Consider the following 55160-nt stretch of genomic DNA (forward strand, 5'->3'; position numbering starts at 1 on the left):
GTGCTCGTCCGTCATCAGGTGGCGTAGGGCGTGGTCCGAAAGACCCAGCGGTTGAGGCGATGACCAGGTCGGCGGCTGCCGCCGGGCGCTGCCCGGAGCGGGCCCAGCCACACCCCGTAGGAAGACTCCGTGACCTACACGCAAGGAGGACGCCATGTCTTCGGGTTCTCGGAGTCAGGGGCGGAGGTGCTCGGCGGTCTGGGCAAGGGTCCGGGCGAGCCAGGTGCCCAAGCAGTAGTGCTGTCCGGCCGAAGGAGAGGGTGGGGCGGGGAAACGGGGCGAACAGGTCCTCGAAGGGGTTGCCCGGAAAGGCGTCCGGGTCGCGGTTGGCCGCGAGGCGGTCGACGGTGACGAGTTCGCCGGCGCGGACGGTCACGCCGCCGATACGGGTGTCCTCGGCCGCGGCGAGGGCGTGGCCAGGGCGTTCCTCGCGGTCGCCGATGGTGGCCTGACGACTTCGGGGAATTTACTCGGGGACGTCTGGTACTGGGCCGACGGGTGATCAGTGGAGGGTGTTGACAGTGTGGCTAGGTTTGGATCATGGGCGAACGCAGGGTGGACGGCAGCGCAGGGGACGCGGACTACGGCACGATAGGCGGCGGGTACGCCACCTACCGGCAGCCGGACGCAAGGATCGAGCAGGCGATCACCGCCGCCCTGGGTGGGACGCGCACGGTCGTCAATGTCGGGGCCGGGGCGGGGTCGTACGAGTCGGCGACGCTGGAGGTGACGGCGGTCGAGCCGTCGGCGTCGATGCGTGCCCAGCGCCCCGCACACCTGTCGGCCGCCGTCGATGCCGTGGCCGAGAACCTGCCGTTCGGCGACGACGTGTTCGACGCGGCGATGACCACCTTCAGCGTGCACCAGTGGAGCGACTTCAAGGCAGGGCTGCGCGAGATGCGCCGGGTGGCGCGCGGCCCCGTCGTCGTGCTGACCTGCGACCCTGATCTCGTTCGGGACTTCTGGCTGTACGAGTACGCGCCGGAGGTGTTGGACACGGAGGCGCGCCGCTATCCGGTGATCGCGGATCTGACCGAGACGCTCGGCGGACACACGACGGTGACCCGGGTGCCGATACCCGTCGACTGCACCGACGGCTTCAACGAGGCGTACTACGCGCGCCCCGAGATGCTGCTCGACCCCGGTGCTCGACAGGCGTGCTCGGCGTGGAGCTTCGTCGACGAGCAGTCGCGCGAACGATTCGCCGCGGATCTGCGGCGCGACCTGGACAGCGGAGCATGGGACGCCCGGTTCGGCGCCCTGCGGCAACAGCCTTTCTATGACGGCTCGTTGGTTGTGATCCGGTCCGTTCCGGCCTGATACCTGCGTTGCGGCTCCGCTCGCGCCGTGACCTGAGAAGGGCCGCATGGGTTGGGTGAGTTGTTCCGCTCACTTGGGCCCGTGCGGCCTGTTCCCGTCCTGCCCTGTCCGGGGTGGCTGCCGCAGGTAGTTGTCACCAGGGGCACGGCCGGCTCTTCGCCCTCCGGACCTGCCTGGGCCTGGTCCAGCTCCAACAGCACGATGGTCCCTGCCACGATCCCAATGCGCAGGATCGCATGGGCAACTGCATTTTGATCTTTGTCGAGTTCGGCCGAGGTCTGGTCCCGTTATGTGCACACTGCGTAGGCTCGAAGCCAACTGCTCGCCGTCACTAGGGCCCGGGGGAGACGATGGCTCAAGAGGCAAGCCCTGGCCAGCTCATCGGTGGGAAGTACCGGCTGGTCTCCAGCCTGGGGTCAGGCGGCTTCGGACGGGTTTGGAAGGCCCACGACGAGCTCCTCGACGTAGATATAGCGATCAAGGAGATCTGGCTCCCGCCTGCGCAGTTCGAGGAGGAGTACAACGAGCGCCTCAAGCGTGCCGCACGTGAGGCCCGAAACGCCGCGAAGCTCCGCGATCACCCCAACATCGTGACCGTTCACGAAGTCGTCGTGGATGCCGGCCGCCCGTGGATCGTGATGCAACTGGTCAACGGCTGCTCGTTGGACGAATACGTCAGGCAGCGTGGCCCGTTGCCCCGCGACCTGGCGCTCAAGGTTGCCAGGGCACTCCTGGAGGCCCTCGACGCCGCTCACCGGGCCGGTATCCTGCACCGCGACGTCAAGCCGGCCAACGTCATGATGGCTTCCGACGGAAGGATCCTTCTCACCGACTTCGGGATCGCCCGGCACGAGAACGACACGGTGCTGACTGCGTCGGGGACAGTCATCGGATCCCCGGAGTACATGGCACCCGAGCGAATCCGGGGACGGGCCGACATGCCGGTCAGTGACCTCTTCTCCCTCGGAGTCACGCTCTTCCAAGCCATTGAAGGAATCTCCCCGTTCCGGAGGGAGACGTCAATGGCATCCATGTCCGCGGTGTTGATGGATGAGCCTCCACCGCTCGTGAAGGCCCGCGACCCGCTTAAAACCGTCGTCCGTCTGCTACTTGAGAAGAAGCCCGAACAGCGGCTCGGCATTTCCACGGCCTCGGTCCTCCTCGCTGCACCGCCTCACTCCCAGAACCCCGGTGGAACGCAGACCGAGCCCAAGATCTCACCACCGAAGAAGGATCACCAAGCTTTATTGAGGGCAGCCATAGAGCACGAGCGGCAACAAGAGGTTGAGAGAATGCTGCTCAATAGACCATCACCTGTCAGGCGGGTGCCCGCTGTCAACGCGCGGAGAACACTGGAACAGGAGCAGAGCGAACCTGAGGGCCAAGCTGGTGAAAGCAAAGCAACCAGGCAATCGGGCGGTCTTCCAGCAAAGGAGGTCTGGAAGATAGTGGCCGCAGGACTAGGATTCATAGTGCTATTCGGGGGGTTCTCGTGGGGCCTTTCAAAAGTGACGAATAATTCGGCCTGTGGCTGGATGAAGAGCGCACTCACCACGTATGAGCCGAATGGCTATACTACATATCAAAATCGACAACAGATCATCAATCAGACGAGAGACGCCCTGGATCTCCCAGGGCTTGACCATGACCTCAACTCCGACCTTGAGGTATATCTAGACAGACTATTGAGGAATTGGTCTGCCCAAGACGCGGGGGACAGTCAGGCGAGTCAGGCGAGGTCGGAGGTTCTGCGCGCATGCGGAGACAAGGGGGACCAATGAAATGCTGGGGCTCCCGCGAGCTCTGCGTGAAGTGATGGGCCATGGGGTGCCCGCAGCCGCCACGACGCGCTGGACGCGGCTACTCGTCGGAACGCAGGGCGATGACGGTGTGGCGGAAGACCGTACGCCGACCCTCGGTCGCTTCGGCTCGGACCAGTACGCCCGTGGCCGGGTCCACGGTGAGGTGGCACGTCAGGGTGGAGTCCGGGGCCCAGGCGCTGCGGGGGAAGGTACGTAGAGGGCGGACGGTCGCGGTGACGGCTCCCGGTGACGTGGCGCTGACGCGTGCCAGGTGGGAGACGATACGGGCCGGGGTGAGCAGTTCGGCCAGTCGGGCGGCCGCCGGGCTGGTCCTGTCCGGTACGAAGTCACCGGTCACCGTCAGTGCCCGCCCGTCGCACGTGATCGTCCAGGAACGGGCCGAAGGCGCGGGTGCGAGCGAGAGGTCGTGGTGCGGGTCGGCCTCCCTGCGGACCGTCGCGGTCAGCAGGGCCGGCTCCAGCAGGGTGGTGGCCATGCGCGCCAGGGTCCTTGCCGCTTCGGTTTCGGACCGCGCGTCCCGGACGTTCAGGTCGTCAACCCGTGCGGTCGCCAGGATGCCCTGATCGTCGTGGAGCGCGGCGGACCGGAGGAGGCCCGTGGCCGGGTCGAGCCGGATGGTCAGGCGCCGGGCGCCCGGCGGCAGCCATGGGTCGGCGGGGTCCGCGAACAACGGGTGCGGGGTGAGGGAGAGTTCGACCCACTCTCCCTCCCGGCGCGCCTCGGTCACCGTCCCGATGCCCCTGATCAGGCGCGCCGGGTCGAGCAGTGCGGCCCAGGGCTCGTCGCCGTCCTCCTCTCGGAGGCGCAGTGGGGAGATTCCCCTGATACGGAGGCGCTCCGTTCCTCCCCGCCGCCGGTTCGCGGGCTCGCCCGACACGGCGGCGGCGCCGAACCGGCCGCCGAGGTCCGGCTCGGCGTCCCGGGCCGCGTACTCGACGTCGATCACAGCGTCCACGTGCGCGTCCTCGGCGGCTGTCGCCGCGATCCGGGACAGTGCCCAGGCGGCCAGTCGCTCGCGGTCCGCCGGTGGACCGGCTAGCCGAGTGGAAGCTGCCATGAGACCCAAGTCTCCTCTGCGCCAGGACGGTTCGGAGCCCCCTGCACGTATACTCCCGAGGTTCGGTGCCGGCGAGAAATGGTTGATGCCCAGTGAGGAAGCGCGGGGCGTCGGAACGAAGCGCTTCCCGGCGACGGCCACTCTGGTTGCCGCATCGCACCGCGCTCAAGGCCCGTTCGGGCGCATCAACCCCTTTCCGCCAACGGCACACGCTCCCCCACAGCCGGTGAGTCGGTCTCGACCGGCAGGCAAATCACCTCTGTGCCAACGGACGGAAGCGACAAGCTCGCTCCTGACCTCGAAGCCTCGACCGTGATCAGCGGGTTTCGAGGTTGTGGGTCATGCGTTCGAGGACGCTGACGGCGGTGCGGTACTCCTCCGCGGTGATGCCGGTCATGGACAGTTCGCGGAAGGCGCTGATCCGGTCCTCGACGGCGACGAGGCGCCGGCGGCCGTCCGTGGTGAGCACCAGTCGGCCAGGTGCGGGGCGGGTGGCCCAGTCGTCGGCGAGAACGGTGTCGACGGCGGCGGTCAGGGTGGAGAGGTCGGCGTTGGGTGCGAGGGCCGTGTGGACGTCGGTGTCGGCGGCGTCAGGGGTGTCGCGGATGACGCTGAGGACCTGCCAGGAGGTTCGGGTGAGGCCGAACTCGTCGAGCATGCCGTTCATGTAGCGAGTGAGGGCCTTGTCGGTGCGGTTGAGCCAGTAGCCGATGGGCTTCATGGTGCTGGTCCTTCCGTGAAGTCGGGTGGGCCGAGCAGGACGCCGGGGCGGCGGCAGTCAGCGCGCGGTGAACGCGGCGGCGTTCTCGGTCGCCCACTGCCGGAAGGTGCGCGCCGGCGTGCCGAGCAGGGTTTGGCTGGTGTCGGCGATGGGGGCGGGGCCCGCGCAGGCGGCAGCCCACAGGGCGAGCAGGGAGCCCGCCATCGGGGCCGGCATGAAACGGCCCATCTGCTCCTCGGCCTGCTCGTGAGTGATCGTCTCGACGGGGATGTCGCGGTCGAGGACGTCGGCCAGGACGGCGATCTGCTCGCGGAAGGTGAGGGACTGGCCGCCGGTGAGGGTGAGCGCGCGCCCGCGGAGGGCGGTGTCGGTCAGGGCCTCGACGGCGATGTCGGCGATGTCCTCGGGGTGGATGGGCGCGATGTGCGCGTCGGGGTAGGCGAGCTGGACCGGCAGGCCGTGCCCGATGAAGTAGGACCAGCCGAGGGCGTTGCTGGCGAAGGCGTCCGGGCGCAGGAAGGTGCAGGGCAGGTTGGCGGTGCTGAGGGCGCGCTCGACGAGGAGGCTGTGCGAGGCAAGTGGGTCGGTCTCGGCGTCGGGGGCCAGGACCGAGGAGGAGGACAGCAGGACGATGTGCTCGACGCCGGCGGCCTGTGCGGTCTCGACGAAGGCGTCGATGCCCTCGGGCTGGGGATAGAGGAAGACCTGGCGCACGCCGTCGAGCGCGTCCGGGAAGGTCTCGGGCCGGCTGAGGTCGACTTCGACGACGTCGACGCCGCTCGGGACGGCCAGCTCGGCGGGCTTGGCGCTGGCGGCGCGGACGGGCAGGCCGGCGGCGTGCAGGCGGTTGATGACGGCCTGACCGACCTTGCCGCGGGCGCCGGTGATGAGGATGGCCATGGAAACTCCCGGAGGGGTCGAAGCGTGCTCGTAGACATATGCATGATTGCATGCACATATTTTCGCGTCAACACATGCCTTCGGCTGCTCACGGACATTACGATGGGTGCATGACGACGAACGAGCCGCAGACGGCCGAGGAGCTGCTGAACGCCGTGGGGCCCGCGTTCTCCAAGCTGCGCCGCACCTCGCTGCTGGAGGTCGAGAACCCCATCTCGGCCAAGGACCTGAGCCGCACCCTCGTCCTGAACATCGTCCTGGAGCACACCCGGGACTCCGACAAGGAGATCACCGTCGGAGCGGTGGCCGAACTCCTCGGCGTCGACCCCTCGGTCGCCAGCCGGATGGTCACCGACAACATCAAGGCCGGCTACCTGATCCGTGCCGCCTCCCAGCAGGACGGCCGCCGCACCGTCCTCCTGCTCAGCCCGGAAGGCGCCGACCTCATGGCGCGCTTCCGGCGCCACCAGCGCGCGGCGTTCGAGTACATCACCGCCGACTGGGCCGAGCGCGACCGCCTGGAGTTCGCCCGCCTGATGCTCAAGTACGTCGACTCCCTCGCTCAGTTGAACGATCGCCGCCTGGCCGAGGACGCCGAAGGATCCTGACCGCAGGCCCGCCTCCCCGTGACTCCTGGCCGGCAGATCAGGATGTCCACCCCACCTAGCCGCCGCAGCCCAGGCCGAGCCTCACATCCTGACAACGACTCACGTCAGCCGAACGCCAGTGAGTTGTTGACGTTCTCGTAGACCGTGTAGTCGGCCTTCTGGCCATCGCTCTGCTCCTTCTGGTAGCCGCGGATGGTGACAGCGAGGTGGAGGACGTGGCCGTCGTGGACCATGTACTGCTCGACGGCCTTGTCGTTGGGGTTCTGGGCGATGCAGGGGTAGAGCTCGTCGGCCCTGGTCGAGTAGTCGTATTCGATGACCGAGGCGTTGACGCCGCCGCCGTGGAGCATCGACTGGGGGGCGTGGACGGGCGTGATGAAGAAGGGGTCCGGGATGTCGTTGCAGTTCGGCGGCTTGCCCTGGCTGGTCTTCAGCGTGTCGAGCCGCTTCTGGGCATAGGCCCGGGCGTCCTGGGTGCTCCTGCCCTCGTCGCGCAGGTCGATCTGGATGCGCCCGTCCGGACTGGCCCAGGCGGCGTCGTCACTGCCGATCGAGGCCGTGTAGTCCTGCGGCACCGCGACGGCGAAGCCCAGCGACGGCGCCTGCTGCGCCTTGTAGCCGACGGGGGTGTTCGCGGGACTCGGCGTGCCGGCGGGCCACAGCGCCCAGGTGGTGGCTACGGCGATGACGGCCAGGGCCAGGCCGAGGGCGGCTGCCTTGCGCCGCTTCGTGCCGGTGACGGCCGTGGTGGCGGCGCGCAGCCGCAGGGTCAGCGCGGTGGGGAGCAGGGCCGTCGGGGCCGCCGTGTCGAGCACGGTCGGTGCGGGTGGTGCGGGCTGGGTGGCTGCCGCGGCGAGCAGTTGTCGAGCCTGGGCGGCCGTGGGCCGGCGGGCGGGGTCACGCTCCAGCAGCGACATGATCGGCGCGGTCAGCGCGCCGGTGCGGCGCGGTTCGGGCACGGGGTCGGTGAGGATCGCGGCGAGGGTGCTCTGGGGGTGCTGCCTGCGGTAGGGGTGGACACCTTCCACCGCCTCGTACAGGAGCACGCCGAGGGCCCACAGGTCGGCGGCCGGGCCGGGACGCTGGCCGGCGGCGCGTTCGGGCGAGAGGTAGGGGACGGAGCCGACCAGCACACCCGTCCGGGTCAGGTCGGTGCCGCCGTCGATCTGCGCGATCCCGAAGTCGGTCAGGATCGTCTCACCGGTCCGACTGCGCATGATGTTGGCCGGTTTGACGTCCCGGTGCACCACGCCGGCGGCGTGGACCGCGTCCAGGGCGGCGGCAATCTCGCTGCCGACCGTGGCGGCTTCGTGGACGCCGAGCGTGCCGGCGGCCAGGACCGCCTCCAGGCTCTCGCCCTCGATCAACTCCATCACCAGCCAGGGACGGCCGCTGACGGTCTCGATGTCGTGGACCCGGACGATGTTCGGATGCCGCAGGGCGGCGGCGGCCTGCGCCTCGCGTTCCATCCGCCGGAACCGCTCGTCGCGTTCCCGGTCGTCGATGTCCTGGGGGAGCACGGGTTCCTTGAGCGCCACCTGGCGGCGCAGCCGTTCGTCGGTGGCCCGCCACACCGTTCCCATCCCGCCGCGGCCGAGGCGTTCGTGCAGCCGGTAGCGGCCGTTGATGAGCGTGCCTGTCGTGGCGGCGCCGGCCGCCGGTCCCCCTGAATCGGTCATGGCGCATATCTTGGCGCAGCCTGCCTCGACGACCAATCCCCGGCGGATGACCGGTGCGACGGACCGGGGCACCCGTCGTCCTGCAGCGCTGCCGACCGGGACGACGGGGAGATGTACCTGCGATTCCGGGAGATCGCCGAGACGCTGCGCGGACGCGGCCGTTCGGTCCCGGTCGGCTCCCACCTCGCCCATGACACCGAACGGCTCGACGCCGTCCACCAGTTGGCCGGGATCCCCCGCGGTGGTGTCAAGGCCCCGGCGTCGGCATGACAACTCCGCTCCGCCGAAGCGCCGTTCGCGGCTCCTGACCGGCGGCGGACACCGCCGCGCCACCGGGCCTGGCCGCGGCCACCAGCGCGTGCACCACGGCCGGCTCGAAGGCCACCTCCGGGTGCCACTGAACGCCCACGGCGAAGCGGTGCCGGGTGCTCTCGATCGCCTCGATGGTCCCGTCCGTCGCACGGGCCGAGACCATCAGCCCGGCGCCGAGGGAGTCCACCGCCTGGTGGTGGTGGGTGGCGACCCTGCTGGTGCCCGGCAGGAGTGCGCCGAGCCGGGTCCCGGGCACCGTGGTGACGGGATGGGGGGCGAAGTGCCCCCCGTACGGGTTGTGGCCGTGGTGCCCCACCTTCTCGGGGAGGTGCTGGACCAGGGTGCCACCCGCGTGCACGTTCATCAGCTGCATCCCCCGGCAGACTCCGAGCACCGGCATGTCACGGGCGAGTCCGGCGGCCAGCACGGCCTGTTCCCACCGGTCGCGTTCGGGGACCGGCGGCCCGGTGCAGGTGTGCGGCTTCGCTCCGTACAGCGCGGGATCCAGGTCCTCGCCACTGGTCAGGATGATCGCGTCCAGGTTCTCGACCACGTCGGCCGCGGCCTCCGGCGCGTCCGGCGGCAACAGGACGGCGCGGCCGCCCGCCGCCCGGAGGCAGCTGGTGTACGCCGCGGGCAGCAACACGGCGGGCAGCTCCCACTCGCCCCACCGTGCGTCGGCGAGGTAGGTGGTGAGTCCGATGAGTGGCTTGCGCATACCACTTCCTTCCAGGGCTGGGGCCGGTCGTCGACGGCCGTCTCCTCCGCGGCCCACCGGCGGCACAGGTGTGCGGCGGGTGGGCCGCGAAGGAGGGGGTGCACGGCGCGGCGGCGCTCGGAGGCGCCCGCGGTGGCGAGCGATCGGCCACGTCGCGGGGGCGGAGGCTTGCGCATCCGGGCCGCAAGCAAGAATCCTGCTGCCGTTCATCCTTAAGCACAACAAAAGATGTCTTCGCGACAGATAAGTGAGCCTTAACTCCATGCAGAGACTGGACCCCCGCCTGCTCGCCACCCTCGAAGCCGTGGTCCGCCACGGTTCCTTCACCGCCGCCGCCCGTGAGCTGGGGTACAGCGCGCCCGCCGTCTCGCAGCAGATCGCCGAACTGGAACGCCGGGCGGGTCTCAGGGTGCTCGAACGCCGGCCCGTGCGGCCGACCCCGGCGGGCCAGGTCCTGCTCGACGCCGAGCAGGGAGTCCGGAGCGCCCTGGCGGCGGCGGCCGTGGAACTCGACGCCATGCGCGCCGGCACGGCCGGACGGATCCGGCTCGGCGCCTTCGCCTCCGCCGCAGCCGGCATCGTCCCGAAGGCGCTGGCGCAGCTGCACGCGGTCTACCCCGACGTGCAGGTCAGCCTCTCCCAGGTGGAGCCCGAAGCGGGCTACGGCCGCCTGAAGCGGGGAGACATGGACCTGGCCCTCAGCTACGACTACGACTTCATACCCCTGCCGCCGCCCCGGACGCTGCGCCGGACGCTGGTCGCACGGGATCCGGTCGTGGCGGTGGTCCCGGCCGGCCACCACCTCGCCGACCGGGACGTCATCGACCTGGCCGGCCTCGCCGCCGAGACCTGGATCGCGGCCCCGGAGGCGGCGCTGCGCCTGGAACTGCTCGCCCAGATCGCCAAGACGTCGGGCTTCCAGGCTCGACTGGCCTACGAGGGCGACGACTTCAACACCGTGCTGGGCTTCGTGGCCGCGGGCCTGTGCGTCGCCGTGATGCCACAACTCGCGCTTCCCCGGGGTGCCACCCAGGTCGTGGCCCGCCCGCTGGCGGACCCGGAGCTGATGCGGTTCATCTACGCCGTCCGCATCGACACCCGGCACGCCCCTCGCGCCCTGCTGGCGTTGGAGCAGATGCTCGCGGAGCAGGCGCTGGCCGCCCTCTCGTGAGGCGCACCCGACGGACCGGACGCGCCCCTCCTCCGTTCCCGCCCCTCCCCCGTCGCCACCCCACGGCTGCCTGTCGCCTGCCGCCTGCCGCCTGCCGCCTGCCTCCGGCTGCTGCTGTGGCCCCGCTACTCCGGCTGGCCGCCCGGGTTCGCGGTGAGCCGCTCCCGCCACTGGGCGACGGCCGTCGGGGAGGTCGCGGCCAGCCGGGCGATCTCCTCGTCGTCCCGCCCGTCGGTCCAGTTGAGGACCCGGGTCAGGACGGTGTTGCGGGCACGGCGGAGCTCCTTGACCATCTCCTCCAGCCGCGCCAGCTCCTCGCCGGTGGCGGCGAGCGTCTCGTCGACGGCCGCACGCTCCTCGGCCCGCTGTTTCCACAGGTGGTCGTTCAGCCCGGTGAGGACCACGCCGTCGTTCTCCGCCGCGCTGCGGAAGGTGTCAGCGAGGTGGCCCAGCACGCAGTCCGGGGCGTCGGCGAGGCTCGCTCCCATGACCCTGGCCGCCTCCCAACTGGCCCGGCCGGCCTCGCTGGTGCTGAACCACGTCCCGGCTTCGACCGGCGTACGGTCCCCGCAAGCGGCCGCGCGGTAGGCGTACAGGGCCGCGCGGTGGCCGTAGAACGTGTAGCCCTCCTCGATCCGGACGTTCGCCGGAGCGCACATCCGCCCCGGTACGCCGCCGTAGCCGGAGGCGGGTTCGTAGGCGGCGTAGGCGTCCAGCTCCGCGTCGGTGGCCGTGGACCAGGACGGATCGCACAACTCCGGGTTCCGGGCGAGGAAGTCCGCCACCTCGACCCGCGTCGCGCGGACCCGGCTCGTACGGGGTTCGGGCCAGGTCACCGCTCCCGTCGCGTCGGACGTGTAGCGGCAGGCCTGTTCGAGATCGGCCCAGGCCGTGGCGGCCTCGGCGGACCATTCGAGGTCGGAGGCCGGCCCCACCCGGTGCAGGGAGTCGACCACCCGCTGGACCGTGGGCAGTAGCCGCCCGGCCAGGGCGTAGAGCTCCTCGGCGGTGAAGAAGCGCCAGGTCGACGTGCCCTGCCCGTCGGTGGCGCTGTGGGTGAGCGGGTGGACGAGGACGGCGGGCGAGGGCAGGGCCCCGTCTCCGGCCTCGCACCGGCGACGTCCCGGGAGCTCGGCGGCGGAACCGTCCTCCTGCGTCCGCCAGTCGGAGTCCCCGAACCACACGGCGCCGGTGGAGAGGTCGACGGCCAGCCACTGCTGGTAGCCGTTCCCCGGGCCGAACCGCTCCTGCCGGTGCTCGGCCTGGCGGTCGTGCCACACGTATTCCGCCGGCGGCGGGTTGAGTTGGACGGCTACGAACCCTTCCTCGGGGGTGTACCCCACGACGACGTGTGCGGCCGGTTTGCGGTGTTCGGTCCCGGACATGCGGCTCCCCTCCGTGGCGGACCGTGGCTGACTCACCACTGTGCGCACCGAGCCTGCCGTGCGAAAGCTTTCCGATCAAATCCGATCACTTGCGGACTTGTCCCCCAATGAGGCTCCGTGCACGATCCGGTGGCGGCAGCTGACGCACCGTCGGTCCGGCCTCCCGCCACGCGCCGCCGCCACCGAACCGCCCTTTCCGCCCCCCGACTTGCCGATGAGGCTACGGCGCCCATACGATCCGGGACGACTGTGTGTCGGGGTGCGGTCGCCCGTGAACCAGGCCGCCGCACAGGGCTGGAATTGCAGCCAGGCGCTGGCCGAACTCACCGTCTGGTCACGGGAGTGCACGCCCGCCAGTACGGGGAGTACAGCTACGACAAGCCCCGCGAGGCGTACGCCCTCAAGCGGTCCATCCAGCGTGGCCAGCGGCAGTTGCTTCACCGGCGAAACCCGCCGGTTGCGTTCTCGACGCTCAGCCGCCGACGGGTCGTGCGTCGTCCCGGCGTCCGGCCGCGTGGAGGGAGCCGAGGAGCGCGAGGGAGTCGGCGTCGGTGCTGCCCGGCTCGGCGGTGCCGACCAGCAGGTACTGGCCGTCGGCGGCCTGCACGTCGAACGCCTGGTAGGTGCGGGTGATGCGGCCGACGTCGGGGTGGTTGAAGACCTTGGTCTTGCGGCCCAGGCCGCTGACGCTGTGGTCTCGCCACAGGGCGGCGAACTCCGGGCTGTCGGCGATCAGTTCGCGCACTGTCGCGGCGAGTTCGGGGTCGTGGCGGTCGTGTCCGGCGGCCAGGCGCAGTGCTTCGACGGTGTCGCGGGCGACGCTGTGCCAGTCGGCGAAGAGTTCGCGGGCGGCGGGGTCGTGGAAGAGGGAGCGCACCATGCGGTGGGGGTCGGCCAGGGGTGAGAGCAGGGCGTCGGCAAGGGAGTTGGAGGCGAGGACGTCCAGGCGGCGGTTGATGACGTAGGCCACGGCGGTGGGGAAGGCGTCCATGAGCTGGAGGAGGGCCGGGTGCACCTGGTCGTGGGGGTGGGCGGGTGCTGACTTGGGCAGCAGGCCGGCCAGGCGGTAGGCGTGCCAGCGGGCGTCGGTGCCCAGGCGCAGGGCGCCGGCGATGGCGTCGATCACCTGGCCGGAGGGGTTGGTCTCGCGGCCCTGTTCCAGGCGGGCGTAGTAGTCGGCGCTGACGCCGGCCAGGACGGCGACCTCCTCGCGTCGCAGGCCCGCGACCCGGCGGGAGCCGGAGGTGGGCAGGCCCACGTCGGCGGGCGTCACCTGGGAGCGGCGTGCCCGCAGGAACGCGCCCAGCTCGTGGCCACTCATGCTTCGCATCGTACGCCGCTGCCCGGGCTGTCCGCGGTGGTGCGCGAGGGGCCCGACGGCCGGTGCGCCCGTGGCCTCGGGCCGGTGCGCCCATGGCCTCGGGCGGGTGCCCGTCGCCGAGGCCACCGGTTCGCCGGGGAGCGGCTCGCTCGGTCGTGGTGTGGTTCGGACGGCTGTTCCTGGGTGTGGCACTCCTAGGCAGGCCCGGCCTTCCTGGCGGGCGGCGAAGTGCCGATAGTCGGTGGTGTGCCGGTCCGCGGCCATGGGGGCACCGGGCCGGACGTCCGCCCCGAATGCGGGCACACACCCACCGATCGTCGTGCCAGGAGAACCACCATGGACACCAGTGCCTTCACCGACTTCACCATGACCGTCGCCGGCCGGGCGGTGGCGGGTGCGGCGTCCTACGAGGTCCTCGACCCGGCCGACGAGACGGTCGTGGCCGGGGCGCCGGTCTGCTCGCCCGAGCAGCTCGACCAGGCGGTGGCGGCGGCCCGGGCGGCCCTGCCCGGCTGGTCGGCGACGCCGTTGGAGGAACGGCGCAGGCTCGTCCTGGCGGTCGCCGACGCCGTCGAGGCGCAGCTGGAACCGCTCAAGCGGCTTCTCACCCGGGAGCAGGGCAAGTCGTTGGACGACGCCGCCGCGGAGATCCTCGGGTTCGGGTACTGGCTGCGGGGGACGGCGGCGCTGTCGCTGCCGGAGACGGTGAACGAGGACAGCGCGGAGCGGCTCTCGGTGACCCGCCGGGTGCCGCTGGGGGTGGTCGGCGCGATCGTGCCGTGGAACTACCCGCTGGGCAACGCGGGGTTCAAGCTCGCCCCGGCGCTGCTGGCGGGCAACACCGTGGTGTGGAAGCCCTCCCCGTTCACCCCGCTGGTCACGTTGAAGGTCGGCGAGCTGCTGCGCGAGGTGCTGCCGCCCGGTGCGCTGAACGTCGTCTCGGGCGGCGCCGAGCTGGGGCCGTGGATGACCGCGCACCCCGGCATCGACATGATCAGCTACACCGGCTCCACCCGGACCGGCCGCGAGGTGATGGCCGGCGCGGCGCCCACGCTGACCCGGGTGACCCTGGAACTGGGCGGCAACGATGCGGCCATCGTCCTGCCGGACGTCGATGTGCCCGCCGTCGCGGAGAAGCTGTTCTGGGGCGCCTTCGCCAACAGCGGCCAGGTGTGCCTGGCGATCAAGCGGCTGTACGTCCACCGCGACGTCCACCAGCCGCTCCTGCGGGCGCTGGCCGCCTACGCCGCCACCGTACGGGTCGGCCGCGGCACCGAGCCGGGCGTGCGGCTCGGCCCGGTGCAGAACCGCCCACAGTACGAGCGGGTCCTCGACCTCCTCCGGGACTCCCACGCCCAGGGCCACCGCTTCGCCGCCGGCGGCCGGGCCGGGGAGGGGACGGGCTACTTCGTGGCGCCGACGCTCGTGGACGATCCCCCGGAGTCCTCGCGGATCGTCCAGGAGGAGCAGTTCGGGCCGGTCCTGCCGGTGCTCCGCTTCGACGACGTCGAGGACGCCGTCGCCCGGGCGAACGCGAGCGAGTACGGGCTCGGCGCCTCCGTCTGGTCGTCCGACCCGGAGGCGGCCCTGGCCGTCGGACGGCGCCTGCGGGCCGGCACGGTGTGGATCAACGAGGTCCAGCACCTCACCCCGCTCGTCACCTTCGCGGGCCACAAACAGTCCGGGCTCGGCTCGGAGAGCGGCGCCGAGGGGCTGCTCGAATACACCGCGCCCCAGACCGTCACCCTCCGCCGCGCCACCGCCCCCTCCCCCTCTCCCCCGCAGCCTCGGCCTGAGACCCGGGCGTGAACCGACGACATCGAAGGAGGCCGGCGATGCCGACCGAACAGCAGGTCGACGACTGGGTCAAGGCGTACGTGCGGGCCTGGCGCAGCAACGCGCCCGAGGACATCGCGGCCCTGTTCCGCGCCGACGCGGAGTACCACGAGTGGCCGTACGAGACCGACTGGATCGGCCGCGCGGAGATCGTGCAGGGCTGGCAGTCCCGGGAGGTGTGGCAGCGGGGCGGCTGGGACTTCGAGTGGTCGATTCTCCTGATCAACGGGGACACGGCCGCGATCAGGGGCACCGGCGTCTACAAGGAGCTCGGCACCTTCGCCAACCTCTGGACGGTGACCTTCGACGACCAGGGCAGCTGCGCGATGTTCCGGATGTGGAACAACCAGGTCTGACGCGGCGCGGACAGCGAGCGGCACGGACAGCAAGCGGCACGGCCGGTGGCCGGTGGCAGCAGGTGAGCGGACTCAGGGCTCGATGACGAGGCGTTCGATGAGGTCGTCGCGGAGGGTGAACCGGTAGCGCAGATCGACGGTGCCGCCGGGGAAGTCGCCTTCGAGATGGTGGGTGGCGATGTAGTGGGTCGCGTCGGTCTGCTCGGCGCCCGTGAGCTGGATGGTGTAGGTGAACTGGGTGGCGGATCGACCGAGCCACCCCTCGATCTCCTCGGTGCCCTGGTAGGTGTTGCCGTCGTCCACGTATGTCTTCGCCGCAGGTCCCGCGGCGAGCGACGCGATGCGCAACCGCTACGCAACACGGCAGGCCGTCCCCGCGGAAGAGGCGTAAGGCTACTCGGACCGGAGACCGCCCGGTGGCCCCCCGGCCGGTCCGGGCACCGCCGGTCAGAAGATGGACCAGCCGGTGTGGGTGGTGAGGGCGTCGAGCGCGGTGATGCCCGCGATCGAGTTGCCGTGAGTGTCGAGGGCCGGCCCCCAGGTGCAGAGCGTTCCACGCCCCGGGATGACGGCCAGTATGCCGCCGCCGATGCCGCTCTTGGCGGGCAGGCCGACGCGGTGCGCGAACTCGCCCGCGGCGTCGTAGGTGCCGCCGATCAGCATGACGGCGTTGATCCGCTTGGCCTCGCTGCGGGTGAGCAGCCGGGTGCCGTCGGCCCGGAGGCCGTGCCGGGCCAGGAACCCTGCGGCGAGGGCGAGGTCGCGGCAGCTCATGGTGAGGGCGCACTGCCAGAAGTAGTGGTCGAGGACGTCCGGGACGGGGTTGTCGAGGCGGCCGTGGTCGGCCAGCAGGTGGGCGAGCGCGGCGTTGCGGTGTCCGTGCTGGCTCTCGCTCCAGGCGACCTGGGCGTCGAAGTCGATGCGGGGGTTGCCGCTCTCGGTGCGGAGGAACTCGCGCAGGGTGCCCCGGGAGTCGCCGGTGAGGGTGAGCAGCCGGTCGGTGGTCACCAGCGCGCCGGCGTTGACGAACGGGTTGCGCGGGATCGCGTTCTCCCGCTCCAGCTGGGCAAGGGAGTTGAAGGGTGACCCGGAGGGTTCCTTCCCCACCCGGGTCCACAGCGAGTCGCCGTCGCTGGCCAGGACCAGGGCGAGGGTGAACACCTTGGAGATGGACTGGACGGAGAACGGGACCTGCCAGTCCCCGGTGCCGCGCGGCGGTTTGCGGGTGTGGGTGTCCGCGATCGCGAGGCCGAACCGGTGGGGGTCGACGGCAGCGAGGGCCGGGATGTACTGGGCGACGGTTCCCTCGGCCAGGACGGGGCGAACCGCTTCGTTGATGCGTGCGAACAGGTCCTCGTAGTCCATGCCGCCCCCCTCCGCGGGCGGGACGCCGTTGTCCGGCCCGGCATCAGCATGCGCCGGGGCGTTCGCGGGGGGAAGGGCGCCCGGAGCGGCGCGGAGGGGTTCCGACCCGCGAACCGGAATCCCGGCGCCTTCTTGCGTCGAGCCGGATGCGCTGTCAGAGCTCCCCGCGCAGACTGATGTGCGTGTTCGCCGTCGGGGGCAGCCTGCCAGGGTGAATCGGAAGCGGAGCTCCGAACAGGACGGTGCGCCGGACGCCTGTCACGGGGAGCTCGGAAGTCGGCAAAGGCTGGAGATGCCCGATTCGTTGGGGGGCGGTCGCATGGACGGCGCTGGACCTGTCCCGGACAAGGCCGGACTACCGGGCGGAGTGCTGATACCGCATCCGCGGGAGCCTGCTGCGCCGCCGCCTGCGGAGTCGGGCGTCGACTTCTGCGGCGACGCCCTGCTCCTGCTGACCGGGCCCTTCTTCCCCGGGCCGGTCTCGCTCGCGGACTCTCCGGGCTTCGCCGTTCCGGCGGACGGCCGACTCGATCCGCAGGGGCGCCTCACGCTGGTGCACCGGTCCCTGGACCAGTTCCTGCGCGGCTCGCTCACCTTCGGCAATCCGCCGGTCGACCTGCTCACCCACTTCGCCGGGTCGGAGGAGTTCGACGCGCGGCTGACGGCGATCGTGCGGGAGACGACGGCGCTACCGGTGGAGCTGCACGTCACCGGCATCCTGTTCCCGGACGGCTACGGGTCGGTGGCCGTGCACATGAGCGTCGTCGAGGGGTGGACCGGGAGGCAGCGGGAGCAGCTCATCGACGGCTTCGGGCCGAAGGGCCGCGACGACCTGACCACGCGCATCAGGGACGAGCTGCTGCCGGCCCTCACCGCGATGTCCGACCGGTGCCGACAGGGGCCGCCGTGTCCCACGGTCCTGCCGTACTTCAACCTCACCTACGCGGGCTGGACCACCCACCCGGCACCCGGCCGAGCGACCCTCTCCGATGCGCTGCGGCACCTGATCTACCCCCGCTCCGCCGCACCGATCCCCTCCGAGTCGACGTGGCCGCAGGAGTTCTTCTACCCCGGATACGCCTTCTTCCTGCTGGCCTCCCGGGACGGCCCCGGCGAGACGCTCGACCAACTCGAGCACCTTCTCGGTCAGTTGAACGTGCACTACGCCCGGCTCGAACGCTCCGCCAGTGCCGCGGAACGGATCGTCCGCGAAATGGCACTGAACGAGGACCCCGAACTGCTCATCTCGCTGGAACGACGGCTGCGCGCCGACTACCAGGCGCTGGTGCGGCCCACGTTCAGCTACGACTTCCACGTGCTCAAGCTGCGCGACAGTGTCCTGGAGGCGTGGGAGACCGAAAAGGTGCGCGAGCGCACCGACACCCTGCTCGAGATGGCGCGGCGCGCGGTGGAACGCAAACTGGAGCACGACCAGCTGCGCCGGGTGACGAAGGTCAACCTCGCAGTGACGATCGTGGCTATCCTGAGCTTCGTCCAGTGCGTCGACTCGGCCCTCAACCTGTGGTCGAGGTTCTTCGAGTAAGAGGGGTGGCGATCGTGCCGGTGGACGTGCAGATCTGCGTCGCGGACGGGCTGATCTACGACGGTCTCGACTACGCCGACCGGATCGAGCAGCGGCTCACCCGAGCCGGCCTGAGCTGCGGCCGCCTGGACCTGGTGACCGAGGCGGCCGAGCTGACCGCGCGACGGCAACAGCCGGCCTTGGCGTACGTGTTCACCGGAGGCCAGACCTCGGTGCACTCCGACGCCGCGTGGATGCGCGCGACCATCAAGCTGATGGGGGAACTCGTCGCCGACGCGAACGGGCCTGACGGCGACACCGGCCCCGCGGTGCTCGGCGTGTGCCTGGGCTCGCAGCTGATCGCCGAGGCGTTGCGTCCGGGCTCGATCATCGACACCTCGGGCATCGAGGTCGGCCTGACCGAGGTGAACCGGGTCGGCGACCGCCGGGGCGTCGGCGTCGTGCCGTCGTTCCACTACCAGGCGATCAGTCCGCAGATCGAGGAAGTGGACGGCGTGCGGATCGAGTACCGCAACGAGCACACCTCCGTCCAGGCGCTGAGCTACGGCGAGCGGGTCTTCGGATGCCAGTTCCACCCCGAGCTGACCCCGGACGACGTGCGCCGGCTGATCGACTTCAACGAGGACGTCATCAGCCGCTGGCACGGCGACCCGGCCGCGGCGCATCGCTCGGTCGAGCAGTACCAGGACGAACTGCCCGAGGACCTCTTCGAGCGCCTGGTGATCGACCGCATCACGCGCTGACGCCGTCGGGGTCCGCTGCACCGCGATCCCGATGCGCGGCGATCCCGGAGGCATTCGGATGAATGTCCGCAGGGGGCCGGTGCGGTGCCGCAGGCAGAAGCCTGGAACGACCTATCCAGGGGCGTATGCCTATCCGAACGGGCCGATCTGCCCTGCTGCGCACCGTGACGACCATCGCTGCCTGCCTGGCAGCCTCCCTGCCCGCGATCGCCGCGCCCGCGGCGGCCGTACCGGTCCCCAGGGAACCGGCCGCCGCGTCGCAGTCCTGGGAAGCGACCGCGGCGAAGCTGGACCGGGTGATCCGGCAGACGGCCGCCGACGCCGGTGTCCCCGGCGTGATCGTGGGCGTCTGGAAGCCCGGACAGCCGCGCTACGTACGGGCTTTCGGCGTCGCGGACACGAGCGACTGCGCCCCGATGCGAACCGACCTGAACATGCGGATCGGCAGCGAGACCAAGACCTTCACCGTCACCGCGCTGCTCCAGCTCGTCGACCGCGGCGAGGTCGGCCTGGACGACCCGATCTCCGGGTACGTCGACGGGGTGCCCGACGGAGAGCACATCACGCTGCGTCAGCTCGCGGACATGCGCAGCGGCCTGTTCGCCTACAGCAAGGACCCGGGCTTCCAGCACCTGCTGACGACCGAGCCGCACCGCCAGTGGTCGCCGAACGAGCTGCTCGACATCGCTTTCGAGCATCCCAACCAGTTCCCGCCCGGCACGCAGTTCGACTACTCCAACACCAACACCGTGCTGCTCGGCCTGGTTGTCGAGAAGGTCACCCACCGCCCCTTGCGGGACGTGATCCGGGACCTGATCACGCGGCCGAGCGGCCTGGACCGCACCTTCCTGCCGGTGGCGGCGGAGTTCCCGCCGCCGCACGCCCACGGCTACACCGACATGACGCCGGACGCCACGGTGGCGGATGCCACGGACTTCAACCCGAGCTGGGGCTGGGCAGCCGGCGCGATGATCTCGGACCTCGACGACATGCGCTCCTGGGCGGAGAACGTCGCGACCGGCGGCCTGCTGTCCCCGAAGACCCAGGCGGAGCGCCTCGACGCGCACCCCACCGGCGCGCCGGGCGACGCCTACGGGCTGGGCATCGACATCAACCACGGGTGGATCGGCCACGCGGGATCCCTGCCCGGCTACCAGAGTCTGACGGTCTATCTGCCCGCCCAGAAGGCGACGATGGTGATCCTGCTCAACACGGACATCCCCTCGAACGGCGAGAACCCCAGCACCCTGCTCGGCCGGGCCATCACCCGGGTGGTCAGCCCCGACAACGTCTACGGTGACGCCTCCGACCAGGCCTGACGCGCGACCCGGGGGACGGGGGGGGAGGTCACGACAGCAGGGCGCGCCGCGGGCCTCGGGCCTCGGGGCCTCTGGACTTACTAGGACGTCCGACTATATGGTCGATGCCAGGTCCGCGGTGTCAGGGAAGCCGGTGTGAGTCCGGCACGGTCCCGCCACTGTGACCGGGGAGTTCGTCCTCGTGGATGACGGCCACTGGCAGCCAGCCGGGAAGGCCTGGGGGCGGGCGTGGATCCGGGAGTCAGGATACCGGCCGCGGGTGGTCCGTGTTTTCCACGAGGATGGAGACGACACGCATGACTCCGGGCTGCCCTTCCCGTTCCGCTGCCCCGTGCCCTGCCGTGCTGACCGTCGGGGCACACCTGCTCCCCCGACGCTGACGTCAACCGCCGGACCGCCGTAGGCGCGCACGACCGTGCGCCCGGACGGTGGCGGTGGTCTCTCCATTCCTCCTCTCCCCATCCACGATGAGAGAAGGAACCGATGGTCCGTGAACTGACCCATTTCGTCGGCGGCAAGCGCGTCGCCGGGACGTCCGGCCGGTTCGGCGACGTGTACGACCCCAACACCGGCCGGGTGCAGGCCCGGGTGCCGCTGGCCGACCGGGCCGAGGTCGAGGCGGTGATCGCCGACGCCGCGCAGGCCCAGCCCGAGTGGGCCGCCTGGAACCCGCAGCGGCGGGCGCGGGTGCTGCTGCGCTTCCTGCAACTGGTCGAGCAGGAGAAGGAGGACCTGGCCCGGCTGCTCTCCGCCGAGCACGGCAAGACCGTGGCCGACGCCCACGGCGACATCCAGCGCGGCCTGGAGGTGGTGGAGTTCGCCGCCGGGATCCCGCACCTGTTGAAGGGCGAGTTCAGCGACAACGCCGGCACCGGCATCGACGTCTACTCGATGCGCCAGCCACTCGGCGTGGTCGCGGGCATCACGCCGTTCAACTTCCCGGCGATGATCCCGCTCTGGAAGGCCGCGCCCGCGCTGGCCTGCGGCAACGCCTTCGTCCTCAAGCCCTCCGAGCGCGACCCTTCGGTGCCGCTGCGCCTGGCCGAGCTCTTCCTCGAAGCGGGGCTTCCCCCGGGCGTGCTCAACGTCGTCAACGGCGACAAGGAGGCCGTGGACACGCTGCTGGAGGACCCCCGGGTCGAGGCGCTCGGCTTCGTCGGTTCGACCCCGATCGCCCAGTACGTCTACGCGACCGCGGCAGCGCACGGCAAGCGCGCACAGTGCTTCGGCGGCGCGAAGAACCACATGATCGTGATGCCGGATGCCGATCTCGACCAGGCCGCCGACGCCCTCGTCGGCGCCGGCTACGGCTCGGCCGGCGAACGCTGCATGGCGATCTCGGTCGCCGTCCCGGTCGGGGAGGAGACCGCGGACGCGCTGGTGGCGAAGCTGGTCGAGCGGATCGCCGCCTTGAAGGTCGGCCGCTCGGACGACCCGGCGGCCGACTTCGGTCCGCTGGTCGGCCGCGACGCCCTGGAGCGGGTCCGCGGCTACCTGGACCTCGGGGTCCGGGAGGGAGCCGAACTCGTCGTGGACGGACGGGACTTCCGCCTTCCCGGCCACGAGGACGGCTACTTCCTCGGCGCCTCGCTGTTCGACCGGGTCACCCCGGGCATGCGGATCTACCGGGAGGAGATCTTCGGCCCGGTCCTGACCGTGGTCCGCGCCGCTGACTACGAGGAGGCGCTGCGGCTGCCGAGCGAGCACGAGTTCGGCAACGGCGTGGCCATCTACACCCGGGACGGCGACACCGCCCGGGACTTCGCCCGCCGGGTGAACACCGGCATGGTCGGGGTCAACGTGCCGATCCCGGTGCCGATCGCCTACCACACCTTCGGCGGCTGGAAGCGCTCCGGCTTCGGCGACCTCAACCAGCACGGCCCGGACTCGATCCGCTTCTACACCCGTACCCGCACCGTCACCTCGCGCTGGCCCTCCGGGGTCAAGGAGGGCGCGAGCTTCACCATGCCGACGATGGGATGAGCACGGTGCACGCAAGTGACCTGACGGACGACCAGCGCGCCGTCGCGGAGGCGACCCGGGCCTTCGCCGACGAGCACCTCGCCCCGCACGCGGTGGCATGGGACCGGGACGAGCACTTCCCGGTCGACGTGCTGCGCAAGGCGGCGGACGTGGGCCTGGCCGGTGTGTACGTGCGCGAGGACGTCGGCGGCTCGGAACTCTCCCGACTGGACGGGGTGGTCGCCTTCGAGGCGCTCGCGACCGGCTGCCCGTCGATCGCCGCCTACCTGTCCATCCACAACATGGTCGGCTGGATGGTGGACCGCTACGGGACCGGGGCGCAGCGTGCCCGCTGGCTGCCGGCGCTCTGCACGGCCGAGCAGTTGGGCAGTTACTGCCTCACCGAGCCCGGCGCCGGCTCCGACGCCGCCGCGCTCACCACCCGGGCCGTGCGCGACGGCGACCAGTGGGTACTGGACGGCGTCAAGCAGTTCATCTCCGGGGCAGGCACGTCCCAGGTGTACGTGGTGATGGCGCGCACCGGCGGCCCGGGGCCGGGCGGCGTCTCCGCGTTCCTCGTGGACCGGGACGACCGGGGGCTGTCCTTCGGTCCGAACGAGCACAAGATGGGCTGGAACGCCCAGCCGACCCGGCAGGTGCTGCTGGACGGCGTCCGGCTGCCCGCCGACCGCCTGCTCGGGGCGGAGGGCGAGGGTTTCCGCATCGCCATGGCCGGCCTCAACGGCGGCCGGCTGGGCATCGCGGCCTGCTCGCTGGGCGGCGCCCAGAGTGCGTTGGAACGTGCGGTGACCTACCTCGCCGACCGTGAGGCGTTCGGGGCCCGACTGCTGCACGCCCAGGCGCTGCAGTTCCGACTCGCCGACATGGCGACGGAGTTGGAGGCGGCGAGGGCGCTCGTGTGGCGCGCGGCGACCGCCCTGGACCGGGGCGACCGGCGGGCACCGCAGCTGTGCGCGATGGCCAAGCGGCACGCCACCGACACCGGCTTCGAGGTCGCCAACCAGGCGCTCCAACTGCACGGTGGCTACGGCTACCTCGCCGAGTACGGCATCGAGAAGATCGTCCGCGACCTGCGGGTGCACCAGATCCTGGAAGGGACCAACGAGATCATGCGCGTCATCGTCGCCCGCGGCCTGACCGGGGCCGCCTGATGACCGGGAACGACACCGAGGAGGTCCTCGTCCAGCGGGAGGGCCGGGCCGGGCTGATCGTCCTCAACCGGCCCGCCGCCCTGAACGCCCTCACCCACGGCATGGTGCGGACGGTCTCGGCGGCCCTGGACGCGTGGGAGCAGGACGAGCGGGTCGACACCGTCGTCGTCACCGGCGCCGGCGACCGGGCCTTCTGCGCCGGCGGCGACATCGTCGCCATCCACCGCGCCGCCACCGGCGGCGACCAAGGCGCCGTCGAGGAGTTCTGGCGCGACGAGTACCGCCTCAACGCCCGGATCGCCCGGTACTCCAAGCCCTACGTCGCCGTCATGAGCGGCATCGTGATGGGCGGCGGGGTCGGGGTCTCCGCCCACGGCAGCGTCCGGATCGTCACCGAGACCACCCGGGTGGCCATGCCGGAGACGGGGATAGGCTTCGTGCCCGACGTGGGCGGCACCTACCTGCTCGCCCTCGCCCCGGGCGAGCTGGGTACCCACCTCGCCCTGACCGCGGGTTCGGTCGGCGCCGCGGACGCGCTGCTCTGCGGGCTCGCCGACCACTTCGTGCCGGCCGAGCGCCTCCCGGCCCTGCTCGACGACCTGGCCGAGCTGCCCGTGCACGACGCCCTCGAACGGCACGTCGAGCCCGCCCCGCCCGGCCGGCTGGACGGGCAGCGCGGATGGATCGACAGCTGCTACGCGGCCGGCACGGTCGAGGAGATCCTCGACCGGCTGCGGGACAGCGGTGAACCCGAGGCGAAGAAGGCCGTGGACCGGATCACCGCCAACTCGCCCACCGCCGTGAAGGCGACGCTGGCGGCGCTGCGCCGGGCCCGGGCGCTGGGCCCCCTGGAGGCCGTGCTCGACCAGGAGTACCGCACCTCCTGCGCGGCGCTCGCCACCCGGGACCTCGCGGAGGGCATCCGGGCCCAGGTGATCGACAAGGACCGTTCGCCACGGTGGAGCCCGGACACCCTGAGCGCCGTCGAACCCGCCGCCGTGGCCCGCTACTTCGCCCCGCTCGGCGAGCGCGAACTCGGCCTCGCCGCCACCACACCGCTGGAGCGCTGGTGACCCACGACATCGGATTCATCGGACTGGGCAACATGGGCGGCCCGATGGCCGCCAACCTGGTCAGGGCCGGGCACCGGGTGACCGGCTACGACCTGGTGCCGGAGGCATTGCGGCAGGCGGAGGAGGTGGGCGTCCGCCCGGCGCGGTCCGCGGCCGAGGCCGTCCGCGGGGCCGACGTCGTCATCAGCATGCTGCCGGCCGGCCGCCACGTCCTGGCCGCCTACGCGGAGCTGCTGCCCGCCGCCGGCCCGGGAACGCTCTTCGTCGACTGCTCCACGATCGACGTCGCGGATGCCAGGGCGGCGCACGAGCTCGCGGTGACCGCCGGGCACCGCGCGGTGGACGCACCGGTCTCCGGCGGAGTGGTCGGTGCGACGGCCGCGAGCCTCACCTTCATGGTCGGCGCGGAGAAGGAGCACTTCGAGAGCGCCCGCCCGGTGCTGGAGGAGATGGGCCGCAAGGTGGTGCACTGCGGCGCGCCCGGTGCGGGGCAGGCGGCGAAGATCTGCAACAACATGATCCTCGGCATCTCGATGATCGCGGTCAGCGAGGCGTTCGTGCTCGGGGAGAGCCTGGGGCTCAGCCACCAGGCGCTGTTCGACGTCGCCTCGACGGCCTCCGGCCAGTGCTGGGCACTCACCAGCAACTGTCCGGTCCCCGGGCCGGTGCCGGCCAGTCCGGCGAACCGCGGGTACCCGGCCGGGTTCGCCGCCGCGCTGATGGCCAAGGACCTCGGACTGGCCGCCGGGGCCGCCGAGGCAGCGGGCCTGCCGACCGAACTCGGACGCAGGGCGGCGCAGCTGTACGCGGACTTCGCGGCGGCCGAGGGTGCGGGCCTGGACTTCTCGGCGATCATCACCACGTTGCGGGAGGGCGGCAAATGACCGAGACCTACGAGACGATCCTGGTCGAGCGCAGGGGACGGGTGGGGCTGATCACGCTCGACCGGCCGAAGGCGCTCAACGCGCTCAACACGCTCCTGATGAACGAAGTCGTCGCGGCCGCAACGGACTTCGACCGGGACCCGGACATCGGCTGCCTGCTGGTCACCGGCTCGGAGAAGGCCTTCGCGGCCGGCGCCGACATCAAGGAGATGCAGCCCCTCGAGTTCGTCGACGCCTACCTCGGCGACTGGTTCGCCGCCTGGGACCGCTTCGCCGCCCTGCGCAAGCCGGTGGTGGCCGCCGTCGCCGGCTACGCGCTGGGCGGGGGCTGCGAGTTGGCGATGATGTGCGACATCCTGCTGGCGGCGGACACCGCGAAGTTCGGGCAGCCGGAGATCAAGCTCGGCGTCATCCCGGGCATCGGCGGCTCGCAGCGGCTCACCCGTGCGATCGGCAAGGCGAAGGCCATGGAGCTGTGTCTGACCGGCCGGACGATGGGCGCCGAGGAGGCCGAGCGGGCCGGACTGGTCTCCCGCATCGTCCCCGCCGACCGACTGCCGGCCGAGGCCCTGGCCACCGCCGAGACCGTCGCGGCGATGTCCACTCCGGCGGCGATCATGCTCAAGGAGGCCGTCAACCGGTCGTACGAGACCACCCTCGCCGAGGGCGTCCGCTTCGAACGCCGTCTCTTCCACGCCGTCTTCGCGACGGCTGATCAGAAGGAGGGCATGGCGGCCTTCGCGGAGAAGCGCCCGCCGGAGTTCCATCACCGCTGACGGCACTCGCGGTGCGCCGCCCCTCGTCCGGGGCGGCGCACCGCCCGTCGCCGGTGCCGCCGTGATGTGACGCACGATCCCTTGACCCGGTCTTTTCCGTTTCGCCATGATGAGCCGTCACGTTGTGACTCCGTCGACGGGGGAAGTCCGGTCCGAATCCGGCGCTGACCCGCAACGGTAGGCCGCCGACGGCATTGTCGGTGGCGAGCCCGAGTACCCGTCGGCGGGGATGTGTCGTCCCTCCCCCCGTCGTGGTCTGCGGGCCGGAGCTCCGAGGGCTGCCCGGCCTGGTGCCGACGTCCCCCGGGCCCCTGCGTCCAGGCCCGGAAAGGCACCCATGCCCGCGCTCCGCCGCCCCCTCGGTCTGCTCGCGATACCCGCCCTGGCGCTCGCCACCGCGCTCCCGGCGGCCACCGCCGCCCACGCCGACACCACATCCTCCCGGACCGTTCGTCCCGACGCCGCCGCGGGCGGCTGGCTGGCCCGCCAGCTGGTGGACGGCGACCACTTCGAGTCCGTCTTCAACGGCACCGCCTACCCCGACCAGGGCCTGACCGTCGACGCCGTGCTGGCCTTCGCCGCCTCGCACAGCTCCGACGAGGCCGCCGCGAAGGCCACCGCCTGGCTGGCGAAGCCCGAGATCGTCTCCGGCTACCTCGGCGACGGCACCACCGAGGCCTACGCGGGCGCCACCGCGAAGCTGCTGCTCGCCGCCGAGGTACGCGGAGCGGACCCGGCGTCCTTCGGCGGCGTCGACCTGCCGGCCCGGCTGCGCTCGCTGCAGACCGCCGAAGGACGGTTCTCCGACCGCTCGCAGTGGGGCGACTACAGCAACGCCTTCGGCCAGTCCCTCGCCCTGATCGCCCTGCACCGCTCCCCCGGTGGCGCCCCCGCCGCGGCCGTCGACTTCCTGGCGAACAGCCAGTGCGCGGACGGCGGTTACCCGGTCTCCTTCGGCCAGCCCACCTGCACCAGCGACCCCGACGCCACCGCGCTCGCCGCCCAGGCCCTCGCCGCCACCGGCCGTACCGCCAAGGCGGACGCCGGCCTCACCTGGCTCGCCGCCCACCAGAACGCCGACGGCGGCTTCGCGGCCGCCGGGGCGACCACCTCCAACGCCAACACCACGGGCCTGGCCACCGAGGCACTGCTCGCCGGTGGGCGCCTCGGCGCGGGCCTCAAGGGCTGGAGCCGGCTGGTGAAGTTCCAGCAGGGCTGCTCCGCCGACCCGGCGGTGCGCGGCGCGGTCGCCTACGACGCGACGGGCTTCAACGCGGGCAACGGCGCCCGGGCCACCGCGCAGGCCGTCCTCGGCCTGGCGGGCGCCCCGCTGGCCACCCTCTCCGCCGCCGGGGCCCGCCCCGACGCCCCCACCCTGGCCTGCCCGACTCCGGCCGCCCGCTGACACGTCCAGGCCTGATCCCACGAGGAGAGTTCCGATGACCGACACCCTCACCCCGGCCCGCCCCGTCCGCCGGATGCTCGGGTCGATCGCCGCCGCGGCGGCCCTCACCGCCGGCCTGCTCGGCGTCTCCGCCGTCCAGGCCCCGCAGGCCCGGGCGGCGGCCTGCAGCGGAACCACCGGCGTCACTGTCGTGGTCGACTTCACCGCCGTCGGCGGCGGCATCGAGACCGGCTGCGCCCCCGGCGACCCCGCCAACGGGCTCGCCGCGCTCACCGGCGCCGGGTTCTCGTACGCCTTCCACCCGCGCTTCCCGGGCTTCGTCTGCAAGATCAACGCGCTGCCCGCCACCTGCACCAACCCGACCGGCAGCGCCTACTGGTCGTACTGGCACGCCCAGCACGGCGGGCCCTGGTCGTACAGCAACCTGGGCGCGGGCAGCTACGACCCGGCCCCCGGCGACGTCGAGGGCTGGTCCTTCGGTGCCGGCGCCCAGCCGGGCATCACGGCGCCCTGACACGTGAGCGCACCGGCGCCCCGTCCTCCCTGAGGAAGGGCCGGGCGCCGGTGCTCAGGGTCGGCCACCCTGCCCGGAGTTCCGGGTGTCCGCCCGCCCGTGCACCACCGCGAGGACCGGCCGACGAGGTGGTGTGAGCTACCTGACGATCCGTTGACTCCCTGTTGACCGGCGTGGTCTGATGAACCGGTTTTAGCCCTCGGCGTTCAGGGGAAGCCGGTCCGACTCCGGCGCTGACCCGCAACCGTAGGCCCACCTCGGTGGGTGAGCCGGAATGCCTGGACCGGGGGCCTGTACACACAGCACTTGCGTCGTCGCGGACTACGACGCAGCTCTTGACGGCCCGTGTCCCAAGGCGGCCGTCGGCTGCGCCATGGTCTCCTGCGTCGACCGACGAGGGAGTCGTCGTGAGGGTCAGCAGCAGTCGCACACGTCACACAAGCCGGGACCTCGCCTCCCTGGTGGTCGCCGGAACCGTCGCGGCCGCCGCCTGCGGAACGGTCCTGCTCGGACACCCCGGCACCGCCGCCGCCGACCCGATCCCGTCGCCGACCCGGCCGCAGGCCGCCGCCGGCACCCGTCCCGACGGCGCCACCACGGCACCGGCCCCGGCCGCCGGGCGCACCCCCGACCTGGGCAAGGGCAGCGCCTACCTGACCGGTCCGGCCCAGCTGATCGACGGTCACTACTACGAGGCCTTCCCGACCTTCGCCGACTTCGGCCTCACCATCGACGGGGCCTACGCCCTCGCGGCGACCGGTACCGATGACGCCGCGCTGCGCAGGATCGTCGACTTCCTGGACCAGCAGGGCAAGGACCCCAACGAGCGGACCGTCAACGACTGGACCGCCGTCGGCACCGAGTACGCGGACGGCGGCTCGATCGGCAAGGAGGCGCTGCTCGCCGAGATCGTCGGCCGCGACCCGCGGGCCTTCGGCGGCCACGACCTTATCGCCGCCCTGGACCAGGCCCTCTGCGCCAAGGCCGACCAGAACACCGGCTGCGCGGCACCCGGCAACTACACCTACGCGGCCTCGGTGTTCTCCCAGTCGCTGGGCGTCATCGCCCAGGTCCGGGCCGGGGACGCCACCAACGCCGCGCCCGCGATCGCCTACCTCAGGGGCCTCCAGCACCCGGACGGCTCCTGGCCGAGCCTGATCCCCGCCACCGGCGACTCCAACGTGGACAGCACCGCGATGGCCGTCATGGCCCTCGCCCTCGTCCCCGGCGACGAGGCGGCCCAGGCCGTCGACAAGGGGCTCACCTGGCTCGCCGCCCAGCAGCTGCCCGACGGCGGATTCCCCGGCGCAGCCGGCGACTCCACCAACTCGGCTGCCCTCGCCGTCCAGGGCATGACGCTGCGCAAGGCCGGCTACGGCGGGCAGATCACGAAGGCGCTCGACTTCCTCGCCGGCCAGCAGAACGGCGACGGCGGGTTCAACGTCGCGTCCGCCGGGCAGCGGGGCTCGAACGTCCGCGCGTCCACCCAGGTGGTGGGCGGTGCCACCGGGATCTCCTTCGGCACGCTGTCCAGGAACCTCGGCGGCACGCCGACTCCGACGCCCACTCCGACGCCGACTCCGACCGGCACGCCCACCGGGACCCCCACTGGCACGCCCACCGGCACGCCCACTGGCACACCGCCTGGCACACCCACCGGCACGCCGAGCCCGACGGGCTCGCCCACCTCCACCGGATCCGCCTCGCCCACCACCGCTCCCGCCACCAGCGGCGGCCCGACCAACTCGCTGACCAACTCGCCGACCAACTGGCCCGCCGACGGCGTCGATGCGCCGGCCGGAGGCGGCGGTGCCCCCGCCGAGGGCGTGGCGGCGCGGACCGGGTCCGGCAGCCTGGCCAGCACCGGCACCCCGGCCCTGGCCCTGACCGCGGGCGCCGGTCTGCTGACCGGCTTGGGCGCCGCGGCCGTCATCCTCGCCCGTCGCCGCAACGCGGCCGCTCCGGGGCGTCACCGGTGAGCCGGGGACTCCGTGAGCGGCTCCCCCGACTGCTCGGGGCGGCGGCGCTGACCTTCGCGCTCGCCTTCGGCGGCGTCGCCGTGGGCGCGGCCCCGGCTGCTGCGACGCCGTTGCCGATGGATCAGTGCACCACGACCTCCGGGGTCGTACTCGCGGTGGACTTCGGGAAGTGGGGCGGCCCCCTGCTGCGCTCCTGCGGCACCACCCCGACCACTGGCTACGCCCTGCTCAACCAGGGCGGCTGGAAGACCGCCGGCACCGGGCACGACGGTCCCGCGTTCATCTGCCGGATCGGCTACAGCGGTTTCCAGGGCGGCAAGCAGTACCCGACGCCGGACCAGGAGAAGTGCGTCCAGACACCCCCGACCACCGCCTACTGGTCGTACTGGCACGCCGATCCGGGCCAGAACACGTGGTCGTTCAGCCAGCTCGGCGCGATGCTGTACCAGCCGAAGCCCGGCAGCGTGGACCTGTGGATCTTCGGCGGTACGAACATCGAGGGCACCGAGGGGCGCCCGGCCTTCTCGCCGGAGAGCGTCCGGGCGCACAACTCCAGCCCCGGTGGGCAGCCGACCGACCCCGGCGGCCAGGGCGCCACGGGCGGCTCCGGCGGCGCCTCAGGAGGCTCCGGTGGCTCCGGTGGCTCCGGCGGCACCGGTGGTGCCTCGGGAGGCTCCGGCGGCAGTTCGACGGGTGCCACCGGCACGACCGGCGGCAGCGGCTCCAACGGCAGCACCGGCGGTACGGGAGGGGCGCGTACGACCGGCGGTAGCGGCACGAGCGGTGGCGCCGGAACTGGGCGGGCCCCGGTGCCCGCCAAACCGCCGGGGGCCGGCACCGCCGGCACCCCCCAGGACGGCGCCACCCCGCCGGGCGCGGCCGAGCCCACACCGGTGCCCGGCACACCGGTGCCGGTCGAGCCGCCCACCGCGGCGCCGACGGACACCCCGACCGGTCAGCCGACCCCACAGCCGGCGGAGGCCGCGGCCGCGCCGACGGCCACCCCCGCCGTACCGGGCGGAGTGGTGAACGCCGACCCGGCGGCGGACGCACCGCAGGACTCCGGCTCGATGCTCCCCGCCGTACTCGGAACCGTCCTCGTCCTGCTGCTCGGTGCAGCCACCGTGGTCGCCGCGCGCCGCCGTCGGCGCCGGGCGGAGTGATCCGGTGACCATGCTCGACAAGCGCGACACGGCCTCCCCGCAGCGCGTCCCCGGCCTGGGCGCGGGGGGCCGGCGCAGTCCGCGGAACCTGCATCCGCTGGCCTGGTGGACGTGGGCGCTGGCGCTGGCGACCGCGGCCAGCCGCACCACCAACCCGCTGCTGCTCCTGCTCGTCCTCGCCGTGCTCGGCTACGTGGTCACCGCCCGCCGCAGCGAAGCCCCGTGGGCGCGTGGGTTCACCTACTACCTGTGGGTGGCCCTGACCGTGGTGGCGATCCGGGTGGTCTTCCGCTGCGTCTTCGCCACCGGCATCACCCCGCACGACCACCTGCTCTTCTCCCTGCCGCACATCCCCACCCCGGCCTGGTACGCGGGCATTCAGCTGGGCGGCCCGGTCTCGCTGGAGGCCACGCTCTCGGCGGCCTTCGACGGGCTGCGGCTGGCGTGCCTGATCTGCTGCATCGGCGCGGCAAACACCCTGGCCAACCCCAAGCGTGCCCTGCGGGTGCTGCCCGGGGCGCTGTACGAGCTCGGCGTCGCCGTCACGGTGTCGCTGAGCGTCGCGCCGCAGCTGGTGCAGAGCGTCCAACGCGTCGCCCGGGCACGGCGGTTGCGCGCCGGGCAGCGCAAGGGCGTCCGCGCGTTGCGCGGCATCGTGGTGCCGGTTCTGGAGGACGCGCTGGAACGCTCGCTCAGCCTGGCCGCCGCGATGGACTCGCGCGGCTACGGGCGCTCCGGCACCGCCTCCCGGCGTTCCCGCCAGCTCACCGGCGCGCTGATGCTGCTCGGCATGTGCGGCCTGTGCGCCGGGGTGTACGGGCTGCTGGACGGTACGGCCCCCGCCGCGCTCGGTCTGCCCGCCTTCCTCGCGGGTGCCGTCCTCTGCGTGGCGGGCCTCGTCCTCGGCGGGCGGCGGGTGCGGCGCACCACCTACCGGCCGGACCGCTGGCGGGCCGCCGAATGGGCGGTCGCCGGCTGCGGGGTGACCGCCGCCGTCCTGCTGTTCGCCACGGTGGGCTACGACGCCACCGACCTCAACCCCTCGCTCTACCCGCTGACCTGGCCGGCGCTGCCGCTCGTCCCGGTGCTCGCCCTGCTGCTGGCGGGCGCCGCGGGGATCGTCTCCCCGCCGCCCGGCCGTACGCCCGAACGGGCCACCGACACCGCCACCGCCACCGACGCCCGCCGAAGCAGTACCGGCGTCAGCAGTGGCGTCAGCACCGACCGCACGACCTCCGAGGTGAGCACGTGATCCGATTCAACCGGGTCAGCGTGGTGTACGACGGCAAGAGCACGCCCGTCCTGCGCGACGTCGACCTGCACATCCCGGAGGGCGAGCTCTGCCTCGTGGTCGGCCGCACCGGCGTCGGCAAGTCCACCCTGCTCGGCGCCGTCAACGGCCTGATGCCGCACTTCACCGGCGGCACCCTGCGCGGCCGGGTCACCGTGGACGGCCGTGACACCGCCCACCACCCGCCGCGCGAACTCGCCGACGTGGTCGGCGTGGTGGGCCAGGACCCGCTGGCCGGCTTCACCACCGACACGGTGGAGGAGGAACTGGCTTACGTCATGGAGCAGTTGGCGATCCCGCCGGAGGTCATGCGCAAGCGCGTCGAGGAGACCCTCGACCTGCTCGGCCTGGCCGACCTGCGCCACCGGGCCCTGTACGAGCTCTCCGGCGGCCAGCAGCAGCGCGTCGCCATCGGTTCGGTGCTCACCGCGCACCCCCGCGTCCTGGTCCTGGACGAGCCGACCTCCGCGCTCGACCCGACCGCCGCCGAGGAGGTGCTCGCCGCGATCACCCGGCTCGTCCACGACCTCGGCGTCACCGTCCTGCTGGCCGAGCACCGCCTGGAACGCGTCGTCCAGTACGCCGACCGGGTCGCCTACCTGCCCGGCGACGGTACCGTCGTGCACGGACCGCCCGCCGAGGTCTTCCGGACCACCTCGATCGCGCCGCCCGTCGTCGACCTCGGCCGCCTGGCCGGCTGGGAGCCCCTGCCGCTGTCCGTCCGCGACGCCCGCCGAGCCGCCGCACCGCTGCGGGAACGCCTGGCCGCACACCCGGCACCGGCGGCGCATCGCGCACCGGCGGCCGGGGAGACCGTGCTGTCCGCCGAGCGGGTCGTGGTGCGCTACGGGCCGGTGGCCGCCGTCCGTGAGGTCGGGCTGGAGCTGCGGGCGGGCGAGGTGACCGCGCTGATGGGCCGCAACGGCTCCGGCAAGTCCTCGCTGCTGTGGGCCCTCCAGGGCTCCGGCCCCCGCCAGGGCGGCAGCGTGAAGGTCACCGGCGCCGACGGCGGCCCGGCCAAGGACCCCAAGCGCCTCCCCGCGGCTCAGGCCCGGCACCTGGTCGGGCTCGTCCCGCAGACCCCCACCGACCTGCTGTACCTGGAGACGGTCGCCCAGGAGCTCGCCCAGAGCGACCTGGAGGCCCGCCACACCGCCGGGCCGACCGCACGGCAGATCCTCGACCGCCTCGCCCCCGGGATCCCCGACGGCACCCACCCCCGGGACCTCTCCGAGGGGCAGCAGCTGGCGCTCGTCCTGGCGATCCAACTGGCCGCCGCGCCAAGGGTCGTGCTGCTGGACGAACCCACCCGGGGGCTCGACTACCACGCGAAGGAAGCGCTCACCGGCATCGTGGACGCCCTCGCCGCCGAAGGCCGCACGGTCGTCGTCTCCACCCACGACGTCGAGTTCGTGGCCTCCGCCGCCGACCGCGTGGTCGTCATGGCCGAGGGCGAGATCGTCGCGGACGGTCCCACCGCCGAGGTCATCGTCGCCTCGCCCACCTTCGCCCCGCAGACCGCCAAGATCCTCGCCCCACTGGACTACCTGACGATCCGGCAGGTGGCCGAGGCCCTCGCAGCGGCGGAGGCCGCCCGATGACCGCCGTCCGCATCCCCGGCCGGGCCCGCGTCGTCGTCGCCCTGGCCGCCTTCATCGGCCTGGTCGCCTTCACCTGGCCGTTCGTCGTCGCCCCGGGGACGTTCGGCTCCTCCTACGCCCCGCCCCTGATCTTCGGTGCGCTGCTCGTCCTGGTCCTCGCCGTCGTGATCGCCGAGATCTCGGCCGGCGGCATCGACGCCAAGGCCCTCGCCATGCTCGGTGTCCTCTCGGCGGTCAACGCCGGACTCCGGCCGCTCGGCGCCGGTACCGCGGGGGTGGAGACCGTCTTCTTCATCCTCGTCCTCGCCGGCCGCGTGTTCGGCCCCGGCTTCGGCTTCACCCTCGGGTGCACCTCGCTCTTCGCCTCCGCCCTGCTCACCGGCGGAGTCGGCCCCTGGATGCCCTACCAGATGTTCGGCTGCGCCTTCGTCGGCCTGCTCGCCGGGCTGCTCCCGCCGGCCCGGCGCCGCTGGGAGGTGCCGATGCTGGCCGCCTACGGGGCCTTCTCCGGCTACCTCTTCGGGTTCCTGCTCAACCTCTCCTTCTGGCCGTTCTCGACCGACCCGAACAGCTCCATCGCCTACCTCCCCGGCCTGCCCTTCACCGAGCAGTGGCACCGCTACCTGCTCTTCGACCTCGCCACCTCGCTCGGCTGGGACACCGGCCGCGCCGTCACCACCTTCACCGCCGTGCTCGTCGTCGGACCGGCCGTGCTGACCGTCTTCCGCCGCGCGGCCCGGCGCGCCAACTTCGAGCCCACGGTGCGTTTCGAGGCCGCGGACGACTCCGACGCCCCACCCGCCCGAGCACACGCCGCACGGCCGGCCGGAGCGGCGCCCTCCTGATTCCGAAAGGTCCACCATCGTGCTCGCCGGTGACGCTGGGCCGGCGGATGGGTCGTCAGGCCGCTCGGTGGACGTGGAACCCGCGGCCGCTCTTGCGGCCGAGCAGGCCGGCCTCGACCATGCGGGAGAGCAGCGGCGGCGGGGCGTACAGCGGCTCCTTGTACTCCTCGTACAGGGAGCGGGCGATGGCCTCGACGGTGTCCAGGCCGATGAGGTCGGCGAGTTGGAGCGGGCCCATGGGGTGGGCGCAGCCGTGGACCATGCCGGCGTCGATGTCCTCCGGGGTGGCGTGGCCGGCCTCGGCCATCCGGATCGCGGAGAGCAGGTAGGGCACGAGCAGGGAGTTGACGACGAAGCCAGCCCGGTCGCGGGAGCGGATGACGCGTTTGCCGAGGGTGTCCCGGGTGAAGGCCTCCACCCGCTCCAGCACGGTCCGGTCGGTGTGCAGCGAGGAGACCAGCTCCACCAGCGGCATCACCGGGGCGGGGTTGAAGAAGTGCAGGCCGAGGACGTGCGAGGCGCGGGTGGTGGCGATGCCCAGCCGGGTGACGGGGATGGCGGAGGTGTTGGTGGCCAGGACGGCGTCCTCGGCGACGAGGACCTTGTCCAGGGTCGTGAGCACGTCGGTCTTCACCGTCTCCTCCTCGACGACGGCCTCGACCACGAGCTGGCGGTCCGCGAGCGCATCCAGGTCGTCGGCGAACAGCAGGTGCGCCCAGATGTCCTCACGGTCGCTCGGGTCGATGCGGCCGCGGTCGACGGCGCGGTGCAGGGAACGGTCGATGCGGCTGCGGGCGGCCCGCAGCGCGGCGGGGTCCTTCTCGCAGACGATGGTGTCCAGGCCGGCGCGGGCGAAGACCTCGGCGATGCCGGAGCCCATCTGCCCGGCACCGACGACGGCGACCCGTCGGATCGCGTTCATTGGCTGCCTCCGTGGTGGGCGGGCGGTTCAGGCCGTGGTGCGGACGCGGACGAGGTGGCGGGCGTAGGCCTCGGTGGTGAGGAAGGCGGGGAGGTCCTCCCCGAGGGAGGTCTCCGTGAGGATCCGCACGGCGTGGTCGACCAGTGCGGGGTCGGATCCCTCGGCGAGCAGCGCGGTCCGCTCGCGGTCGATCAGCCGGTGCACCAGGTCGGGGGTGGCGAGCGAGCCGCCGGTGAGGCGGGTGCAGTGGTGCTGCCACTGCCAGAGCTGGCAGCGGGCGATCTCGGCGGTGGCGACGTCCTCCATCAGCCCGAACACGGCGACGGCCCCGGAGCCGCCGAGCCAGGCGGTGAGGTAGCGAAGGGCGATGGCGACGTTGGAGCGCAGCCCCTGCTCGGTGGGCAGCCCGGCGGTGAGCCGCTGGACGCCCAGCAGGTCGGCGGCGGTGACCTCGACGTCCTCGCGGGTGCGGTCGAGCTGGTTGGGGCGCTCGCCGAGGACCGCGTCGAAGGCGGTGCGGCAGGTGTCGACCAGGCCGGGGTGGGCGACCCAGGAGCCGTCGAAGCCGTCGCCGGCCTCGCGCTCCTTGTCCGCCCGGACCCTCGTCAGCGCCACTTCGTTGGCCGCCGGGTCGCGCTGCGGGATGGCGGCGGCCATGCCGCCGATGGCGTGGGCGCCGCGCCGGTGGCAGGTGCGCACCAGCAGGTCGGTGTAGGCGCGCATGAACGGCTGGGTCATGGTCAGCGTGGCGCGGTCCGGCAGGACGAAGCGCGGGCCGTGCTGGGCGAAGCTCTTGATCAGGCTGAACAGGTAGTCCCAGCGGCCCGCGTTGAGGCCGGCCGCGTGCTCGCGCAGCTCGTAGAGGATCTCGTCCATCTCGAACGCGGCGGTGATGGTCTCGATCAGGACGGTGGCGCGGATCGTCCCGCGCGGGATGCCCAACTCCTGCTGGGCGAAGGTGAAGACCTCGTTCCACAGCCGGGCTTCGCGGTGGCTCTCCAGCTTGGGCAGGTAGAAGTACGGGCCGGAGCCGGCCTCGATCTGCCGGCGGCCGCAGTGGAAGAGGTACAGGCCGAAGTCGACCAGCGCGCCGACGGCCGGGCGGCCGTCGATCGCGAGGTGCTGCTCGTCGAGGTGCCAGCCGCGCGGGCGGACCACGATGGTGGCCGGGGCGTCCCCGATCCGGTACCGCCTGCCCTCCGGGGTGGTGTCGTCGATCCGGCGCTCGATCGCGTCGACCAGGTTGAGCTGGCCGGAGACGAGGTTGTGCCAGGTCGGCGAGGTGGCGTCCTCGAAGTCGGCCAGCCACACCTTCGCGCCGGAGTTGAGGGCGTTGACGGTCATCCGGCGCTCGGGCGGGCCGGTGATCTCCACCCGGCGGTCGTGCAGGCCCGGCCCGGCGCCGGCCACCCGCCAGCTGGGGTCCTCTCGGACGGCGCGGGTCTCCGGGAGGAAGTCCAGGCTGCCGCCGGCCGACAGCACGGCGGTACGGCGCTCGCGCTCGGCGAGCAGCTCGGCGCGGCGCCCGGCGAACCGGTCGTGCAGACGGGCGAGGAAGGCGAGTGCCTCGGGGGTGAGGATCTCGTCGAAGCGGTCCTCGTGCTCGCCGAGGACCTCGATACGGCTGGGCTGGCTCATCCGGTTCTCCAGGAGGCGGGTGGAAGGCGCCCGGGGCCTCGTCCCTCAACGAGGCCCCGGGCGGCGGGGTGGAAGGCGGGCTCGTCCCCAACGAGACCGCCGGGGTGGCTCGGTGGTGGTCCAGGCCCGGCCTGGCGGTGGCTCAGTGGAACTGCTCGGCCTCGGTGGAGCCGGTCAGCGCGAGGGTCTCGGCGTTCGGGTTGAGCGCGGTGGAGACCAGGTCGAAGTAGCCGGTGCCGACCTCGCGCTGGTGCTTCACCGCGGTGTAGCCGTCCGGCACGGCTGCGAACTCGGCCTCCTGCAGGTCGACGTAGGCGGTCATGCCGTGCTCGGCGTAGCCGCGCGCCAGCTGGAACATCGAGTGGTTCAGGGCGTGGAAGCCGGCCAGCGTGATGAACTGGAAGCGGTAGCCCATCGCGCCCAACTCCCGCTGGAACTTGGCGATCTGGTCGTCGTCCAGCGCGGCCTTCCAGTTGAAGGACGGCGAGCAGTTGTAGGCGAGCATCTTGTCCGGGTACTCGGCCTTGAGCGCCTCGGCGAACTCCCGGGCCTGGGCGAGGTCCGGGGTTCCGGTCTCCACCCAGATCAGGTCCGCGTACGGGGCGAAGGCGAGGCCGCGGGAGATCACCGGCGCCATGCCGGGCTCGACCCGGTAGAAGCCCTCGGCGGTGCGCTCACCGGTGCAGAACCGGGCGTCGCGCTCGTCCACGTCACTGGTCAGCAGGTTGGCGGCGAGCGCGTCGGTGCGGGCCACGACGAGCGTCGGCACGTCGGCGATGTCGGCGGCCAGCCGGGCGGAGTTGAGGGTGCGGATGTGCTGGGCGGTGGGGACGAGCACCTTGCCGCCGAGGTGGCCGCACTTCTTCTCGGAAGCCAGCTGGTCCTCGTAGTGGATGCCCGCCGCGCCGGCCGCGATCATGCCCTTGGTGAGCTCGAAGGCGTTCAGCGGGCCGCCGAAGCCCGCCTCGGCGTCGGCCACGATCGGCACCAGCCAGTCCGGGCCGTCGTTGCCCTCGGCGGCGTCGATCCCGTCCGCCCGCAGCAGCGCGTTGTTGATCCGACGCACCACCTGCGGAACCGAGTTGGCGGGGTACAGGCTCTGGTCCGGGTAGGTCTGACCGGCCTGGTTGGCGTCGGCCGCGACCTGCCAGCCGGACAGGTAGATCGCCTGCAGCCCGGCCTTCACCATCTGCACGGCCTGCCCACCGGTGAGGGCACCGAGGGCGTGGATGTAGTCCCGCTCGTGCAGCTGCCGCCAGAGCCGCTCGGCGCCGCGCCGGGCCAGCGTGTGCTCCTCGCGGACGGTACCGGACAGCCGGGCGACGTCGGCCGCCGTGTACGTGCGCTCGATGCCCGCCCAGCGGGGGTCGGAGGCCCACCGGGCGGCGAGCTCCGCCGCGCGCTGCTCCTGCTGCTGCCGAACCGGCTGAGTCATGGGTCTGCTCCCCAGGGGTGCTCGTTGCGAAGGATGTTTGCGAAGGATGTTTGCGAAGGATGTGACGCACCTCACCGCGAGGGCGAGTGGGCGGCCGGGTGGCGCCGGGCGGCGGTGGAACACCGCAGGACGTGGACGCCCGGACAGCACTCCGGGCCGCGGCCGGGCTGGAGTTCTTGCTGCTGTCCTGCGCACCTCCCGGCCGCACCACCGACTCTGGCAGCTCGCGAACCCGGCGTCACCGGTGGACCGCTGCCAACTTCCGCGAAGGATCCCCGGCGAATCCGCGAAGCTTGCGACGACCGGACGGTGGATCTTCCAGCTAGGCTGCCCGCACCCGGTCGGCTCAGGTGCGTAGTGGGGAGAACGTCATGGGGAAGGCCTTCGCCGGCGCCAGGCTGCGCCGCCTGCGCGAGGAACGCGGCCTCACCCAGGCCGCCCTCGCCCGGCTGATCGACCTCTCCCCCAGCTACCTCAACCAGCTGGAGCACGACGCCCGCCCGCTCACCGTGCCCGTCCTGCTACGCCTCACCGAGGCCTTCGGCGTCGAGGCCGGCTACTTCGCCCCGCCGGACAGCGCCCGGCTCACCGCCGAACTGCGCGACGCACTCGGCGAGGAGATCGCCGCCGGACGGGTCACCACCGGGGACCTCGACGAGGTGGCCGCCCGACTGCCCGCCGTGGCACGCCTGCTCATGGACCTCGGCCGCGACCGGCGGGCCGTCGCCGAACAGCTCGCCGTCCTCGCCGGCGACCGCGGCCCGGCGCCCGACACCCTCACCCCGCACGAGCAGGTCCGCGAGTTCTTCTACCGCCGCCGGAACTACGTCGACGAACTCGACACCGCAGCCGAGGAGTTGGCGGCGGAGATCCGGCTCAGGCGGGGCGGGGTGCGGGAGGCGCTCGCCGAGCGGCTGACCACCGGGCACGGGGTGCAGATCACCACCGGGGGCGAGCAGCTCCATCGGTACGACCCGAGCACCGGGGTGCTGCGGCTGTCGGACCGGCTGCGCCCGGGCCAGCAGGCGTTCCGGATGGCCATCCAGCTGGCCTACCTGGAACACGACCCACTGCTGTCCGAACTCGCAGCCCAGGACAGCCCGGAGGCCTCCACCTCCTGGTCGCTCACCCGGATCGGCCTGGCCAACTACTTCGCCGCCGCGCTGGTCCTGCCGTACGCCGCGTTCCACGCCGAGGCGGAGTCGGCCCGGTACGACATCGAGCACCTCGCCGACCACTTCGGCGTCGGCTACGAGACCGTCTGCCACCGCCTCAGCACCCTCCAGCGGCCCCGGCTGCGCGGCGTGCCGTTCTCCTTCGTCCGGGTCGACCGAGCCGGCAACGTCTCCAAACGGCAGTCCGCCACCGACTTCCACTTCTCCCGCACCGGCGGCACCTGCCCGCTCTGGAACGTCTACGAGGCCTTCGCCACGCCCGGCCGCGTCCACGTCCAGGTCGCCGCCATGCCCGACGGCCGCCGCTACCTCTGGACGGCCCGCGCCGTCACCCGCTCACCCGGCGGCTGGGCCCGCCCCACCAAGACCTTCGCCATCGGCCTAGGCTGCGAGCTCCGCCACGCCGGACGGCTGGTGTACTCGGCGGGACTGGACCTGGCCGACGAGGCCGCCGCCACCCCGATCGGCCTCGGCTGCAAGGTCTGCGACCGCCCCGCCTGCCCCCAGCGCTCCGCGCCGCCCATCGGCCGCCCGCTGGCCGTCGACGAGCACAGCAGCACCTTCGTCCCCTACCCGGCACTTCCCGGTCCTCAGGGCTGACGCCCGGGGTGGACGGTCCGGTCGGCTTTCGCGCGAATCGCATGCGGTTCCGGTGACGGGTGCTGTTCCGCACCCGTCACCGCGGGGGTCCTGTTACGCCCGGATCACCGAGTGGTCCACTGCTGGTTGGCCTTGCCACTGCCACAGGTCCACTGCACGACCTGCGCACCGTCAGCCGTCGAAGCACCCGCCACGTCAACGCACTTGCCACTGTTGACGGAGACCAGCTGCACGGCACCCGAACCCGCCACCGGCTGCAGCAACCACTGCTGATTGGCCTTGCCACTGCCACAGGCCCACTGCACGACCTGCGCACCGTCAGCCGTCGAAGCACCGGCCACGTCAACGCACTTGCCACTGTTGACGGAGACCAGCTGCACGGCACCCGAACCCGCCACCGGCTGCAGCAACCACTGCTGGTTGGCCTTGCCACTGCCACAAGTCCACTGCACGACCTGCGCACCGTCGGCCGTCGAAGCACCGGTCACATCAAGGCACTTGCCACTGTTGACGCTGGTGACGGCGGTGGCCGTCGGACCGGCGAGCGGGGTGATGGCGACGTTGGCGAAGTCGGTGTGCTGGAAGCCGCCGACGCCCAGGCCGATCTGGCCGACCAGGTGGCTGCTGTCCATGACCGACGCGACCTGCACCTGGTCGATGGACGCGGTGATCGAGTCGCCGGTCATCGCGAGCGTGAGCTTGTGCCAAGTCCCGGCGCCCGCACCGGAGTAGCGCCCACCGGCCAGGACGGTGTCGGTGCTGGAGCGGTCCTCGGTGAACAGCGTCCAGGCACCGGAGTCGTCGATCCTCAGGTGGTAGGCGGAGCGGTCGTGGTCGACGTGGTCGATCCGGCCGAGCAGTTCGGCGGAGCTGCCGGACTGCTCGAAGTTCACGTCCGTGCTGGCCTGGTAGTTGTTCCACCTCGGGTCGCCCAGCAGGGTGGCCGGGGTGTAGTTCATGTCCGAGTGCCATGGCAGTGGGGCCCGGGTGATGACCTGGCGCAGGCACATCGGGGTGCCGGCCCCGGCGGGGCAGGGCGCGGTCTCGAACGCGCCGGCCCAGTCGTGGACGTACTGTGCGGTCGCGCCGCTCCGGTAGCCACTGAGGTCGGCCCGGTAGGGCAGCGGAAGGGTCTGCCCTGCGGGTGCGGTGGCGGTGCCCTTGCCCTGGCCGGTGGTGGTGGTCACGGTGTAGAGGTGGCCCGGCTGCAGGGTCAGCGAGTACGCGCCGCCGTGCGGGGTGACGTCCTGGGTGTGGACGAACCACTGGGCGGAGTCGTCGCTGTTCATGTCGGTGGCCCAGACGTGCACCGTACCGTTCGAAAGTCCGCCGGCGACCTTGACATTGACGGTGGTCGCGGCCGAGGCGTCCGTGGTCTCGATGACGGTGCTGTAGTCCTGGCCGGACCTCATGGTGACGTAACTGCCGCTGTGCGGGTCACCGTTGAGGCCCGTGCCGGGCAGGTAGCCGGTGGCGCCGTCCAGGTACTTCCAGCCCGGCTGGGCGAACTGCGTCGTGTGGGTCATCACCCAGATGTCCCGGCCCACCTGGTAGTTCCCCGACCAGGGCTGGTCGGCGGCCAGCAGACCGGCGCCCGCGAAGGGCAGGTTCGAGGGCCAGGAGCTGACCAGCGCCCACTTGATGTCCGCGGTCATCCTGGCGTCGATGTACTCGCGGTTGACGTTACGGGCCAGGGCGGACGGCTGGGAGCCGTAGCTGTCGTTGTCGTCCTCGGAGGCCCACAGCGGTTTGCCGAGCCCGATCGCGGTGCTGCTGCCGGGGCAGCCGGTGTACGACGGGGTCGAGTGCCAGCAGGTGCCGTGCAGGCCGATGACGCCGACGGCCTTGTTGAAAGCGCTGTCGGAGACCAGGTCGGCGGCCACCGACCAGTTCACGTCGTCGTTGTCGGAGGCCACCAGCGTGGTGCCGGTGTAGCCGTGGCTGTCGAGGGAGGTGCGGAGGCTCTCGTACCAGGTCTTGTCGTAGCCGCTCTCGTTCCAGCCGCCCAGGTAGCCGATGTCCAGCCCGTGGCTGTGCGCGCAGCCCAGCCAGGACTGGAGGTAGGTGATGTTGTCCTGGGACCAGATGCCGCCGTTCAGCCAGCCGGGGGCGGCCCACTCCAGGCCGTAGAACTTGATCTTCGGGTTGCGGGCCTTGGCCTGCTCCATGAGCCACCACTCGTAGCCACGGTCGCAGTTGACCTCCGTGGGGGTGCGCATGTGGCTGGGTTCGGGGCCGTCGCTGGAGTTGGCGTCGCCTCCGATCTCCACCTTCAGCAGCTGCAGCGCGGCGCCGTATCCGGGCTTGAACAGGTAGTCCAGGATCTGGCTGCGCTGGGGCTCGGGGTAGTCGACCAGCAGTCGCGAGGTCGCCCCGCCACCGCTGATGGCCCCGAGGCCGTCGAAGCTCCGGCCGGGCGAGGTGCCGTCGATCGTGATGGCCTGTGAAGGCACGGGTGTCGTCGCATGCGCGGCGCCGTCAGCCGGGGCGGCTGGTGCCGGGGTGGCGGTGAGGGCGGTGGCGAGGCCCAGGGCCAGCGCCGCGAGCAAGGCCCCGGCTCGCGGCAGCAGGGGAGGTCTACGCACGAAAGTGCTCCAAATGAACGGGGTGGGGTGGGGGGAGTAACGACGTGTCAATTACGGGCCGGGCGAGCGGCGCAGGCGCGTCCGCCCCGCGGAGCGTGGTTACGGCAGGGTCCACTGCTGATCGGTGTCGCCGATCCCGTCCCGGATCTCCGTCGGCGTGCCGTCGACGGTGGCGTCGTCGCGCCGACCGCGACCATCGACGGCAGTGCGGTGGGGGCTGCGTCGACGGCTCACGGGTGCGGGCATGGGATGGCGACCCACGGGAGGGACTCCAGGGGCTCAGGATGGTGAATTGAGTTTGGACCTGTTTAATATGAAGGCCAAGTAAGCAAGAGTCAACAAGTTCGAACGAGCTTCCCGGGCTGCGTGGGGCGACGAGCGGCTGTGCTCGGCGATCGTGGACCGCCTCACCTTCGACGCCCACATCGTCGACACCGGGACCGAGTCCTACCGGCTCGCCCGGACTGCCGCGATACCGGCTGCGGCCCCGGCTGGTTGACCCATCCGCCAGGACCGCACACCAAGAGGCCGGTCCAGCTCAGACTGCCCGGCGGATGCGCCGGCGGCCCGTCATGCGACGGACGAGGCGGCGCCCCGGGGGCTGCGGGCCAGGAGCCGCTGCCGCTCGTCCTCGGTAAGCCCACCCCACACGCCGTAGGGTTCGCGCGTCTGCAGCGCGTGGCGGCGGCACTCGATGCGGACGGGGCACCCGGCACAGACGGCCTTGGCCGCCTCCTCGCGGGCATGGTGGGCGGCTCCGCGCTCACCCGAGGGGTGGAAGAACAGGGCGTTGTCGGCCTCACGGCACAGGCCGCGAAGCTGCCAGTCCCAGCGGTACGCGAAGGCTCCGGGCAGGCGCGAGTTGTCCGTCATGGCGGGCCTCTTTCCGATGTCGACGATCGCCAGGCCTCCCCTCGTGTAACCGCACCCGAGCCGACTATGCGTCCTGACCGCGTCCACGGCCGTGCGGCGGGAAACCGACGCCCCGCCGCCGTTGGCCCCGGCCCTGGCCCTGGCCGCACTGTTGGCCGACGACACGGCCGGCAGCGGCTCGGGAGATGCCACCGCGGCGCAGCGGAGGAGGACTACCTCCCGTCTCGCCCCCTCAAAATCTATGCGCGCCGCAGTAGACATTGCTCGCGGGCAGGTCTAGTGTTTCTCTCGTAGACAGCAGTCGGCGATACCGGCCAGACACGAACTGGCCGGGGTTGTTGGACAGAAGTTCGCAGTTCGGTCCGGCAGTGGAGTTCCGAAGCCAGGCAGGTGCAGGACGGCGACGGGGCTGACTGCCGGACCGGGCGGCCCGCAGGTATCAGGGGCCGCCACCAGCAGTACCGAGTAGTACGCAGTTCAGTGAGTGCAGTACCAGCAGTACGAAATGACAGTTCAGTACAGAGGATGAACGGAGGGCGCAAGCGCCATCAGGATCGCCCGGCCCGTGAACACTCGTCCGGGCGGACACCGCAGACCCCAAGGCAAGGACGGTGGTTTCCGGTCACGCATTCGCGATCCCCGCACACCCCTCTCTCGGGGCAGTGCGGCAGTAACAGGACCGGCTCAGGCCGGTAGATGGTGTTGTTCCCCTTCGGGGCCCCGGAGCCGACACGGCCCCGGGGCCCCTCGACGCGTTCTCCTCGAGAACCAGAGAGGTGCAGTGACTACAACGGCCAGCCCCGACACACCCGACAAGCTCGACGACGACGACTACCCCGCTTACACCATGGGACGCGCCGCCGAGATGACCGGCACCACGCCCGGCTTCCTACGAGCCCTCGGCGACCACCGCCTCATCACCCCGCTACGCTCCGACGGCGGCCACCGCCGTTACTCCCGCTACCAACTGCGCATCGCCATGCGCGCCCGCGACCTCGTCGACCAGGGCACCCCCATCGAAGCGGCCTGCCGCATCGTCATCCTCGAGGACCAACTCGAGGAAGCCCTGCGCATCAACGAACAACTCCGCCGCGCCCAACACCACCAGGAGCCCACCGCGGACACCTGACCGGACCGGCCACGGAGTCGCCGTTCGTCCATGCTTCTCCGGGAAACCCGGAGAAGCCCGGAGAAGCATGGAACCTGTGGAACCCGCATGCCGCACCGTCGTCATCATGTGAGTCGGTGGCCGTGGGCAACCGTTCCGGTGCCGCCCGACCCCGACGCATCGCATCGACCCTGCGCCGGACGGCATGCTGGGCCCGCCGCTGTCACCGGCAGTTCAGGCGGCGGTCGGGGTGAGGTCGGCGCGGCCGAAGAGCAGCGCCCAGCCGTGCGGCAGTTGGTGGAGGATCCGGTCGGTGAGGTCGTCGCCGGTGAGGTCGGTGAGGGCGGCCAGGACGGTGGAGGTGTCCCAGCGGGCGGCCGCGAGGGTGGTGCCCAGGGCGTCGGCGACGGCTTCGACGAAGGCGGGAGCCGAGACCGGTCGGGGCAGCGGGATCTGGGAGGCGAAGACGGTGCGCAACCGCTCGGGGAGTGCGGCGGCGAGGTCACAGCGTTCGTCGCCGGTGAGCTGGGAGCCGAGCAGCGCCAGGACGGCGGCGAGGGCGCGTTCGGCCTCGGCGTCGCTCGGGTAGCGGCCGAGGGTGCGGACCTGCTGGATCAGGTGGCGGTGCCGGGTCATGGCGGTGGCCTTCCGGGCGTGGGCCGCCGCGACGGGGCGGCCGTCATGGGGTCAGGGGCGTTGGCCGGCGGCGGGACGGCCGAAGAGCACGTCGTAGCCGGGCGGCAGTTGGAGCAGGACCTGCTCCATGAGCTGGTCGCCGGCGGCGTCGGCGACGGTGGACAGGACGGCGCCGATGTCCCACAGGGCGGTGGTTTCGGCGGCGCCTTCGATCCAGGCGGCGGTGGCGCGCACGAACCGTTCGGGGCTGAGCGGTTCGGTGGCCTGCAGCGGGTTGAGCAGGACCAGGGCCAGCGTCTCGGGCAGGCGGGCCGCGAGGTCCGAGCGCACCGTGCCGACCAGGTGCGCGCCGAGCAGGGCCAGGACGACGCGCGCGCAGCGTTCGGCCTCCTGCGGTGTGTCGTATTCGCCGCGTTCCCGGACCTGGTCCAGGAACGCCTCCCAGCGCAGTGTCATCGCGGGGTCCTCCCTCCGGTCGGCGGTGGCTGCCGGGGCTGGGCCGTACGGCCGGGCGGGCGGTGCGCCGGGGCCAGCCAGGTCGTCAGGCCGGTCAGTTCGAGGAGCCGGGCCACCGGGCGGGTGATGCCGCGCAGGGCCAGGCACGCCCCGTTCCGGTCGGCCTGGTTGCGGGCCTCCATCAGGACGTTCAGGCCTGAGCAGTCCATGAAGGTCACCTGTGACAGGTCGAGCACCACCTGCCGGTGGTCCGCCAGTGCGCGGGACAGCTCGCGACGAAGGTCCGGGGCGGAGTCGAGGTCGATCTCGCCGCACACCCTCACCGTGAACGGTGGCACCGGGGTGGTCATGGGGCGCTCGCTGTCCGTCGGGCCCGCGGGTCGCGGGCGTGTCCGGAAGGTCAGGCCGGGGGCGGGGTGTCCCGTGCCGCGTCGCCGGGGGGATTGCGGGCGGCACGGGACGGCTCGGGGAGAGGTCAGGCCTTGATCTGCTTGCGGCCCTCGCCGTGGGCGATGGCGATCTTGCGGGGCTTGGCCTTCTCGGCGACCGGGATCCTCAGGGTCAGCACGCCGGCGTCGTAGTCGGCGGTGATCCCCTCCGGGTCGAGGGTGTCGGAGAGCATGACCTGCCGGGAGAACACACCGAGCGGGCGCTCGGACAGCTCCCACTTCACCTCGTCACCCTGCCGGTGCGGACGGCGCTCGGCCTTGACGGTCACCATGTTCCGCTCGACGTCGATGTCGATCGCGTCCGGGGCCACCCCGGGCAGGTCGAAGCAGATCACGTACTCGTCACCGGAGCGGTACGCGTCCAGCGGCATCGGGGTCGGCCGCGACCAGGTACCGGTCGTGTTGAGGAACTGCTGGGTGAGCCGGTCGAGTTCGCGGAACGGGTCAGTGCGCAGCAGCATCGCGAAACACCTCCATTGAACGTTGGGTGCCAGTGCGCTTCACCTGAAACCGTTGTAGCACGTCATCCATCCAATGACAAACCCACGGTGTCGTCCGTAGAATGACTTCATGAGTACGAAGCCACCGAAGCCCGCAGCCAGGCCGGAGCCGGTCTCCTTCCTCGCCGCCGCCACAGCGCTCGCCGTCATCGACGACGCCGTGCGCACGGCCCGGGAATCCGGCCGCCCCGCAGACAGACGTCCCGCGGACAGCGACGCACAGGAAGGTGGTGCCGAGCAGGCGCTGGCCGCCCTCGTGCTGCTGCGGGAACTGCGCACCCAGCTCGCCGGATGGGAGGCCCCGATGGTCGAGGCCGCCCGCGCCGCGGGCGCCACCTGGGCCGACCTCGCCCAGCCCATGGGCGTCGCCAGCCGGCAGGCCGCCGAGAACCGCTACCTGCGCCTGCGCCCCGCCGGTGCCACCGCCGCCACCACCGGCACCGCTGCCACCGGCGCTGAGCGGGTCAAGGCCGTGCGCGACCGCCGCGCCGCCGACCGCGCCGTCGACGCCTGGGCCCGCGACCACGCCGCCGACCTGCGCGTCCTGGCCGCCCGGATCACCGCCGCCGCCGGCCACACCCCCGAGGCCGGGCCCGCCCTGGCCGCACTCACCGCCGCCCTCGGCGCCACCGACCCGGCCGGCCTCATAGCGCCCCTGGCCGGTATGCGCCTCCACCTCGGGGACGCCCATCCCGACCTCGCCGCCCGCCTCGACGACCTCACCGACCGCACCGACCGCCTCCGCCATGACAGCGACCAACGACGCGCCTGACTCCCCGGCCCAGGACCGCTGGCAGCACCTCGAGGACCGCCTCGCCGCCGTCGAGCTGCGGATCCGCGAGCAGAGCACCGCGACCCTAGGCGTCCTCGACACCCACCTGGCCCGCCTCGACGCCCTGCGTCGCCAACTCGCCGGCCAGTCCTGGCCGCCGCAGGGCCCCGACGTGCCCGGCGGCCCGGACCGCCACCCGGGCCCGTCGGCGGGAGCGGCTCGTTGAACCGGGCGCCGAACCAGGCGCCTGCCCGAGACGGCCGTCGGGCGCCATCGGCTCCGGGGACAGAGCCGGGGACGGCAGTCGGTCGACTGCCGTCCCCGGCTCTCGTGCGTCCTCAACGGTCGCCACGCCTCCGCCGTCCGGGCCGCGGCCCCGCCCGGTCAGCCGAGGGGCTTGTCGAGGACGGCCTTGGCGTGGCTGAACGTGTCGATCGAGTACTCGCCGTGGTAGCGGCCCATCCCGCTCTCGCCCACGCCGCCGAACGGCAGCTCGGGCACGGCCAGGTGGGAGACCGTGAGGCCGAAGACGAGGCCGCCCGAGGAGGTCTCGGCCGCCAGCCGCTGCTTGGTCCGCTCCGACTCGGTGAAGGCGTACAGCGCGAGCGGCTTGTCGCGCTCGTTGATGAAGGCGATCGCGGCATCCAGGTCGGGCACCGCGATGATCGGCAGGATGGGGCCGAAGATCTCCGACTGCATCACCGGCGCCTCGGGAGAGACCTCGGCCAGTACGGTCGGCGCGAGGTAGCGCTGGGCGCGGTCGTGGTCGCCGCCGATGACGGTCCGGCCGTCGCCGAGCAGGGCGGTGAGCCGGTCGTGGTGGCGCTCGTTGACGATCCGCCCGTACTCCGGGCTGCTCGCCGGATCCGCCCCGTACAGGGCGCGCACGGCCTCGGCCAGGTGCGCCTCCAGCGCGGTGGCGGTGTCGCCGACGGCGAGGACGTAGTCGGGGGCCACGCAGGTCTGCCCGGCGTTCTGGAACTTGCCGCGCGCCACCCGCTGGGCGGTGACCGCGAGATCGGCGCCGGGCTCGACCACCACCGGGCTCTTGCCGCCGAGCTCCAGGGTGACCGGCGTCAGGTACTTGGCGGCGGCCGTCATGACGATCCGGCCGACCTGGCCGTTGCCGGTGTAGAAGATGTGGTCGAAGCGCTGCTCCAGGAGCGCGGTGGTCTCCGGCACCCCGCCCTCCAGCACGGCCACGGCCTCCCGGTCGAGGTAGCGCGGCAGCAGACGGGCGATCGCCGCCGAGGTCGCCGGGGTGAGCTCGCTGGGCTTGACCAGGGCGGTGTTGCCCGCCGCCAGGGCGCCGACCAGCGGGGCGAGGGCCAGCTGCAGCGGGTAGTTCCACGGCGCGATGATCAGCACCACGCCGAGCGGGTCACGGACCACCTGGGCCTCGGCGGGCAGGAAGGCGCCGGGGACGGCGGCCGGGCGCGGCTGCAGCCACTCCTCCAGGTGCTCCACGGTGTGGTCGATCTCGTTCAGCGTGAAGCCGATCTCGCCGCGGTAGGCCTCGGTCGCGCTCTTGCCCAGGTCGGTGTGGAGCGCGGCCAGCAGAGCGTCGGACTGCTCAGTGAGCAGCGCGCGCAGCGCACCCAGCTGGGCGAGGCGCCAACCGAGCGGCCTGGTACGGCCGGTGGCGAACGTGGCGCGCAGGCGGGCCACCACGGTGGCCGGGTCGGTGGCCACGGCGGCGACCAGGGTGCGGGCCAACTCGGCCGAGGAGCCGGGGTTCTGGCCGGTGTAGAGGTTGCGGTCGATCACGGTGTGCGGGGTGAACGGCCCGGCCTCCACGAAGTCGGCGCCGAGCTCGACCAGGCGGTCCTGGACCAGCCACTTGGCGCCCGCGGCCAGGCCCACCGCCTGCTCCTCGGCGTTGCTGAAGGCGGTCATCCGGTAGCCGGCGAAGGGCCAACTGCCGTCCTCGTTCCGGGCGGCGAGCAGCGCGGCGGGGGCGTGGCAGACCACGCCCAGCGGCTTGCCCGACGCCAGCGCCCGGGTGAGCAGCCGACCGGAGTCCTCGTCCACGGCGAGGTCCTCCATCGGGCCGTGGCCGCCCGGGTAGAAGACCACGTCGTACGCCTCCGGGTCGACCTCGGCCAGCTTCGCGGGGTGCTCCAGGTCCGCGCGGATGGCCTCCAGGTAGGCGGCCAGCCACTCGGCCTTCTCCTGGCCCCCGCCTGCGGCACCGCCGTTGGCCTCGGCGCTCAGGCTGCCCCGGTCGACGGGGGCGGGGACGCCGCCGGGGGTGGCGATGGTGATCTCGAATCCCGCCTCGGTGAAGATCCGGTGCGGCTCGGCGAGTTCCTCGGCCCAGAAGCCGGTGGGGTGCGGGGTGCCGTCGGCGAGGGTCCAGTGGGTGGCGCCGGTGACGACGAAGAGGGCGGAAGTCATGGTTGGTGCTCCAGGTCGACAGGGGGAGGGAGTTACGGGGTGATCAGGAGTTGTCGGGGGCGGCCCCGGCAGCGGTCGGCACGGTGACCGCCGCGGCGCGCGGCTGCTCGTCGGCCCGCGCGGTGAGCGGCCGGTGGTGCTTGCTGAGCCCGACCATCGCGACCCCGGCGGCCAGCAGCAGAGCGACCGCGGCGATCACGAAACTGAGGGTGAACTGGCTCTCCGCGGGCAGCGCGGCACCACCGAGCGCGGCGTAGCTGACCGTCTTGGAGGCGAGCAGCGAGGTCACCACCGCGCTGGCGATCGAGCTCCCGACCGAGCGCGAGATGGAGTTGATCCCGTTGGCGATGCCAGTCTGCTCCAGCGGCACGCTGGCCGCGATCAGGGCGGGCATCGCGGCGTAGCCGAAGGAGATCGCGATGCCGGTGAGCATGCCCGCCGTGATCACCGCGCCCTCGGCGCCGTGCCCGAAGGCCAGCCAGGCGAAGCCCGCCACGCCGATCAGGGCGCCGACCGCGAGGGTGGAGCGGGCGCCGATCCGGCGCACCAGCCGTCCGCCGACCGGAGCCGCGGCCAGGGCGATCAGGGCACTGGGCAGCAGGTACTCGACGGAGGCGCGCAGGACCGAGGCGGTGAAGCCGTAGCCGGTCAGCCGGCCCGGCATCTGGACGAGGTAGGAGATGCCGATGAACTGGGCGAACGAGGCGAAGCCCACGAAGAGCCCGGTCAGGTTGGTGAAGAGCACCTGGCGGTGGACGAACATCCGCATGTCCACGAGCGGGTTGCGCACCCGCCGCTCGACCAGCACCCAGAGCACGGCGAAGACGGCGGCACCGGCCAGCGCGCCCAGCGTACGGGTGGAGGACCAGCCCCACTCGTGGCCCTGCGAGATGCCGAGCAGCAGCAGGACCAGGAAGACGGCCAGGGTGAGCGCGCCCAGCACGTCGACCCGGCCCCCGGTGGGCGAACCGCCGTGCGGTACCACGACGGCGACGGCCGCCAGGGCGAGCACCGTCAGCGCGGTGGAGAACCAGAAGACCAGGTGGTAGTCGGGGTGCGAGCCCTGGGTGAGCAGCCCGGTGGCCACCAGCGAGAGGCCGCTGCCGAACGCCAGCGTTCCGCTGACCAGCGCCATCGCCCCGTGCAGCTTCTCCTGGGGCACCTCGTCGCGGATCACGGAGAGGGCGAGCGGGAAGATCGCGGTGGCGGAGCCCTGCAGCACCCGGCCGATGATCAGCAGGGCCAGCGAGGTGGTGGTCGCGGCGATGACCGAGCCGACCACCATGACCGCGAGGACGGCGAGCAGCGTGCGCTTCTTGCCGAACTGGTCGCCGACCCGGCCCAGCAGCGGGGTGAAGACGGCGGCCGAGAGCAGCGCGGCGGTGGTCACCCAGCTGACGCCGGCGGCACCGGTGTGCAGCTCCTTCTGCAGGAGGGCGAGGATCGGGACGACCTGGGTCTGCGCCATGGCCACGACCATCGCGGCCAGGCCCAGCGCCAGGATCAGGGGCGTACTGCCGCGCTTTCCGACCGTGGCGGTGGTACTGGCGGCGGGGGCGGATCGGGGCACGGCGCGATCGGCGGCGTGGCTCATCGGGTGGGGTCCTTCCGGGAGGTGGCGGCCGCGCGGGGACATGGGCCGGCCGGCGCTCGAAGGCAGCGGGCGGAAACCTGGACGGTTGAAGCCTGCAAGGTTGATGTCTTCAAGCAATGCATTGAAGGTAGACCTGAAAGATTGATGAAGTCAAGCAATCCTGCCTACACTCGACGCATGACCCAGCCCGCCACCCCGCCTGCCGCCCCACCCTCCACCGGCGCCGCCGCTCCCACGCCGGTCGAGCTGATGGACCAGGTCGCCGGCGCCGCGGCCGCCTACTACCGCCACTTCGCCGCGCTGGCGGCCGAACGCGGCCTCACCCTCATGCAGGGCAAGACGCTCAGCCTGCTGCGCGAGCCCCGCCCCATGCGCACCCTGGCCGAGCTGCTGGCCTGCGACGCCTCCAACGTCACCGGCATCGTCGACCGGCTGGAGGCCCGCGAACTGGTCCGCCGCGAGATGGACCCGGCCGATCGGCGGGTCAAGAACGTGGTGCTCACCGAGGAGGGCGAGCGGACCGTACGGCAGATCCGGGTGGAGCTGATGTCCAGCCTCACCGGACTGGCCCAGCTGGACGAGGCGGACCGGCGGACCTTCCAGCGGCTGCTGGGCCAGGTCTTCCCCGGGTGACCGAGACCCCTTCGGACGCGTCCGGGCCGGCCGACCGCAACGCGGCGGCCCCCGGCCCGAGGTTCGAGGACCTCGGGCCGGGGGCCGGAGCGGGGGTCACCCGCGGTGGGGCGTCACCGGCGACGGGGCGTCACCGGCGACGGGCCGTCACTGCCAGGCGCGGTTGACCGCGTCGCGGGCCTGGCCCAGGTACTGCTGGTAGGTGCCGAGGTTCCAGGCCGCCCAGGAGGCCCAGCCCCGGCCGGTGCCGTCGTTGTCGATCCGGTAGGCCTTGCGGGCCGACCAGCCCATGTCCTGCCAGTTCTCGGCCGTGACGACATCGGCATCGTGGTAGTGGACGTCGGGGTACCAACGCTCGTTGATCTGCCAGGCCCCGAGGTCCTTGGTGCCCGGGTCGGGGTCGGTGGGGAGGTTGGTGTGGACGGCCAGGCGGTTGCAGCCGGACTCGGCCATGGCGATCGCGACGGCGTAGATCGCGTCGTCGTTGCGGCCCTCGCCGGACCTGTCCTTGGCGAAGCCGGCCAGCTTCGCCTCCCGGGCGCAGGCGTCGATGCCGCTCTGGTCCCCGGAGGCGTGGGCGGTGAAGCCCGTCGAACTGATGGTCAGGGCCAGGGCGACGGCCGATCCGGTCAGCAGTGCACGAGTTCTACGGAGCACTTGTGTTCTCCCTTCGGTGCCGGCCCGGGATCGGGCCGGGTACGGGGAGGGACGCTATGCGGCACCGGTAGACAGGCGGTCAACGCGGAACGCCGGTACCGCACAGCGCCCCTCCCCCGCACCTCCGTGCCACCCCGTGAGCGCGCGGGAGCCGCCCGGATAGGGTGGAACGGCACGTCAGAGGGCCGGGAGCGGCCGGGAAGGGCCTGGGGCATGGGGAAGAAGAGCGAGCTGGACGACCTGCGGGCCCGGGTGGCCACGCTGGAGGCGGAGGTCGACCGTCTGCGGGGCGAGGCCGCGGCGGCCGGGCGGGCACCGGTGGTGACCACCAGTCAGCCCCAGTCGATGACCCGCATCGCGGATGTCGTCGGCGTCCTGGTCTCCGGCCGGGCGGAGCAGCCGACCCGCGTCCTCCAGGTACGCGGCGGGAGCCCGGAGGGCCCGGTCACGGAAGCGACGGAGCCTGCCGAAACCCGGAGCCTCCCGGCCCCCGCCCACGGCCAGTTCCTGGAGAGCCTGCTGTCGGGTCGTTAGACCGGGAGCCGACCCCGACGGCGGAGCCCAGAGTCGGGGTGCCACCAGGAGGCGGAGAGGCGAGCGATCCTCGCTCATACTTGCGTGTTTACGCAAGCCTCCGATCGTCGGCCTTCTCCCCGCCGAGTGGCGGATGTTCCCGACGGGCCGTCAGGGGCCAGCCTTACGGGCAGTTCGACAGGTTCACGTCATCCCCCACGGGCGGCCCCCACACCGCCGGACAAGGACACGTCATGAGGCACTTCCCCCTGCCCGGAATCCTCGCCACCGCCGCCGCGGCCACCGCGCTGGTACTCGCCGCACCGGCGACCGGCGCCTCCGCCGCGCCCCTGCCCAGCCGGCCCATCATCGGCGGCGGCAGCGCCTCCCAGGGCTACTCCTTCATCGTCTCGCTCCAGCAGAACGGCCAGCACCTCTGCGGCGCCTCGCTGATCTCGCCCACCTGGGCGGTCACCGCGGCCCACTGCGTGGCCGGCGGCACGGCCGACCAGTTCACCGTCCGGGTCGGCTCCAACGACCGGACCTCGGGCGGCGAGGTGGCCTCGCTCGCCAAGGTCGTCCCCCACCCGAACTACAGCACCAACAACGACATCGCCCTGCTCCAGCTCAGCGCCCCCGTCCAGGCCGCCCCGATCGCCATCGCCGACGGTGCGCCGGCCGGCACCGCAGTCAAGCTGCTCGGCTGGGGCCAGGAGACCCCGCAGCCCGGCGGCGACGGGGGCCCGGACCAGCTCAAGGAGCTCGACACCAGCCTGCTCCCCAGCGGCTGCGCCGAGGGCTTCGACCCCGCCTCCGAGCTCTGCGTCAACAACCCGCAGGGCCCGGACGGCAGCAACCAGGGTGCCTGCTACGGCGACTCCGGCGGCCCGGCGATCGCGCAGGTCAACGGCGAGTGGCGGCTGCTCGGCGCCACCAGCCGGGCCGGCGGCACCTCCTCCACCTGCGCGGTCGACCCCTCGATCTACACCGATGTGACGGCGTTCAGGGACTTCGTCCGGAGCACCACGGCCGGCTGATCCCCGACCCCTCCGCGGGGCGCGGCAGCGCCCCCGACCGGCGGCCCTCCACCCTCTCCGGGGGTGGCGGGCCGCCGCTTCGCTGCGGGGAGACCTGTTCCAAGGGCTCGCCGTACGACGCCTCAGGACGCGCCCTACGACGCGCCAGGACACGCCCTACGACGTCCGGCGCTCGATCCCGTCCAGCAGCAGGCCGAGCCCCACCTCGAACCCGCGGTCGTCGAGCTCCGTCGCGCCGCCGCCCCGGGCCAGGGAGCCGTCCAGGGCGTCCGCGAGCGCCGGGTACTGCGGCCGGTAGGCGGCCGGCTCCCGGGTGAAGCCCGCGGCGAAGGTCTCCA

General features: G+C 72.3%; 51 protein-coding genes, 2 pseudogenes and 3 riboswitches (1 of these 56 only partly in view). Of the genes and pseudogenes, 30 read left to right on the forward strand and 23 right to left on the reverse strand.

Features of this window, described 5'->3' with window-relative positions; translation table 11 throughout:
- The first annotated feature begins 540 nt into the window (after positions 1-540).
- Both AB0F71_RS14240 and AB0F71_RS14245 read left to right on the forward strand, forming a co-directional pair.
- Positions 541-1320 carry a class I SAM-dependent methyltransferase gene (locus tag AB0F71_RS14240; RefSeq protein ID WP_360232668.1) on the forward strand — a complete coding sequence of 260 codons (780 nt, stop codon included), beginning with the start codon at positions 541-543 and terminating at the stop codon, positions 1318-1320.
- 350 nt (positions 1321-1670) lie between these two features.
- Positions 1671-3101: a serine/threonine-protein kinase gene (locus AB0F71_RS14245; RefSeq protein WP_360232671.1), complete on the forward strand. Its 1431-nt coding sequence runs from the start codon at positions 1671-1673 to the stop codon at positions 3099-3101.
- A 79-nt stretch (positions 3102-3180) separates the two neighbouring features.
- On the opposite strand, the gene AB0F71_RS14250 is transcribed toward AB0F71_RS14245, so the two are convergent.
- The 3 genes from AB0F71_RS14250 to AB0F71_RS14260 all read right to left on the reverse strand — a co-directional run bounded on the left by AB0F71_RS14250 (position 3181) and on the right by AB0F71_RS14260 (position 5821).
- Positions 3181-4200: a hypothetical protein gene (locus AB0F71_RS14250; RefSeq protein WP_360232674.1), complete on the reverse strand. Its 1020-nt coding sequence runs from the start codon at positions 4198-4200 to the stop codon at positions 3181-3183.
- A gap of 316 nt (positions 4201-4516) precedes the next feature.
- Entirely contained in the window at positions 4517-4921 is a 405-nt protein-coding gene (locus AB0F71_RS14255; protein ID WP_360232677.1) for a MarR family winged helix-turn-helix transcriptional regulator, read from the reverse strand.
- 57 nt (positions 4922-4978) lie between these two features.
- Positions 4979-5821: an NAD(P)H-binding protein gene (locus AB0F71_RS14260; protein ID WP_360232680.1), complete on the reverse strand. Its 843-nt coding sequence runs from the start codon at positions 5819-5821 to the stop codon at positions 4979-4981.
- 110 nt (positions 5822-5931) lie between these two features.
- Here AB0F71_RS14260 and AB0F71_RS14265 point away from each other — a divergent pair, with 110 nt between their 5' ends.
- Positions 5932-6429, forward strand: coding sequence for a MarR family winged helix-turn-helix transcriptional regulator (locus tag AB0F71_RS14265; RefSeq protein WP_360232683.1), 498 nt, complete (start codon positions 5932-5934; stop codon positions 6427-6429).
- A gap of 104 nt (positions 6430-6533) precedes the next feature.
- Here the strand turns inward: AB0F71_RS14265 and AB0F71_RS14270 are convergent, their stop codons facing one another.
- Entirely contained in the window at positions 6534-8108 is a 1575-nt protein-coding gene (locus tag AB0F71_RS14270) for a serine/threonine-protein kinase (protein ID WP_360232686.1), read from the reverse strand.
- 111 nt (positions 8109-8219) lie between these two features.
- Between AB0F71_RS14270 and AB0F71_RS14275 the strand changes: the two genes are divergently transcribed.
- Positions 8220-8378, forward strand: a complete 159-nt coding sequence (locus AB0F71_RS14275) for a hypothetical protein (protein WP_360232689.1) — start codon at positions 8220-8222, stop codon at positions 8376-8378.
- Here the strand turns inward: AB0F71_RS14275 and AB0F71_RS14280 are convergent.
- Positions 8356-9138, reverse strand: coding sequence for a gamma-glutamyl-gamma-aminobutyrate hydrolase family protein (locus AB0F71_RS14280; protein WP_360232692.1), 783 nt, complete (start codon positions 9136-9138; stop codon positions 8356-8358). The two genes, AB0F71_RS14275 and AB0F71_RS14280, sit on opposite strands and share 23 nt — an antisense overlap.
- A gap of 262 nt (positions 9139-9400) precedes the next feature.
- Between AB0F71_RS14280 and AB0F71_RS14285 the strand changes: the two genes are divergently transcribed.
- Positions 9401-10309, forward strand: a complete 909-nt coding sequence (locus AB0F71_RS14285; RefSeq protein WP_360232695.1) for a LysR family transcriptional regulator — start codon at positions 9401-9403, stop codon at positions 10307-10309.
- Positions 10310-10434: 125 nt separating this feature from the next.
- Here AB0F71_RS14285 and AB0F71_RS14290 read toward each other — a convergent pair whose 3' ends face one another.
- Positions 10435-11694, reverse strand: coding sequence for a hypothetical protein (locus AB0F71_RS14290; protein WP_360232698.1), 1260 nt, complete (start codon positions 11692-11694; stop codon positions 10435-10437).
- Between the two features lie 472 nt (positions 11695-12166).
- Complete coding sequence (locus tag AB0F71_RS14295) at positions 12167-13015, reverse strand: helix-turn-helix transcriptional regulator (RefSeq protein ID WP_360232701.1); 849 nt, start codon at positions 13013-13015, stop codon at positions 12167-12169.
- Between the two features lie 336 nt (positions 13016-13351).
- On the opposite strand from AB0F71_RS14295, the gene AB0F71_RS14300 reads away from it, so the two are divergent.
- The gene (locus tag AB0F71_RS14300; RefSeq protein ID WP_360232703.1) at positions 13352-14824 is read left to right on the forward strand and encodes an aldehyde dehydrogenase family protein; all 1473 of its coding nucleotides are present in this window, start codon (positions 13352-13354) and stop codon (positions 14822-14824) included.
- 26 nt (positions 14825-14850) lie between these two features.
- A complete protein-coding gene (locus AB0F71_RS14305; protein WP_360232706.1) occupies positions 14851-15207 on the forward strand; it encodes a nuclear transport factor 2 family protein in 357 nt (118 codons plus the stop codon).
- 72 nt (positions 15208-15279) lie between these two features.
- Here AB0F71_RS14305 and AB0F71_RS14310 read toward each other — a convergent pair whose 3' ends face one another.
- On the reverse strand, positions 15280-15510 hold the full coding sequence (locus tag AB0F71_RS14310; RefSeq protein WP_360232708.1) for a hypothetical protein: 231 nt from the start codon (positions 15508-15510) through the stop codon (positions 15280-15282).
- A 144-nt stretch (positions 15511-15654) separates the two neighbouring features.
- On the reverse strand, positions 15655-16572 hold the full coding sequence (locus tag AB0F71_RS14315; protein ID WP_360232710.1) for a glutaminase: 918 nt from the start codon (positions 16570-16572) through the stop codon (positions 15655-15657).
- A gap of 367 nt (positions 16573-16939) precedes the next feature.
- Between AB0F71_RS14315 and AB0F71_RS14320 the strand changes: the two genes are divergently transcribed.
- From AB0F71_RS14320 to AB0F71_RS14390, 15 genes and pseudogenes are all read left to right on the forward strand, one after another.
- The gene (locus AB0F71_RS14320; protein ID WP_360232712.1) at positions 16940-18115 is read left to right on the forward strand and encodes a hypothetical protein; all 1176 of its coding nucleotides are present in this window, start codon (positions 16940-16942) and stop codon (positions 18113-18115) included.
- Between the two features lie 5 nt (positions 18116-18120).
- The gene (locus AB0F71_RS14325; protein WP_360232715.1) at positions 18121-18858 is read left to right on the forward strand and encodes a hypothetical protein; all 738 of its coding nucleotides are present in this window, start codon (positions 18121-18123) and stop codon (positions 18856-18858) included.
- Between the two features lie 125 nt (positions 18859-18983).
- The gene (locus tag AB0F71_RS14330; RefSeq protein WP_360232718.1) at positions 18984-20177 is read left to right on the forward strand and encodes a serine hydrolase domain-containing protein; all 1194 of its coding nucleotides are present in this window, start codon (positions 18984-18986) and stop codon (positions 20175-20177) included.
- Positions 20178-20269: 92 nt separating this feature from the next.
- Positions 20270-20450: riboswitch (cobalamin riboswitch) on the forward strand.
- A gap of 210 nt (positions 20451-20660) precedes the next feature.
- Positions 20661-22160 (forward strand): CoA-acylating methylmalonate-semialdehyde dehydrogenase, encoded by a 1500-nt coding sequence (locus tag AB0F71_RS14335; RefSeq protein ID WP_360232721.1) that lies wholly within the window; start codon positions 20661-20663, stop codon positions 22158-22160.
- Positions 22157-23311: an acyl-CoA dehydrogenase family protein gene (locus AB0F71_RS14340; protein ID WP_360232724.1), complete on the forward strand. Its 1155-nt coding sequence runs from the start codon at positions 22157-22159 to the stop codon at positions 23309-23311. The genes AB0F71_RS14335 and AB0F71_RS14340 overlap by 4 nt, the downstream gene beginning before the upstream one ends.
- The gene (locus AB0F71_RS14345) at positions 23311-24384 is read left to right on the forward strand and encodes an enoyl-CoA hydratase/isomerase family protein (RefSeq protein ID WP_360232727.1); all 1074 of its coding nucleotides are present in this window, start codon (positions 23311-23313) and stop codon (positions 24382-24384) included. The genes AB0F71_RS14340 and AB0F71_RS14345 overlap by 1 nt, the downstream gene beginning before the upstream one ends.
- The gene (gene mmsB / locus AB0F71_RS14350; RefSeq protein ID WP_360232730.1) at positions 24381-25268 is read left to right on the forward strand and encodes a 3-hydroxyisobutyrate dehydrogenase; all 888 of its coding nucleotides are present in this window, start codon (positions 24381-24383) and stop codon (positions 25266-25268) included. Before AB0F71_RS14345 ends, mmsB begins: the two co-directional genes overlap by 4 nt.
- A complete protein-coding gene (locus AB0F71_RS14355; RefSeq protein ID WP_360232733.1) occupies positions 25265-26044 on the forward strand; it encodes an enoyl-CoA hydratase in 780 nt (259 codons plus the stop codon). Before mmsB ends, AB0F71_RS14355 begins: the two co-directional genes overlap by 4 nt.
- A 98-nt stretch (positions 26045-26142) precedes the next feature.
- A riboswitch (cobalamin riboswitch) is annotated at positions 26143-26284 on the forward strand.
- Between the two features lie 97 nt (positions 26285-26381).
- A complete protein-coding gene (locus AB0F71_RS14360) occupies positions 26382-27449 on the forward strand; it encodes a peptidase (RefSeq protein WP_360232736.1) in 1068 nt (355 codons plus the stop codon).
- A 34-nt stretch (positions 27450-27483) separates the two neighbouring features.
- On the forward strand, positions 27484-27963 hold the full coding sequence (locus AB0F71_RS14365) for a flagellar hook-length control protein FliK (protein WP_360232739.1): 480 nt from the start codon (positions 27484-27486) through the stop codon (positions 27961-27963).
- A 172-nt stretch (positions 27964-28135) separates the two neighbouring features.
- Positions 28136-28264, forward strand: a riboswitch (cobalamin riboswitch).
- 106 nt (positions 28265-28370) lie between these two features.
- Positions 28371-29942 (forward strand): prenyltransferase/squalene oxidase repeat-containing protein, encoded by a 1572-nt coding sequence (locus tag AB0F71_RS14370; RefSeq protein WP_360232742.1) that lies wholly within the window; start codon positions 28371-28373, stop codon positions 29940-29942.
- Between the two features lie 116 nt (positions 29943-30058).
- Positions 30059-30514 (forward strand): annotated as a pseudogene (locus AB0F71_RS14375) (hypothetical protein); the annotation flags it as partial.
- 601 nt (positions 30515-31115) lie between these two features.
- Positions 31116-32357, forward strand: a complete 1242-nt coding sequence (locus AB0F71_RS14380; protein WP_360232887.1) for a CbiQ family ECF transporter T component — start codon at positions 31116-31118, stop codon at positions 32355-32357.
- On the forward strand, positions 32354-33997 hold the full coding sequence (locus AB0F71_RS14385) for an ATP-binding cassette domain-containing protein (RefSeq protein WP_360232745.1): 1644 nt from the start codon (positions 32354-32356) through the stop codon (positions 33995-33997). Before AB0F71_RS14380 ends, AB0F71_RS14385 begins: the two co-directional genes overlap by 4 nt.
- A complete protein-coding gene (locus AB0F71_RS14390; protein WP_360232748.1) occupies positions 33994-34842 on the forward strand; it encodes an ECF transporter S component in 849 nt (282 codons plus the stop codon). The genes AB0F71_RS14385 and AB0F71_RS14390 overlap by 4 nt, the downstream gene beginning before the upstream one ends.
- A 55-nt stretch (positions 34843-34897) precedes the next feature.
- On the opposite strand, the gene AB0F71_RS14395 is transcribed toward AB0F71_RS14390, so the two are convergent.
- The 3 genes from AB0F71_RS14395 to aceA form a co-directional block, all read right to left on the reverse strand.
- Positions 34898-35764 carry a 3-hydroxybutyryl-CoA dehydrogenase gene (locus AB0F71_RS14395; RefSeq protein WP_360232751.1) on the reverse strand — a complete coding sequence of 289 codons (867 nt, stop codon included), beginning with the start codon at positions 35762-35764 and terminating at the stop codon, positions 34898-34900.
- Between the two features lie 27 nt (positions 35765-35791).
- The gene (gene aceB / locus AB0F71_RS14400; protein WP_360232754.1) at positions 35792-37402 is read right to left on the reverse strand and encodes a malate synthase A; all 1611 of its coding nucleotides are present in this window, start codon (positions 37400-37402) and stop codon (positions 35792-35794) included.
- 142 nt (positions 37403-37544) lie between these two features.
- The gene (gene aceA / locus AB0F71_RS14405) at positions 37545-38837 is read right to left on the reverse strand and encodes an isocitrate lyase (protein ID WP_360232757.1); all 1293 of its coding nucleotides are present in this window, start codon (positions 38835-38837) and stop codon (positions 37545-37547) included.
- Between the two features lie 371 nt (positions 38838-39208).
- Between aceA and AB0F71_RS14410 the strand changes: the two genes are divergently transcribed.
- Positions 39209-40612 carry a short-chain fatty acyl-CoA regulator family protein gene (locus AB0F71_RS14410; RefSeq protein ID WP_360232760.1) on the forward strand — a complete coding sequence of 468 codons (1404 nt, stop codon included), beginning with the start codon at positions 39209-39211 and terminating at the stop codon, positions 40610-40612.
- A gap of 104 nt (positions 40613-40716) precedes the next feature.
- On the opposite strand, the gene AB0F71_RS14415 is transcribed toward AB0F71_RS14410, so the two are convergent.
- Both AB0F71_RS14415 and AB0F71_RS14420 read right to left on the reverse strand, forming a co-directional pair.
- Entirely contained in the window at positions 40717-43197 is a 2481-nt protein-coding gene (locus AB0F71_RS14415) for an RICIN domain-containing protein (RefSeq protein WP_360232763.1), read from the reverse strand.
- A 99-nt stretch (positions 43198-43296) separates the two neighbouring features.
- A complete protein-coding gene (locus AB0F71_RS14420) occupies positions 43297-43431 on the reverse strand; it encodes a hypothetical protein (RefSeq protein WP_360232766.1) in 135 nt (44 codons plus the stop codon).
- A gap of 139 nt (positions 43432-43570) precedes the next feature.
- Between AB0F71_RS14420 and AB0F71_RS14425 the strand changes: the two are divergent.
- A pseudogene (locus AB0F71_RS14425) lies at positions 43571-43696 on the forward strand (ATP-binding protein); the annotation flags it as partial.
- A 71-nt stretch (positions 43697-43767) separates the two neighbouring features.
- Here AB0F71_RS14425 and AB0F71_RS14430 read toward each other — a convergent pair.
- Positions 43768-44070 (reverse strand): WhiB family transcriptional regulator, encoded by a 303-nt coding sequence (locus AB0F71_RS14430; protein WP_360232769.1) that lies wholly within the window; start codon positions 44068-44070, stop codon positions 43768-43770.
- An 847-nt stretch (positions 44071-44917) separates the two neighbouring features.
- Here AB0F71_RS14430 and AB0F71_RS14435 point away from each other — a divergent pair.
- A complete protein-coding gene (locus tag AB0F71_RS14435; protein ID WP_360232890.1) occupies positions 44918-45199 on the forward strand; it encodes a MerR family transcriptional regulator in 282 nt (93 codons plus the stop codon).
- A gap of 213 nt (positions 45200-45412) precedes the next feature.
- Here AB0F71_RS14435 and AB0F71_RS14440 read toward each other — a convergent pair whose 3' ends face one another.
- The 4 genes from AB0F71_RS14440 to AB0F71_RS14455 form a co-directional block, all read right to left on the reverse strand.
- Positions 45413-45814: a DUF2267 domain-containing protein gene (locus AB0F71_RS14440; RefSeq protein ID WP_360232772.1), complete on the reverse strand. Its 402-nt coding sequence runs from the start codon at positions 45812-45814 to the stop codon at positions 45413-45415.
- Between the two features lie 51 nt (positions 45815-45865).
- Positions 45866-46270 (reverse strand): DUF2267 domain-containing protein, encoded by a 405-nt coding sequence (locus AB0F71_RS14445; protein ID WP_360232775.1) that lies wholly within the window; start codon positions 46268-46270, stop codon positions 45866-45868.
- Positions 46267-46620 carry an STAS domain-containing protein gene (locus AB0F71_RS14450; protein ID WP_360232778.1) on the reverse strand — a complete coding sequence of 118 codons (354 nt, stop codon included), beginning with the start codon at positions 46618-46620 and terminating at the stop codon, positions 46267-46269. Before AB0F71_RS14450 ends, AB0F71_RS14445 begins: the two co-directional genes overlap by 4 nt.
- A 125-nt stretch (positions 46621-46745) precedes the next feature.
- Positions 46746-47180, reverse strand: a complete 435-nt coding sequence (locus AB0F71_RS14455; protein ID WP_360232781.1) for an Hsp20/alpha crystallin family protein — start codon at positions 47178-47180, stop codon at positions 46746-46748.
- A 109-nt stretch (positions 47181-47289) separates the two neighbouring features.
- Between AB0F71_RS14455 and AB0F71_RS14460 the strand changes: the two genes are divergently transcribed.
- Together AB0F71_RS14460 and AB0F71_RS14465 are read left to right on the forward strand one after the other, a co-directional pair.
- Complete coding sequence (locus AB0F71_RS14460) at positions 47290-47991, forward strand: hypothetical protein (protein WP_360232784.1); 702 nt, start codon at positions 47290-47292, stop codon at positions 47989-47991.
- A complete protein-coding gene (locus tag AB0F71_RS14465; RefSeq protein WP_360232786.1) occupies positions 47966-48217 on the forward strand; it encodes a hypothetical protein in 252 nt (83 codons plus the stop codon). The genes AB0F71_RS14460 and AB0F71_RS14465 overlap by 26 nt, the downstream gene beginning before the upstream one ends.
- 158 nt (positions 48218-48375) lie before the next feature.
- On the opposite strand, the gene AB0F71_RS14470 is transcribed toward AB0F71_RS14465, so the two are convergent.
- The gene (locus tag AB0F71_RS14470; protein ID WP_360232789.1) at positions 48376-50388 is read right to left on the reverse strand and encodes an aldehyde dehydrogenase family protein; all 2013 of its coding nucleotides are present in this window, start codon (positions 50386-50388) and stop codon (positions 48376-48378) included.
- A gap of 43 nt (positions 50389-50431) precedes the next feature.
- Complete coding sequence (locus tag AB0F71_RS14475; RefSeq protein ID WP_360232792.1) at positions 50432-51982, reverse strand: MFS transporter; 1551 nt, start codon at positions 51980-51982, stop codon at positions 50432-50434.
- Positions 51983-52159: 177 nt separating this feature from the next.
- On the opposite strand from AB0F71_RS14475, the gene AB0F71_RS14480 reads away from it, so the two are divergent.
- Positions 52160-52615: a MarR family transcriptional regulator gene (locus AB0F71_RS14480; protein ID WP_360232795.1), complete on the forward strand. Its 456-nt coding sequence runs from the start codon at positions 52160-52162 to the stop codon at positions 52613-52615.
- A 147-nt stretch (positions 52616-52762) separates the two neighbouring features.
- On the opposite strand, the gene AB0F71_RS14485 is transcribed toward AB0F71_RS14480, so the two are convergent.
- Positions 52763-53272, reverse strand: coding sequence for a hypothetical protein (locus AB0F71_RS14485; protein ID WP_360232798.1), 510 nt, complete (start codon positions 53270-53272; stop codon positions 52763-52765).
- Between the two features lie 213 nt (positions 53273-53485).
- Here AB0F71_RS14485 and AB0F71_RS14490 point away from each other — a divergent pair, with 213 nt between their 5' ends.
- Positions 53486-53806 carry a hypothetical protein gene (locus tag AB0F71_RS14490; protein WP_360232801.1) on the forward strand — a complete coding sequence of 107 codons (321 nt, stop codon included), beginning with the start codon at positions 53486-53488 and terminating at the stop codon, positions 53804-53806.
- A gap of 233 nt (positions 53807-54039) precedes the next feature.
- A complete protein-coding gene (locus tag AB0F71_RS14495) occupies positions 54040-54822 on the forward strand; it encodes a serine protease (RefSeq protein WP_360232804.1) in 783 nt (260 codons plus the stop codon).
- A gap of 156 nt (positions 54823-54978) precedes the next feature.
- On the opposite strand, the gene AB0F71_RS14500 is transcribed toward AB0F71_RS14495, so the two are convergent.
- Positions 54979-55160, reverse strand: partial view of a TetR/AcrR family transcriptional regulator C-terminal domain-containing protein gene (locus AB0F71_RS14500; RefSeq protein WP_360232807.1) — the end only. Its footprint extends 448 nt past the window's final position; the window shows 182 of its 630 coding nt (coding positions 449-630); its start codon lies beyond the right edge, outside the window; the stop codon is at positions 54979-54981.

It is taken from the genome of Kitasatospora sp. NPDC028055 (genome assembly GCF_040637885.1).
Taxonomy (GTDB): Bacteria; Actinomycetota; Actinomycetes; order Streptomycetales; family Streptomycetaceae; genus Kitasatospora.

What these genes read in the sequence shown, in the direction of transcription:
- aceA (WP_360232757.1), bottom strand. Translation starts at nt 38,837, where the DNA reads ATGACTCAGCCGGTTCGGCAGCAGCAGGAGCAGCGCGCGGCGGAGCTC.
- AB0F71_RS14295 (WP_360232701.1), bottom strand. Translation starts at nt 13,015, where the DNA reads ATGAGTGGCCACGAGCTGGGCGCGTTCCTGCGGGCACGCCGCTCCCAG.
- AB0F71_RS14345 (WP_360232727.1), top strand. Translation starts at nt 23,311, where the DNA reads ATGACCGGGAACGACACCGAGGAGGTCCTCGTCCAGCGGGAGGGCCGG.
- AB0F71_RS14265 (WP_360232683.1), top strand. Translation starts at nt 5,932, where the DNA reads ATGACGACGAACGAGCCGCAGACGGCCGAGGAGCTGCTGAACGCCGTG.
- AB0F71_RS14330 (WP_360232718.1), top strand. Translation starts at nt 18,984, where the DNA reads ATGCCTATCCGAACGGGCCGATCTGCCCTGCTGCGCACCGTGACGACC.
- AB0F71_RS14260 (WP_360232680.1), bottom strand. Translation starts at nt 5,821, where the DNA reads ATGGCCATCCTCATCACCGGCGCCCGCGGCAAGGTCGGTCAGGCCGTC.
- AB0F71_RS14285 (WP_360232695.1), top strand. Translation starts at nt 9,401, where the DNA reads ATGCAGAGACTGGACCCCCGCCTGCTCGCCACCCTCGAAGCCGTGGTC.
- AB0F71_RS14340 (WP_360232724.1), top strand. Translation starts at nt 22,157, where the DNA reads ATGAGCACGGTGCACGCAAGTGACCTGACGGACGACCAGCGCGCCGTC.
- AB0F71_RS14480 (WP_360232795.1), top strand. Translation starts at nt 52,160, where the DNA reads ATGACCCAGCCCGCCACCCCGCCTGCCGCCCCACCCTCCACCGGCGCC.
- AB0F71_RS14255 (WP_360232677.1), bottom strand. Translation starts at nt 4,921, where the DNA reads ATGAAGCCCATCGGCTACTGGCTCAACCGCACCGACAAGGCCCTCACT.
- AB0F71_RS14470 (WP_360232789.1), bottom strand. Translation starts at nt 50,388, where the DNA reads ATGACTTCCGCCCTCTTCGTCGTCACCGGCGCCACCCACTGGACCCTC.
- AB0F71_RS14430 (WP_360232769.1), bottom strand. Translation starts at nt 44,070, where the DNA reads ATGACGGACAACTCGCGCCTGCCCGGAGCCTTCGCGTACCGCTGGGAC.
- AB0F71_RS14380 (WP_360232887.1), top strand. Translation starts at nt 31,116, where the DNA reads ATGCTCGACAAGCGCGACACGGCCTCCCCGCAGCGCGTCCCCGGCCTG.
- AB0F71_RS14280 (WP_360232692.1), bottom strand. Translation starts at nt 9,138, where the DNA reads ATGCGCAAGCCACTCATCGGACTCACCACCTACCTCGCCGACGCACGG.
- AB0F71_RS14465 (WP_360232786.1), top strand. Translation starts at nt 47,966, where the DNA reads ATGACAGCGACCAACGACGCGCCTGACTCCCCGGCCCAGGACCGCTGG.
- AB0F71_RS14355 (WP_360232733.1), top strand. Translation starts at nt 25,265, where the DNA reads ATGACCGAGACCTACGAGACGATCCTGGTCGAGCGCAGGGGACGGGTG.
- AB0F71_RS14450 (WP_360232778.1), bottom strand. Translation starts at nt 46,620, where the DNA reads ATGACCACCCCGGTGCCACCGTTCACGGTGAGGGTGTGCGGCGAGATC.
- AB0F71_RS14305 (WP_360232706.1), top strand. Translation starts at nt 14,851, where the DNA reads ATGCCGACCGAACAGCAGGTCGACGACTGGGTCAAGGCGTACGTGCGG.
- AB0F71_RS14475 (WP_360232792.1), bottom strand. Translation starts at nt 51,982, where the DNA reads ATGAGCCACGCCGCCGATCGCGCCGTGCCCCGATCCGCCCCCGCCGCC.
- AB0F71_RS14365 (WP_360232739.1), top strand. Translation starts at nt 27,484, where the DNA reads ATGACCGACACCCTCACCCCGGCCCGCCCCGTCCGCCGGATGCTCGGG.
- AB0F71_RS14360 (WP_360232736.1), top strand. Translation starts at nt 26,382, where the DNA reads ATGCCCGCGCTCCGCCGCCCCCTCGGTCTGCTCGCGATACCCGCCCTG.
- AB0F71_RS14270 (WP_360232686.1), bottom strand. Translation starts at nt 8,108, where the DNA reads ATGACCGATTCAGGGGGACCGGCGGCCGGCGCCGCCACGACAGGCACG.
- AB0F71_RS14410 (WP_360232760.1), top strand. Translation starts at nt 39,209, where the DNA reads ATGGGGAAGGCCTTCGCCGGCGCCAGGCTGCGCCGCCTGCGCGAGGAA.
- AB0F71_RS14490 (WP_360232801.1), top strand. Translation starts at nt 53,486, where the DNA reads ATGGGGAAGAAGAGCGAGCTGGACGACCTGCGGGCCCGGGTGGCCACG.
- AB0F71_RS14440 (WP_360232772.1), bottom strand. Translation starts at nt 45,814, where the DNA reads ATGACCCGGCACCGCCACCTGATCCAGCAGGTCCGCACCCTCGGCCGC.
- AB0F71_RS14300 (WP_360232703.1), top strand. Translation starts at nt 13,352, where the DNA reads ATGGACACCAGTGCCTTCACCGACTTCACCATGACCGTCGCCGGCCGG.
- AB0F71_RS14275 (WP_360232689.1), top strand. Translation starts at nt 8,220, where the DNA reads ATGTACCTGCGATTCCGGGAGATCGCCGAGACGCTGCGCGGACGCGGC.
- AB0F71_RS14245 (WP_360232671.1), top strand. Translation starts at nt 1,671, where the DNA reads ATGGCTCAAGAGGCAAGCCCTGGCCAGCTCATCGGTGGGAAGTACCGG.
- AB0F71_RS14315 (WP_360232710.1), bottom strand. Translation starts at nt 16,572, where the DNA reads ATGGACTACGAGGACCTGTTCGCACGCATCAACGAAGCGGTTCGCCCC.
- AB0F71_RS14240 (WP_360232668.1), top strand. Translation starts at nt 541, where the DNA reads ATGGGCGAACGCAGGGTGGACGGCAGCGCAGGGGACGCGGACTACGGC.
- AB0F71_RS14395 (WP_360232751.1), bottom strand. Translation starts at nt 35,764, where the DNA reads ATGAACGCGATCCGACGGGTCGCCGTCGTCGGTGCCGGGCAGATGGGC.
- AB0F71_RS14390 (WP_360232748.1), top strand. Translation starts at nt 33,994, where the DNA reads ATGACCGCCGTCCGCATCCCCGGCCGGGCCCGCGTCGTCGTCGCCCTG.
- AB0F71_RS14455 (WP_360232781.1), bottom strand. Translation starts at nt 47,180, where the DNA reads ATGCTGCTGCGCACTGACCCGTTCCGCGAACTCGACCGGCTCACCCAG.
- AB0F71_RS14290 (WP_360232698.1), bottom strand. Translation starts at nt 11,694, where the DNA reads ATGTCCGGGACCGAACACCGCAAACCGGCCGCACACGTCGTCGTGGGG.
- AB0F71_RS14435 (WP_360232890.1), top strand. Translation starts at nt 44,918, where the DNA reads ATGGGACGCGCCGCCGAGATGACCGGCACCACGCCCGGCTTCCTACGA.
- aceB (WP_360232754.1), bottom strand. Translation starts at nt 37,402, where the DNA reads ATGAGCCAGCCCAGCCGTATCGAGGTCCTCGGCGAGCACGAGGACCGC.
- AB0F71_RS14335 (WP_360232721.1), top strand. Translation starts at nt 20,661, where the DNA reads ATGGTCCGTGAACTGACCCATTTCGTCGGCGGCAAGCGCGTCGCCGGG.
- AB0F71_RS14250 (WP_360232674.1), bottom strand. Translation starts at nt 4,200, where the DNA reads ATGGCAGCTTCCACTCGGCTAGCCGGTCCACCGGCGGACCGCGAGCGA.
- AB0F71_RS14495 (WP_360232804.1), top strand. Translation starts at nt 54,040, where the DNA reads ATGAGGCACTTCCCCCTGCCCGGAATCCTCGCCACCGCCGCCGCGGCC.
- AB0F71_RS14460 (WP_360232784.1), top strand. Translation starts at nt 47,290, where the DNA reads ATGAGTACGAAGCCACCGAAGCCCGCAGCCAGGCCGGAGCCGGTCTCC.
- AB0F71_RS14445 (WP_360232775.1), bottom strand. Translation starts at nt 46,270, where the DNA reads ATGACACTGCGCTGGGAGGCGTTCCTGGACCAGGTCCGGGAACGCGGC.